The following is a 57,671-nucleotide window of genomic DNA, read 5'->3' on the forward strand; positions in this document are numbered from 1 at the left end:
GTCATGACCACCGCATTGATCTGCGGTTAAGGTCTGACAGCGCGCAGTGATGCGGCATGTGACAGCTTGTTTACGTACACTGTGTAGTTGTGTCCTTTGCCGATGCGACGATCGCACGCCTACCGCGATTCGTCCGTCCGTTTGCCGAGCGGCATCATGAGCTGATCAAGTTCGCGATTGTCGGCGCGACGACGTTCATCATCGACTCGGCGATCTTCTACACCCTCAAGCTCACGATCCTGGAGCCCAAACCGGTGACCGCCAAGATCATCGCGGGCATCGTCGCGGTGATCGCGTCCTACATCCTCAACCGCGAGTGGAGCTTCCAGAACCGCGGCGGCCGGGAACGCCACCACGAGGCGCTGTTGTTCTTCGCGTTCAGCGGCGTCGGGGTGCTGCTGTCGATGCTCCCGCTGTATTTCTCCAGTTACGTGCTGGGGCTGCGGGTGCCGGAAGTGTCGCTGACAGTCGAGAACATCGCGGACTTCGTCTCGGCCTACATCTTGGGCAACCTCTTGCAGATGGCGTTCCGATTCTGGGCCTTCCGGCGCTGGGTGTTCCCGGATGAGTTCACCGACAACCCGGAACTGGCGCTGGAATCCACCTTCACCGGTGGCGGCATAGCCGAGGCGTTCGAGGATCACGCCGAGCATCGGCGGCAAGCAGGCGCCGTGACGCCGTTGCGCGGGCAACGCCGTCGCAACCGTCAGCTCGGGAACTCCTCGGAACCCAAGGTGTCGAAAACTTCGTGATACAGCAGTGAGTGCACGCGTTCCACACGTGGAATGTCGTGAAACTCCAGCGGATCCTGCGACGCCGATTCGATGATCAGCGTTCCGGTGCGCAGCAGCCGATCGCTCAGACTGTGCCGGAACTCGACGCTGTTGATCCGTGCCAGCGGGATGTCGATACCGGAGCGGGTCAGCACGCCGTGGCGGTACATCACGCGTCGGTCGGTAATGACGAAATGCGTCGTCCACCAGTTGAGGAACGGCCACAGCGTCAGCCAGCCGACAACGATCAGCCAGATCGCGCCGATCACGATAAACAGCACGTTCTTGGCCGTCGATTGCCAGTCGGTGGTGTTGACCACCGCGGCGGCGAACGCTGCGACAGCGCTGGCCACCAACAACACCACCACGGCACCGGTCAGCCGTTTCCAGTGCGGGTGCCGGTGCAGGACTACTTGCTCGTCGTCGGCCAGCACGTTCTGTGGGTAACCCACGGCAGCACCCTACGGCTCGTCGGGACGGAGATGGGCGATGTCACCAGCGGACACCGTGACCTGCTCGGTTCCGGTACCAGGGTCGGTTCGGATGACCAGACGGCCCAACTCGTCGATCGCCTCGGCGACGCCGACCATGGTGTGATCGCCCGGCATGATCGCGCGTACCCGCGTACCGATGGTCACGCTGCGACTCAGATAGTCGGCGGCCAGCGTGGAATCGCCGCGACGCCACGCGGCGATTCGGACGGCCAGGTGCCGAAGCAGCACTTCGGCCAAGGGAGTGCGATCCACCGTGGCGGCTCCGAGTTGTGTCAGCGAGGTGGCCCGTGGATCGGGGGCCTCGTCGGCGGTCATGGTCACGTTCAGGCCGAGGCCCACGACGATGACCGGCGCCGGGGACGCCACCTCCGCCAGGATGCCGGCCAGTTTTCCGCCGCCGGGCCCGACCAGCACGTCGTTGGGCCACTTGAGGCCGACACGCACACCGGTGACTTCGGCGACCGCATCGACGACGGCGACGCCGGTAGCCAGCGGCAGCCAGCCCCACGATTCGACCGGCACGCCCGTGGCGTCGACGCCGACGGACACCGACAGCTGTGAGCGCGGCGGCGCCGACCACTGCCTGCCCTGCCTGCCACGGCCTTCGCTCTGATATTCGCCGAACAGCACAGCGCCGGCGATATCCTCGCCGGCGGCCGCCCTGGCCAGCAGATCGGCGTTGGTTGATCCGGTTTCCTCGACGACATCGATGCGCCGCCACGGCAGGCCGGCCAGCCCGTCGCGCAGCGCCGTCACGTCCAGTGGTGGCCTGGTGTTCATCGCGGTCAGCTTACGGGTTGCGGCGAAGCCTATCTGCAGTCAACTCGTCGCGACGCTCATGAATGACGTCGGCGACCCCCGACCCACTGAATACGTTGGTATTTCGACCCCCAACTCGAAGCGGTCGGTCATATCGAATGTCACGTCGGCCAGATCAATAGGCACCCGACATCATGTTGCCTGGCGAGGCGAGGACGTACCTCGTTCTCCGTGTCGTGCACTACTTCTGGTCGTGCACTACTTCTGACTGTCCCACGCTTTCCAAGCGCTGGTGACGATCGACTCAAGGTCGTGGTGCGCGTGCCATCCGACTTCGTTGCTGATCTTCGCCGGATTGGCAACTACCTGGGGCGGATCGCCCGGACGCCGGTCAGTGACAGCCCAATTGAAATCTCTGCCGATCGCCTGGCGCACAGCGTGCATCACCTCCAGCACGCTTACACCGGCCCCGGTTCCAACGTTGTAAGTGGCGGCAATATCTTCGTGTGCCATTTGGCGAAGGACGCAGGCATGCGCCTCAGCAAGATCTTGCACATGGATGTAGTCGCGGATACATGTACCGTCTGGGGTCGGATGGTCACCGCCGTAGATTTGCGGTGCCGCACCGTTGTCAATCGCCCGAAAGATCTTCGGTATGAGGTTGTTTGCGCCACGGTCGGCCAGTGTCGGATCTCCTGCTCCGGCCACGTTGAAATAACGCAGCGATGCCCAGCTGATCGGGTTTGCGATGGCGGCATCTTGGATCATCTGCTCGCCCATAAGTTTTGTTCGGCCGTAGGGTGATTCAGGTTGCGTCGGTGACGCTTCAGTAACCGGGTCGTCGGTTAGCGGTGTCCCGTACACGGCGGCACTCGAAGAGAACACCAGCCGATGCACTCCAGCATCGACCATCGCGACGAGCAAGTTGTGCATCCCGACCACATTCTGGTGGTGATAGAACAGTGGCTTGGCCATCGACTCTTCCACGGCCTTTTTCCCAGCGAGGTGGATGACGCTGTCAACTCGGAACTCTCGCATCACCCGGACAAGTAGGTCGGTATCGAGGACCGAACCGACTTGCAGCGGCACACCGGTGGATAACCGAACGGGAAGGCCGGTCGACAGGTCGTCGACCACAACGACGTCGTGACCATCCTGTTGCAATGAACGGACGACGTGAGCACCGATGTACCCGGCGCCGCCGGTAACCAACACGGTCATCGATCGGGCTCCCTCTGGATGGGCGATGAGTCGGGCCGTCCCCCGAGTATGGGTTCGGCTGCCGACTCCACGACAGACAGGCACTCATTCTCTCATTCGCTGGTCCTCTGCGGACAATCAGTAGACCGGTCCACTTGGCCGCGGTGAAGTTCACGACCGAAGCACGTACAGGGTTTGCGCCGTCCACTGAACGAAATCATCTGGCACCCAGTCGAATTGGCCGCAGCGGACAGAAAGCCAAATCCGAACTCCACAACTGGTGCCGTATTCACGACCTCGTGGTCCGCAGGACTCAGTGACAAGACCCGCTTTCAACCGGGACGGAGCCCACTAGCGCGGTTTGCCCTGATAGGGCGACTCATTGAACAAGTCACCCACTATCGATGTGCCGGTCGCACGGCAAGGTGGGCAGATCGCGCATCCGCCAATGATGCAAACGTTCGCTTCATACGTCGCAACCCGGCCACAGAACGCTCGAGGCCAGTTGCTACACGGCCGCTGGCCACGCGAACGGAGAGGATGTCACGACTATCGTTGGCCCAGAAGCGCTTGTAATCCTGACTGCCTCGCAGCATGTCAAGTTCCCGGCAACCCGACTCGATGGCGTGTTCTATGACATGGCTCATCAACGTCGTGCCGAGCCTGGCAATCCGTGGATCTGAAGTGTCGCGCCCGCTTTGGTAGGTGCTGACCCTGCCAGCGACCTGGAAAACCACTTCCACTGCCACAGCCCGGTCACCGTCGACCAGGGTGTGCAGTAACACCTCGCCCTTTTCGATCCCCCGCGCCGCTGCCCGCGCGAACACGTCGAAGTGAGGTAAAAAGCTGGACTTCGCACCAAACGATATGGAGTGCAGGCGGCGCATCTCGGCGAGGCCAAACTCGGCGTCGCTGGCTGCCACCACGTGATGACGCAAACCTTGATCGACGGTTTGACGACGGTAACGGGAAATATTCTTGCGGAGCATTCGGCTGCGGGTGGCAAGGTAACTCGGGAAATCCGCTGGCAGACATTGCCAGGGTGCCCGATCAAGTACGGCTGTTGTGTCACCCGGCGGGAGGGCGTCCAACAGCGCCGCGCCAGTGGCAATGCCTTCGAGGCGAATGCGACGCTGACCAGGACGGGCGAACCAGTCGGAAAGAGCCGACACAACAGTCGTCTCATACCCGGGGCGGGCGAGCAGGTCACAATGATCGGGGGCCAATACATGCCCAAGGAGGCGAACCAGTTCGATCCCTCGAACCCGCTCGGATTCCAGGGCCACGCCGCCCACCAGTTCCCCACCGTCCAGCACATGGACGATCCGAGATCGCGGCCCACTCCACGCCTGAAGCCACCAGGACCGCGCGAAAGGGGTTGGTATCTCAGCGGATTCGACGAGGCGATCCCAGCGATCGGCATCGAGCGGGGTGTCCGCAACGACGATGTCCACCACGAGCCTGCGCCTCCACGGGAATCTAGCAAACCAAACATTCGGACAATCCATTACATCAGCTACCGTACGGAGGCCCCGACTACTGTCAAGGAGCTTGCTCAACGCCCGGCCGGGGTCAAGCTCCTCCTGGCGTCGGCATGCTGGCAGGCAGAACGGATCGCAGGCTCCGTCGACGGCGAATGGGGTGACCATGGGCAAGGAATCGGGTCCGAGTGCGGATGCCGACGACCCGGCCGTCGCCGCGCCCGGACAGCTCGGTGGGGTGGTTCGGCGCGGCGCGCTGACTTCGGCCATTACCCTCGCGTTTGTCCAGGCCGCTTCGCTGGTCTCCACGCTGATCTTGGCCCGCTTGCTCACTCCCGAACAGGTTGGGGTTTTCGCGGCTGCCACCTTGCTGACTACCGTGCTCGCCTCGATATCCGAAGGGAGCCTCCGTCTCGCGCTGATCCAACGCGAGCGCGATGTCGATGATGCTGCCGACACTGTCTTTTGGTCGACAGCGATCGGCGGATTGCTGATGAGCGTCGTCGCCGCAGTGGCGGCACCGGTGCTCGGCCATTTCTTCCACAACGACCTGGTCACCGCCGTCGCGCTTGCCACCTCCGGACTGTTGTTCCTTCAGTCGCTGATCAACGTGCCGGACGGCCTCATGCAACGCGGGTTCAATTTCCTACGGCGGTTGGTGATCGATCCCTCGCGTGCACTGGCATACGGCGCCGTAGCCATCCCGCTCGCGGCATACGGTTTCGGTGTCTGGTCGATGGTCCTCGGCCAATACGCCGCTGTACTCGTCTGGTTGGTTGGCTCGTGGTCGCTGGCCCGATGGCGTCCCGGCCGGGGACGACCGTCCTGGCGGCTGTGGCGTGAGCTTGCTCGATTCGCGTTTCCACTGCTGGTTCAAGACATCGTGCTATACATCCGCGAGATGGCACAGACCGCGATCACTGGGCGCAGATTTGGTGAGGCCACCCTCGGAAGCTATCGATATGGGAGCCGGATCGGGCTGCTGCCGGGTTTGGCCGTGGTCGAGATCGGGGCGTACGTGCTTTTCCCTGCTTTTTCTCGAATGGCTGGGGATCACGCGCGGCTGCGGCACGCATTTCTGCGCGCATTGCGGTGGATCTGGTTTGCTGCCGCCCCGGTTGCCGTCCTTGTCGTGACACTCGGTGAACAGACCGTCATCGTCCTACTCGGCGAGCCCTGGCGCGAGGCCGGAATGTTTCTGGCGGCATTGGCGGGCTACGGTCTCGGTATAGCCCTGCAGGCCGTCGCGTCTGAGGCGATCAAAGCCGCAGGCCGCCCGGCACTGTTCCACTGGACATCGGCACTCGAGCTAGTACTCGGTGTCGGCCTGGTCATCGCCCTCGTGCCCTTTGGCCTCGTCGGCGTAGGTATCGCCATATCAGTGACGGAACTGGCAATCGGGGGTGTTCTGTTGGTCCTGGCGAAACCAATCGTCGGGTACCGGTTCACCACGCTCCTCCGGATCCTCGCACCTGCTAGCCTGGCGGCCGGTGTTGCGTTGATCACGGCGGTTTTTCTGCGAGGTACGGTCGCTTCACCGGTTGGAATGCCTACGCTGGCTGCTCTCGGAGTCCTTGCGGCCCAGGCAACCTTACTTGTGCTGTGCTATCTGCTGATCTTGGCGCTCGTGGACTTCCGCATGGCCTTGCGGCTGATCACCGCGATCAGGGCGAGATTCTGAAATCCCACAAGCGCGCCGCGGCGTGACTGCCGACGGCTAGTTGTCATCGGAGCACTTGTAGGCGATTCCAGGGAATCCCACGCATGTCGTCGTAGTCCCACCGCAATCCTGCTTGCTGATAAGTACTCCCGATCGAGCCACCGCTAGCGGTGGGATCCAACTCGAAACTGACACTCAACGGCGCTGCTCCCGCATCGATGATGTAGGCGCCATAAACCTGCAACGCCCGCGCCACCGTCCGCTCCGCAGACGTCAGGTTCAACGCATTCAGATCCACCGCCGGATCCAGCCGCAACCGTGCCCCCTCCGGAACGCAGTCTGATCGCGTGGACTGACCGTCAGTCTTAATCGCCGGCGCACGGAAAACCCGTGCACACACGTTGTCACTCTGAAGTGCCAACGCATGCGGGATCGCACCCTGCTGAATCTCGGCGACCCGGATCACCCCAGCCAACCGCGACGCACCCGACCCGGTGCTCGACCCACCCCAACCCGACCCATCCAGATCGTTGACCGCACCCCAACTCGCCGTCCATTGACTACCGGACCGCTTGGCCTGCCAGAACTCGAACACCTTGCGGGTCGACTCATCGATGATCACCATCGCCGCGTCGGACCCTGTGTTCGGGCCTGCCCCAGCCGGAATTGGCACCTGATAACCGTCAAACGGGCACCGCCCCCACGACGTGATCGTGCACCGCACCGTATACCGCGGACTGTCCGCCGATGCCCGATAAATCGGAACGCCATAAGCGACCAGATTCGCATTCACGCCGCCTGTCCTGGCGCCCCGGGAGACCATCGCCGCACTGTTCGGGTCCAGCGGGGCCGCAGCGGGGATGCTCGTGCGCCACGGGCTATCCGCGGCAAACGGTGCGGTGACGGTCGTGGCGGCGGGAGTCGCATCGCTAGTCAACACGGTGACCTTGTCCAAAAGCAGGTTTCGGTCGCAACTCCCGTTACGGTAATCGTTGGTATACGCAACGGTCAGCGTGTACGTCCCTGCCGGTATCGACGCCGTCGCGGTGTAGTCGGTCCACGACGTCGCAGAGACGGTCCCGGTCCCGATGGCCGTGCCATTCATCGAAATGGTCATGCTTGGCGCACCCTTGCACGATTGCCCCATGGCTCGGACCACGACACCCTTGGCTGCCGGTATCGAGACATTCGTCGAAGCAGACGAATTACCCCACAACCCAAGCGCTATTCCACCGGAAGCTGTGGAATCGGTGTACGTGTTACCCATATACGACGGCGACACGCTCATGGCTTCGGCTTCGAGACTCGTGCTGGCGGCCGACGCCATGGGTACGAGAGCCAGTGCGATCGCAACCGCGAGGAGTCCGGCGACGATCGTCGGGCGCGGATTCGGCATGTGGGTTCCCATCAATACGTCGACACAGGGTCGGCAGAAGTTAAGAAACACACCTTGCCATTTGAAACCACCGACACCGCCAATATCACCTATCGCTTTGATAACAATCGGAGTGTCGATTCCACGAATAGCAGGCCCCGCCCTGCCCCCGCAAATGCGGCTCCGCCAGTGGCGCTACCGTCGCCGGGTCGGACGCAATTGCATTGACGCATCCTGAGCTGAACTCAGCGCCCCAGCGCAGGTGAGTAACCGAATTCTCGCATGTTTTGCAAACCCCGCAGGCCAGAGGCCACGAAGGGACGCCTCGCCATTGGCCTAATAGGCTGCGGCACGGTCCCGCGCAAGACGGATCCAGCATGTTAAAATCTGGTGCGCTGGGGAGCTTGGCAAAGGCTTTGCCAAGCTTGCGGGCAGCCACGGCAATGGGGGAAATCGATAACTGTGCCTGATGATTGCACCGAGCCGTCGGGACATGTCGTTCTCATACCATTCGCACATTGCTGGCGACCTGCGGTGGCGGCCACTACCCGCTGTCGGGGACACCAGCGGAGGTCATTGCCGGCCGGGCAGCTAACGTGAATGACGTGTGTTCGACGGCGACCACGGGCCACCGCAAGTCGCTCCCTGTTGCCGTAAGAGAACTGATAGCTCGACTGTTGTGCATAGTCGGCGTCCCAGGACTGGCGCGACTGCGTCAACGACATCGCCTGACGATTCTCATGTTCCACGGCGTCGAGGCCGAGCCGCTCGTCCCGTCATGCTGGCACGTCCTTGACGCCGCAACCTTCCGACGCCAGCTGGAGTACGTACGCAGACACTTTCATGTGCTGCCGCTCGAAGAGGCACTTGAGCGGCTCCAGACACGAACGCTGCCAGATTGGGCCGCGGTGTTGACCTTTGACGACGGGACGCAGAATCTGGCGACGCATGCCGCACCGGTGCTGCGCGACCTCGGGTTACCCGCGGCGGCATTCCTGACGACGGGTCCGATGGGCACGGACGAGGCACTGTGGCCCGACCGGCTCTGGCTCGCCGTCGCGCGGACGACACGGCCTGACATCGATTTGACACCACTGGGCCTTCGCAATTACTCGCTCCGTACTGACGCTGACCGCGGGCAAACATATGCGGATGCAGTCATGCGGCTCAAAGCACTGCCCGACTCAGACCGGATCGCAGAGTTCAAGTGGATCGTCACAACGCTCGAACCGGAGCGCAATGCATCCGCCGGGCCATTCCAAATGCTCTCGTGGGACGAGGCCAGGGCGCTTACTCACGACGGTACGATGACGCTCCACCCCCACACGGTGAGCCACCCAATCCTCTCGCAGTGCACGGATGAGAAGATTGAGCGCGAAATCTCCGACTCATGCGCGACCCTCGAACGCGAGACGGGCTGCGCACCAACGATTTTCGCCTACCCTAACGGTAGGGCACGAGACTTCGATGAGCGGACGAAAGCGGTATTACGCCGGTGCGGCATCCGATGGGCGCTCTCGGCCATCGCAGGCTTCGCCGACGAAGGCTCCGACCCGCTCGAACTTCCACGCATCCCGGTAGGAACCGACCTATCTTTCGCGCGGTTCCAGCTCCTCGTCTCTGGCGCGTTCCGGCGAAGTCCGGCTCTATCAACGAGCCCGCCGGTAAACACGCACTTCACATCGAGCCCGACCGCGAGCAGATCGCAGTCTTCCTAGCGAATATCAAAGAGTTGTCTTCTATTCGCCCGCAGCCACACTCACACGCCCGCCCCGGTCACGATCCGACATAGCACTCAGGCTTGCCCTTCAGATCGGTTGGATGCGAGATTCCCTTTTCGGTCCTCACGTACGCAGTGGCAAACCCTCACGCAGCCTCGAGGCGACCTCGTCCCAGGAGGCTTCTGCTGTCAATGCGCGTGCTCCGGATTCCCCCAGTCGTTGCGCCAAGTCGGGTTGGGTTAGCAGACGCACGAGCGCATCGGCGAGGGCGTCGGCATCATCGGGTGCGACCAGCAACCCGGAAATCCCTTCGACCACCACAGTGGGGATATCGCCCACGCGAGTGGCGACCACTGGCCGAGCAAAGGTGTGCGCCAAATGCGCCACCCCGGACTGACTGCTGCGCTTATACGGCAGGACCACACACCTGGCCCGCGCGAAGTATGCGGAGACCTCTTCCACCGGGACGTATTCAGTGTGCAGGCTGACGCCGGCAAGTTCGGCGACGCGGGCGCGTAACGCCGGGGCATCGACGTCGGCACTCAATGCACCGACGATGGCCAGTTCTGCGGCGGGAACGCGTGCCCGCACCGTCGGCCAGGCATCGCACAGCGTATCGATCCCCTTGTAGGCCGTAATCGTGCCGAAGCACAGAGCCACCGGCCCGGTGGTGTCCACGCCGGCAATGGGAGTCGACGCGAAGATGCTTTCGTCACCGTGCGGTATGACATGGACCGGAGCGGTAATCGGCCAGGTCTCGATCAGCGTCTGCCTCGCCGATTCCCCCAACACGAAGGCCACGTCTAGGTCGGCGTAGGCCGGCGCCAGCGCACGGCTGGTCGCGCCGGAAGTCTTGTACATCCCGTTCTGGCCGGGTTGTTCGACCAGCGGGCGGGGCTCGTGCGCGACGATGCCCAGCACGGTTCTCGGAAGAACCTTCCGTACCAGCCGCACGCCCCAGCCGTCGACCGGAAATCGCCACGCCGACCACAGGACTACGTCGGGCCGAGTACGCACCAGGTAGCCAAGCAGGATCGCCCACGCTGCTGTGTGCTGACCCGCCCTAACTCCTCGACGAGCCCGGCGCCACCATTCCGGAACGTTGGCGCCGGCGGTGGGATGCCAGGTCGGTAGCAAGCTGCGTACTCGACAACCCGGCACCCGGGAATTCAGCTCCGGCGCGGGACCCGTGATCAGCTCGACCTCATCGCCGGCCTGCGCCAGTGCTTCACCCAGCTGGAGCGAGAACTGGAACAGCCCACCCGCGGGAGGAAACTCCACCAGCACGACTCTTCGCGACCGCGTCTGCGTCGTCACCGCACTCTTAGCCCCGACCGGCCCGATAACCTGCTCGTACACCGAACGCAAACGGTTCACCCATACCTCGGCGCTGAAACTACGCTCGTATTGCTCTCGGCCAGCCTGCCGCATGGCCGTCGACTCGGCCTCATCGGAGCGAAGCATTGTTGCCATCTTGGCGACGGCAGCGCTCAGGGCTGCTGGTTGACCGGGTTCAACCAGCAGCCCACAGCCCGGCCCGACGATATCCGGTATGCCTCCGACGTTCGTCGCAACGATCGGCCGGGCGGCAGCCAATGCCGAGATCAGTGACGTCGGCAGGGCGTCCTCCAAGGACGGCTGGATAACGAAGTCGCACGCTGAGAGCAAGTCGGAGACATCGGAACGGAAGCCCAGGATCCGAATCCGTTCCCGGAGCACGGAATCGCTGTCGATCGCGGAGCGGATGTCCGCCAACAGCGGCCCATCGCCGGCCAGGGCCACGACCAACGGCAGGTCGTCGGGCAACTGCCGAATCGCCTCAAGCAGGGCTGCGTGACCCTTCTCCGGGCGCATGAGGCTGACGCACAACGCCAACAAAGCACCCTCAGGCACCCTGATCTCCGCGCGGATCGATGCCCGATCGCGAGTGACCTGTGGTTCGACTACTCCGTTGGGCAGCACCGTGACCGGCGCATCACCGGCATAACGGCTGTACCAGCGGCGTTGCGCACTGGAGAGCGCGATCACCCGCCGCGACAGATGCCGGCGTGCGAAGACTCCGGCGGCGACGCGCAGCTGATGCGGCCTGGAGGTCGGAATATCGATAACGTGCAGAGTCGAGACCGCAGGCAGGTGCGCAAGGCGGGCCGCTGCCCCACCGACGATGTCGGCGTGCTTGAGATGAGTGTGCACAATGTCGACGCGCTCGTCGCGAAGTAACCTGGCCAGGGTGACCGCCGACGTCGGGTCATACCGCCCGGTGTGCATCTCGTAGACCGTCGCGCCGAGTTCCCGCAGTTGCGGAACCACGCGGTTGTCCACCTCCTCGCCCGATCGCGCATCAGACAGACCCACGACAACCAAACGAAGGCCCGCCGCCGGCGCCGCTCGAGCGAGTTCGACGAGCACCGCTTCCGCTCCGCCAGCGCCGAGGGAGTGGATGACATGGGCCACCGTAAGTTGACGGGGCGGCGTAGCGGACGTGACAATCTCCGGCTGGTCGTTGTGCTCCGGGCGGTAGCCCGGATCTTCGCTTTTCGCGCTAGGACCGGCCACTTCGCACCTCGTCATACAACAGTTCGAGCTGGTCAACCCAACCTCCGAAGGAGAACTTTTCGCGGATGCGGGCCTGGCCGGCCGCACCGTAGGCGGCCGCCAGAGCAGAGTTCCCCATGACGCTCAACAAGGCATCGGTCAGGGCGGGCACGTCCCGCACAGGCACCAACCGACCTGTTACACCGTCCACCACGATCTCCCGGGTACCGCCGGCGTCTGCCGCTACGACGGGGAGACCGCACGCACCAGCCTCGATCAGCGCCGTAGGCAAAGCCTCGTCAACCGAGGCCGACACAACCCCGTCTACGCTGCGGAGGATCTCTGGGATGTCCTCGCGAACACCCAGCAGTTGTATCGAAGCATCGAGACCAGCGGCCGTTATCGCACGTTCGACATCGGGCCGAGCCGGGCCGTCTCCGACGACCAAGAGCTTCGCGTCGGGGTAAGCGGCAACGACACCTGCCCAAGCCCGCACCAGGTCGGCGTGATTTTTATCCGGGCGCAGCGCGGCGATAACCGCCCACACCGGGCCGGTCGCCGAGCGTGGGTCCCGCTGGAGCGCGAACCGATCGAGGTCAACCCCGTTGGGAATCACCCGCCAAGTCTTCCGGGCCGGGCCATGCAGCCGTGCGTACTCCCGGTAACAATGTTCCGAAACAAGCACCAGCCGACCGAAGCGGGCCGGGATGCGCACCGACCATCGCTCCTTGAGCCACTCACCACGTCGCACGTGCCGTTGCGGGCTGATATGTAAAGTCGCGACAACGGGCTTGCCGGCCAAACGCGCCGCGAGCGGGACGAGGGTCGCCGAATAGCCCAGGTGAGCATGCACAACATCGACCGGTGCCCGGCGCAGCGTACGGACCAATCGGACGAAGCCCATTGGGTCGAGGAGTCGACGGACCGACAAATACGTCGGGTTCAAACCGGCTTCGCTGAGCCGGCGGACGATCGTCTCATTCCCCCGGCTTGCAGGCGCAAGGCTCGCGGCGGACACCTCCAAAGATTCCGGAGCGTGTTTGCCCAGTTCGACGACGAGATTCTCGGCGCCGCCGAAGCTGAAGGTATCTAGGATCATCAGCACACGAATCGAATCGGCTGGCCGCCCGCACTGACCGCCCGCAGCGGATGCCGACATTCGTGGTTCCTTCCAAATTGGCTCGGCCATACGCCACGCTCGGTTGGCTCCGCCACATCTTTATCTTTATGGACAAGCCTGGACCGTAGACATTGGCACTGGCCGACGAGCTTAACCTGATGGCAATGCGATTGAAGTAGCCGACATTAGCTGCCAGGCCAAAGGCTCGCCCAAGCTACACCGGGGAGAGCCTCAGCTGACAGTTCCAGTAGTTTGACGTCCGCGATACGGATCAAGCCGTCATTCCAGCACCTGTAGGCGATTCCAGGGAATCCCACGCATGCGGTCATAGTCCCACCGCAATCCTGCGTGCTCATAAGTACTCCCGATCGAGCCACCGCTAGCGGTCGGATCCAACTCGAAACTGACACTCAACGGCGCTCCTCCCGCATCGACGACGTAGGCGCCATAAACCTGCAACGCCCGCGCCACCGTCCGCTCCGCAGACGTCAAGTTCAACGCATTCAGATCCACCGCCGGATCCAGCCGCAACCGCGCCCCCTCCGGAATACAATCCGATCGCGTGGACTGACCGTCAGTCTTAATCGCCGGCGCACGGAAAACCCGTGCACACACGTTGTCACTCTGAAGCGCCAACGCATGCGGAATGACCCCTTCCTGAATCTCGGCGACCCGGATCACCCCAGCCAACCGCGACGCACCCGACCCGGTGCTCGACCCACCCCAACCCGACCCATCCAGATCGTTGACCGCACCCCAACTCGCCGTCCATTGACTACCGGACCGCTCGGCCCGCCAGAACTCGAACACCTTGCGGGTCGACTCATCGATGATCACCATCGCCCCGTCGGACCCCGTGTTCGGAGCCGCACCATCCGGAATCGGCACCTGATAACCGTCAAACGGGCACCGCCCCCACGACGTGATCGTGCACCGCACCGTATACCGCGGAGTCTCCACCGTTGCCCGATAAATCGGAACGCCATAAGCGACCAGACCGGCGGCCATGCCATCCCGAGAGACCCACTCAATCATCGCCGCACTGTTCGGGTCCAGCGGGGCCCCTTCGGGAATTCTCGTGCGCCACGGGCTATCCACGGCAAACGCCTCGAACAGTGCATGAGCGGACGGACTGGCGCAGCCCAGCATTCCCACCACAAACAGACCGGCCATGGCCAACCGGCCGAACCTCCGCGGCCGGCGGGCATTGCGACACGAATCTGCGGCACACGTGGATCCAACGACGCCGGTCAATGTCGTATCCCTTCCCACGCCGCCGAGCAAATATGCGGGCATTCAACTCCGAGACCAAAGGCTACCTACCGTATCGCGGCAGCGTCCAACGGTGACCCGTCGAATATCGGTCGCATAGACGTCTGCAGCAACCACCTAACCCGCAATTGCCCAGTTCACCGCACCGCTGGTCAACGAGGCCAGTGACCTAGTCAACACACGGAGTGATTGCTGGTCGGAGTGGGTTACAGTTTGCCAATGAATCCGGGTGCGGACATTCAGCTGCAGCGAATCGGCGTGCGCGCCGTCGTTCCACGCTGGCAAGCCGGACCCGCCGATGCGAACGCCGCTGATTAACTGTGAGATTGCGAACACTGATTCAACGGTGCCGGCCTGCACGAGATGCGCCGGACCGCAACAGTTTCACTGAGGACGATTGCAACCACGCAGACGGGTGTACACAGCAGCCACACCCTGCGTTCGATCATACGAACCCGCCGCCAACGGGGCGCCAGGTCGCATGGAATTACCTGGTCTACGGCCTGAGCAAAAGCTCGTCGTTGATCATGACAGTTATCGTCGCGCGCCTACTCACACCCGCTGACTTCGGATTGTTTGCCATGGCGCTCCTGGTGGTCAACCTGTTCGATTATGTCAGGGATCTCGGCGTCGGTGCCGCACTGGTGCAGAGTCCGAAAAACTGGAATCGCATTGCACCAACGGGTCTGACGCTCACGTTGGTCTTCGGTGTCGTTGCCAGCGTCGCGATCGTGAGCATGGCTGGGTTGATTGCAGACGCCCTGCACCATCCCGATCTGACACCGATGATTCGTGCCCTCGCCATCGCGTTGATGATCTCGGCGCTCAGCACGATTCCAGCCGCCTACCTACGGCGGGCCTTGGACTTTCGCCGCCGAATTCTGCCGGAGGCGCTCGGTGCCGCCACACGGGCGGTCCTAACTGTCGTGTTAGCCATCAACGGGCTCGGTGTATGGAGCCTGATATATGGCCAGCTCGCTGCTGCCATCGTCATGACCACGTTGTACTGGTGGGTTGCACGAACAGCCGTCCGGATCGAGTTCGACAGGAGCGAAGCGGTCGCACTGATTCGCTTCGGACTCCCCGTGAGCGCAGTCACACTGCTCGCTTTCGCGATATATAACGTCGATTATCTGGCCATCGGCTTGCGCCTGGGTGACGAAGAGCTGGGCCTGTACACAGTTGCGTACAGACTGCCAGAACTGCTGGTGCTCAATCTCTGCGTTGTGATCAGCGAGGTGCTGTTCAGCTCCCTGTCGCGACTACAACACGACCGAGCGGCGGTTGCACAGCATTACCTTCAGGTCCTGACCGTGGTTGTTGCCCTTACCGCGCCGATCAGCGTCGCATTGGCCGCCGCCGCACCAGCCGTCATAGGGACCTTGTTCGGGCCGACATACAGCAGTGCTGCACCGGTGCTTGCGGTGCTTGCGCTATATACCCTGATCTACTCGGCGTCATTTCATTCCGGAGATGTGTACAAAGCCTTGAGACGACCGACGACGCTCACCGCTATCGAAGTGGTAAAGCTCGCCACCATGGTCGTTCCTATCTGGTGGGCAGCAGGACACGGAATTGTGATGGTTGCATTTGTACTGCTGACGATCGAGATCGTGCACTTCGTGGCCCGAATGTGGGTGCTGGGCCCAGTCGCCGGGTTGCCTTTGCGCGAAACGTTGAGGGCGGTCTCGCGTCCGACCCCGGCCGCTGCGGTTATGGGAGCGGTTATGGTTGTCGTCGGAAAATCGACGAGTTCGCTAACCGCCCCTGCAGCACTCGTTGTCATGGTTTTGGCTGGATTGCCGACCTACATTCTTGCGCTACGGGTCACCGCGCCTGAGCTCGTCCGCGCGGGGCTGGCTGCCGCGCGGTCGGTGAGCCGCCGGTCCCAGGCAGTGAGCGCGCGAAGCTCGAAAGGAAAATTGGTGTGAACAGAACCCGAGCCTGGCTGGTTGTAGTACTGCTGGCTGCTTTTGGCCTGTCGACTGGGGTCGCTATCGCCTATGTATTCACAGGCCGCTCAGAGCAGTTCACAGCTCAGGCGACGCTGGCCATGCTTCCCGCGGCGGATATTCCAGTTGAGGAGATACCCAGCTTCTGGGAGGTGCTCAATCGCGGTCAAGCGACCAGATCGGCCGCGATCGTACTGGAAGACAACCGTTGGCTCGCTTCCGCGGCGGAATCCTCGCAGGTGCCAATCTCCAGCCTCACTCTTAAGGCCGGAGTCATACCCGACACGACGCTGATCACGGTCACCATGCGGGCAAGCTCACCGAGCGTAGCTGAGCGGGCGCTGGACTCCGTACTGACCGACGCTATCGGGTTTGCCGCGTCGGTATCGGGCCCGTTCAGGCTGGAAATCGTCGGCTCGCCGCACGGCAGCGCTCGATCGGCGGGAACTGGCTCCGCCAAGATGTTCGGCGCGTTAGGGCTAGCGGGGCTGTTGGTTGGAGCGGGCGCCGGGTCGCTTGTCAGCCGGTCAACACGCAGAGGACCGGCACACCGTGCACCTGGTGATCCCGGGAACCGAGCTTCGGGCAAGAAGCACCGGTATAGGGAGAGCGCATCGGCCGTCTCGCCCGTCGACTGGAACGTGGCCGACACGCAAACCGCCGCGGCGACCCTTGACACCCGACACAACCACAGCGCCGAAAAGATGATCGCCGGCGATGACGCCCCCGCGACAATCGAGATCCCGTTGCGGTGACTGCAGTTGGACGTTCACTGACGGGACGCGGCGCGGCTATTGGCCTCATCGGCGCGGGATTGGCAGTCGTGAGCTTAGCCGTGCTTGGGCCGAAGCCGATGATCATCGCAGTCGGTTTACCCGCCGCTATCGCCGCTGCCCTGTATGCGGCGCGGCGTCCGCAAGTCATGCTCGTCGCGATGGTCGTCATTGAAGTGACGAATCTTGCTGGGGTGGTAGCCACGCACAGTTCCGTTCCCGTCTTCCACGCGTCCCTCGGCCTGGGATTGTTGACCGTGGTTCTTGCTCTTCGCGACCCACAGATGCGGGGGCGCCTAAACCGGGGAACGGTCATCTGCGCCGGGCTTATCGCCTGTTATCTGGCCACGCAACTGCTGGCCACCTTCAAGAGTCTTGACGCCGATCGCTCAATGGCCATGATGACCCACTACGTCATGGACTGCGTGTTTCTCTTCGTTCTGTTGGTTCTGGCGCAACTGAGCGGTAAGCCGTGGGCGGTCGCTGCAGCTGTCGTGGTGCCGCTGGCGGTGTTGTCAGTTCTCACCCTGATCAACCAAGTGGTTTTTGGAGGCACCCAGCCGTTCGGTGGCTTCGCGAACGTCACGGAGCAATCAGGCGAACTCGTCACAACGTTGAGGTACGGTGGGCCGCTTTACGACCCCAACTTCTGGGGTCGGCATCTGATCTTAGGTCTACCGCTGGCTGGCGCCCTCATCGTCCGCGCAGTTCAGTCGGGGCGTCGGATGGCGGTACTGGGATGGTCGGTGTCGATGCTTGCGCTGCTGGCCGGCGTGTACCTCACCCAGTCACGCGGCACGTTCCTCGCCACAGCGATGGTGTTCCTGGTCTGGGCGGTAGCAAGCGGTCCAGTTGCGCGGCGCCGGGCGCTCATGGCCGTACCGCTGGTCGCCTTGGTATTTCTGGTGCCGGGGATAGGCGACCGATTGTCCGCATTGGTCGCCGACGTATCAGATTCGGGACAGCAGTACGGCCTAGATACGTCGGTGCACGACCGGACAGCAGCACAAGAGATGGCCTGGGATATGTTTCGGGACAGGCCGGTGTTCGGGCTTGGGCCCGATCTCTTCGCACCGTCGGTACCGAAGTATGCGGGCTTCGTCAATACGGCTGTCCTTGATTTTGAACGAGGCCCCACGGCCGCACACAACCTATACCTCCAGCTCGCTGCTGAAAGCGGAATCGTCGGTCTACTGGGATGGCTGATTTTCGTCGGAGGCTTTATTGGCTACATCGCGTTCCGCGTAACCCGGCTTTCGGCCGTACGGAATCTGGCCGATCGATCGCTCGCAGCCGCAACGCTGGCAGCCCTCATCGGCTGGTCAGTTGCGAGTGTGTTCCTGCATTTGTCCTATTTCCGGACGTTCGCGGTCCTACTCGCCCTGGCGGGATCGTTGGCGTCGACGACGACTGACGATTGCGGTGCCAGCCCCGACTGGCGGCGAAGGTTATCGGCGCTAACGCTTGGCGTTTTCCTCGGTGCCGCCACCACAGCCACTGTCGTCTATGCATCGTCCACCGAGGTACACACAGCAAGTCAAAGTGTCACGTTATTACCTTCGGGCAAAATAGGGTGGCGTTACGCTTACGCGCTCGACGTCAGAAGCCGGGAAGTGCTGCTTCCAACCTATGCGGTTATTGCCGGATTTGACATGCCCGGAATAAAAACCTTTGCGGACACCGTTCGCGGCCTCATTACGGTGAGTGCGACGGACGCCGACTCAGATCGCGCACGGGCCAGTTTGGATAGAGCGTTGGCAAATGGGAGCGAGCGTTGGGCAGGTCTCGATACACAATCCGCGTACCGAATCGTACCCGTCGACAGTGTAAAAGAAACAACAAGCACAAATAGATCAACCCGTTGGACAGCCATCGGGGTGATCGCCGGAGTGATCGTGGCCGCTGTGACTGCTCAATCACTGCGACGTCGATCGACGGATAGCTTAGACTCCCACGCCGGTTCCGCAGTTAGTGATCACGCAATAAATTGAAAGCTGCCATCGACTAGCGGAATGTCGATCGATAATCGTTCAGCTGGTTGGGCAACGGCGGACATGTGTCGGCTCCGGTCGAATATTGGATAGTTTCTTTCGGAGCTACCGCCATCGCCCCGAGTTGGAGTTCGGCATCAGATCAGACAATCGGCGCTGATCGCTCTCGATATACGACGCTAGTGCGTCGCATCGACTTGCCGCGACACCGACGTGCCATCCATTTATTCACGTATTCACGCCGATTCAGCCGAGACCGAAAATACGATCATACGCAGCAAATACTACATTTTTCGAATACGTCTGTTCGAAATGCTCCGATGCCGCCATAGATACCATAGAGTTGTACTTCGGTGACGTAAGTCGACCGAGCTGCTCGACCCATTCGTCGGTGTCATCGGCCAAACAGACACCATTCTCAATTCCCGCGAGCACGCCCCTGGCCCCGATCGTGGTTGAGACCACTGGCAAACCTCGGCCAAGAGATTCGAGTATCTTGATCTTTACCCCCGATCCAAAGCGCATCGGGTTCAGAATCGCTGCGCTTTGGGCCATCAAGGTATCGAGGTCTGGTACGTATCCCTCTAACGATATCGAGCCGCTACCGAAACTGGCTATAGCCGCGAGCAATTCTGGTTGCGGCTCGCGACCTACCACCCGAAGCCGCGCATTTGGAATTCGGCTGAGAACCTTCGGCCACGTGTCACATATAAAGGATCGTAGTCCTTCATCGTTGTGAGGCGCCGACAGGAGCCCCAGAAAGAGGAACTCCGGCGAACCTTGGAAGTTACGACTAACGGTTGTCGGTTCCTTGATGAGCGGCGGAATGGTCGAAATACGCCCCTCGCCCACCGCAGCCCTCTTCTGCAATAGTTCCGTCTCATAGTGATTGACCAATAGACACTGATCCACCGACCGTGCCGTGCGATCCTCGCTGCGCGCGATGAGGCGTTTCTCCGCCGTGAGGAGGACTCTTTGGGGAATGCGATTCTGGGAAAGGAAACGCAGTTTGGCCGGTACGTGTTTGGCGAAGTTTGCCAGGGGCTTGATCGTCACGCTTCTATCGGTCTTGCTGGCCTCCAGCATCGTTGCGTATCGTTCCGAAAATAGATCGTCGATGTAGCAGATACGCGTCGGCCCCGGCGCATTGTCAGCGTACTGGGCCGCACGAACCGTGTCGTAAAGCTCGATCTGCGGATCGATCTCCCGAAGGCTTCGCTGCACGGCTTGCTCGGTGCCTCGGGACCATAGCAGGGATTCCTGAATACTCGAGCGACCGACCAGAGTGCGAGTAGCCACATTTCGGCAGGCTTGTGCCGCGGACGGACCCTTGAAAGACCGCAGATTCACACCGAAATCGCCGTGCGCCCGATTTGCCACGAGCAGGTAGTGCACCCTCTGGGGGCACAAACGCGTCGTGAAATAGTCGATGAGTCCCCCAAGAACCACTTTCTTTCCGTCGTCAGCAGGGTACGGATTCACCGCACTGACGATGGCGACCTCTGTCATCAGTAGGCACCCGAGCCTCTGACCACCGCGCTGAGCGTGCTCATCGCGATGACCAGGTCGTTAATCATCGACCAGTTCTCCACATAGGAGAGATCCAGCCGGACCGAGTCCTCCCACGACAGGTCGGAGCGGCCACTGACCTGCCATAACCCGGTAATGCCAGGACGTACGAGCAGTCTCCGACGGACCTGGTGGTCATAAGACTCGACCTCACTAGGGAGCGGCGGTCTCGGCCCGACCACGCTCATCTCGCCCCGCAGCACATTGATGAACTGCGGCAACTCGTCGATGCTGTATTTGCGAAGGAACCTGCCGACCGGAGTGACTCGGGGATCCGCCCGGATCTTGAAAAGCACGCCGCCACCCTCGTTTAGATGGGCCACGTCAGCCACCCGTTTGTCGGCGTCGACAATCATGCTGCGGAACTTGATCATCCGAAACGGTCGACCATCCAGACCGACACGTTCCGCAACGTAGAACACCGGCCCCTTACTTGAGAGCTTCACGGCCAGCGCAGCAGCAATCATTATCGGCGCGGCTGCCAGCAGAACAATCAGCGAGAAGCACACGTCGAATGCACGCTTCTGGAACTGCTTGGCGCCGTTGTATTGTGGTTTGTCCACGTGGATAAGGGCCAACCCGCCGACGGGCCGAACGGTCAACCGTGGGCCAGCGACATCGACCATCCCGGGTGACACTACGAGGTCGACGTTCAGCTTCTCCAATTGCCAAGACAGATCGCGAATTTCATCGGGACTCAGGTGCCCTGAAGTCAGCATGACCGTATCGGCGAGCGACTCGACGACTGCGCGGGTGATGTCCCCGTCGTAGGGGTACACCTGGACGGAGTCCGAACCGATGTGCAACGAGTCGTGCAGTGCCATCCCCGGGCCGCACACCCCCACGACTGTGTATCCGTCGGCAGGGCATCGCGCGAGTGACCGGGTAAGCGCCCGCACCGAGTCCGGTTGACCGACGGCGAGCACCGTGTTCATGAACTCACCACCGACGCGGCGGCGCGCGACATACTTCCGTGTCAGCCAGCGGTTCATGGTCAGCGCCACGAGGCCAATCGGGAACGCCAAGGCGAGATACCCACGCGCGATGTCGATCTTGAACACAGCAGAGATGACGGCAATGGCACCCAACAGGCACAAAGTCGCAGCCCACACCCGGCGGTACTCATCCAAACCTTGTCCCAAAACACGTGGCGAACGAGTCTTGTAGATTGCCAAGACCGCGGCCCAGACCGCGACAAGCGACGCGGAGACCAGGGAGTAGTCGATCTGAGTGTGTCCGCTAAGGCCAATATCGTTGACGTCACCGAAACGTAACCACTGCGCGAGCGCAACGGCCAACGTTACGACCACAGCATCCGAGAACCACAATGACCGTCGGTACTGATCCCGCCAGGATCTGCATTGGAGTGGACGATCCTTTGTCGCCAATCCCGCCGGCTGTTGAGGCACAAGGTCAGCAACTGACATTCCGCCAGAACCTTTCACCATGTCCAGCCCCGGCGATACGAGAGGCACGTGTGTAGTAAGCCGTTACGAACGGCATCCAGATCCCGACAATCCGGCTGAAGATCACCGAATAGCCGAGCGAGTTGCGGCCAGTCTGCGTGTTCTGCAGGAAGTGGGCGTTCCGGTTGCGCCTCTCAGGCTGCTGCCCCGGCAAAGTTGTCCCGCCAGCGAGCGCGCTGATTGCTGTCATGACACGAGCTCTGTCTGCTTCGGCGGGCCAGCAAGTGTTCGTTCGCAGACGTGCGTTACAGAATTCACCATCACCGTGTGCTCTCTTGAAGGCTTGGCCAGATCAGTACCGAGAGCGCGAACCTGCTAGCCGAAGAGTGCCTGGCGTGGGTGCCATCCGTAGCATGAAAGAGCCTTCCTTCACTGGGAGGTTGAGAAGAGCAGGGGGTGGGGTCGGTTTGGTCGCAGTCCCCATCTCCTGCTTTTAATGGACGAATCGCTCGTCGTTATCGCGTGTGTGCTCAGGTCGGCCACCGTGGCAACGTCGTTCTGCAAACAGATCTCGTCGTAGCCGACTTGCACGTAGAGCGGTTAAGCAATATTCACCAGGTGAGCCGTGACCATCCTGTCGGATCGACAACATACGCCTTCATAGCTGGACCACAGCAAACACAAGACAGTACGTTCAGGCGCGGCGCGTCAGCATTGACCAGCAATTCACCCACTCCCTCGCTTGTTGCTCTGCATGCGCGCCGTTGCGTGATCCGGCCTCTCACCTAGGGAGACGCCATCAAACGCTGCTGGACCATCCCCAGGCAGCTTGGACTTTCAATCACCCCCGCATGGGCAGTCGCCAACAGGCGTTGCGCACTAAACTTGTCACAATCGTACAGGTTTCGCAACTCTTAGATCGATATTGACGAGGCGGTATGAATCCGTGTTAACCAGGTAATTCCATCGGCAATGACACATACTGACGTGATTACAGCTACCTTGCATCGACACTGTGGAAAGTTCTGGCCAAGATGGATCCGAGGCAGTAGAGTTCTCGCCTCTCGCATGCGCGCTCCTACCACTCCAGCCGCGGCTCCTGATGATCGTGTCGCGTCGTCGGTAGTGGGGTTGGCAGCTCAGCGGTGTCGCCGTCGGTCATCGGTTTCGGTGTCCGCCAGCAATCAACCAGCTCCGGAAACCAGGCACTGCCCCGGCGTTCCGAAATGACATTGCCAGGCATCGGTCGAACAATGGACGCCGCCTGCACATAGACGCGGTGCGGCACAGTCGACCGGCTCTCATGTGTGCGGTACGCCTCGGCCCGTTATTCGCTGCCCACCCGGCTGATCGGCACTACCGTGGCGTTGGCCATCGACCACGGTGCCCTATTCATCGTTGAACCGGCCACGGGGACGATTGTGACCGAACACGAACTGCGCCGTGCGGTGGCGCTCGTGGATCTTCCTATGGCACAGATCCATTCACCGGAAACCTATCGGATCACCGACACCACCACCGGAGGTGTTCGTAGAACCAAAATTGTTGCCGCCATTGCCCGCTGACCTCGATGCCGCACTGCGCAGGCTGCGGTTGGCCACTGTGCGCCGCACCGCACCTGAAGTCCTGACCGTAGCCCAAGGACCCGACGCTGGACTCCCCCACAACGCTGCTCGTTCGCTTGTCGGCTCTCCGCGGTACGGACGCTCGCTCACGTCAAGAACACGGTGCAATCAGCTGTCCCCGCACCTCAGCAGACGCTCATGGCACGATAACCTCATGCGCGTCGAACGGACCGACCTCGCCGATGTCATTGTGCTGATTCCGGAGCTCTTCCGCGACGAACGGGGGTTCTTCACCCGAACGTTCGACGCTGCCGTCTTCGACGAATTCGTGGGCGTCCCAGGAACTTCCACGACGTTTATCCAGGACTCCCAGTCCAGGTCGACCCGCGGCGTGGTCCGGGGCATGCATGGCCGGGCCGGACGCGGTGAGGCGAAGCTGGTCAGGTGCGCCCACGGCGCGGTTCACGACGTTTTGGTCGACATCAGGCCGGATTCGCCGACGTTCGGTGCGCAGCAGGCCTTTACGCTCGACGACAACGAATTCCACCATCTGTACGTCCCGCCGGGATTTCTGCACGGCTTTCAAGCGATCTCCGCGACGGCAGACGTCTGCTATCGGATCGATCGTCCGCACAATCCGAGCGAAGATATCGGAGTGGCCTACGACGACCCCGATCTGGCAATCGCCTGGCCGCTGCCCGTGACGATGGTGTCGGCCCGCGACGCCTCCGCAGCCAGTTGGCGGGAACTGCTCACGCACTTGCCGTGATCCTGCGCATCGACTCGTCCAGGCGGCTCTCCTCGCACAGCCGCTGCAGACGGGGGCTGACCACCGGAGATGTGGTGAACCTGCAACCTCACTGCGGCGCTGGGCTACCCGCGAGCGTGTCGACGTCGCGTTCCCAAACTGCCCAGGGCCGATCGCCCTGCTGATACCCGATGTCGAGTTCGGCACGCTCCTTGAAAGTATCTGCCGGCTTCCAAAATCCACCATGCTTGTAACCGAACAGCCTGCCCTGGCCAGCCAACGTTCCACACGCGTCGGCGACAAGGTCACCGCCTTCGGGGATGAGATCGAATACCTCTTGAGTGAGGACGAAGTAGCCGCCGTTCACCCATACAGAGAGATCGGAGGCGGGGATGATGTCCTTAACCTCACCTGCTTCGCTGACCTCGACGCAGTGAAAGGACTGCTGGGGCGAGACGAGCATCATCGACGCCACGGCGCCCGATTGATGGAACTTGTCGATAACGTCGTCGAGCGGGGCATCGGTCAGGACATCGGCGTAATTGGCCAGGAAGTACTCGTCACCCTGAATGTGCTTGCGTACCCGCCTGAGTCGTTCGCCGATGGCAGATTCCAAGCCGGTGTCGACGAACGTGATGGACCAGTCGCTGATATCGCTGTGCAACAGTTCGACCTGCCCATTGCGCATGACGAAATCGTTGGACGCGGTCTCCTGATAGGACAGGAAGTAGTCCTTGATGTGGGATGCGCCGTAACCCAGGCACAGGATGAAGTCCGTGTGTCCGTAGTGGGCGTAGTACCGCATCACATGCCAGATCAGCGGGCGGGGTCCCACCATCTGCATTGGCTTCGGGATATCGTCGGTCGAATTGGTGCGCATCCGCATGCCGTATCCGCCGCAGAACAGAACCACCTTCATATTGACTGTCCTCCAATGTCTTCGGAGTTCGATGTGTGCAATTCCGGGAGTGGAAAGACGAGTTGTCCACCCCACTCCCCGATATAGGCGAGTTGCTCAGTCAACTCCGCTTCGAGGTTCCACGGCAACGCAAGCACGACGTCTGGCCGATCTTTGGCGATCATCTCCGGAGCGTGGATCGGAATCCGGGTCCCCGGGGTGTAGCGGCCGTGCTTGTAAGGGTTGCGGTCCACGGTGTATTCGAGCAGGTCGGACCGAATACCGCAGTAGTTCAGCAGGGTATTGCCCTTGCCCGGTGCACCGTAACCGACGACTTTCTTCCCGGAGGCCTTGCAGTCCAACAGGAATCGCAACAGATCGTGGCGAATCTTCGCCGTTCGGGCGTGCAGCTGAAGGTAGCCGTCGACATGATGGAGCCCGGCTTCTTCTTCGGCTCGTAACGCCTCGGCCACCCGCTCGGAGGGTTTTCCAGCAGCCTCGGACGGCCGTGCCCATAGCCGCAATGACCCTCCGTGCGTCGCGAGCAACTCGACGTCGACGACGATCAGCCCTCCGGAAGCCAGCGCACGGATGGCCGAAAGCACCGTGTAGTACTGGAAATGCTCGTGATAGATAGAGTCGAATTGGCCAAGTGTCACCAGGTTCAACGCGTGATGCACCTCGATACTCAGCCAGCCGTCGTCGGCCATCAAGCCACGCAGTGACCGGGTAAACCCCACGAGGTCCGGGATGTGGGCGTAGACATTATTGGCAATCACAAGGTTCGCCGGACCGTGGTCGGCACTCACGCGCTGCGCCAACTCCTCATCGAGGAATGCGGTTATGGTGGGCACTCCACGCTGGCGGGCGGCCGCACCGACATTGACCGAGGGTTCGATCCCCAGGCAGGGGATGCCTTCCGCCACGGTGTGCTGAAGAAGGTAGCCGTCGTTACTAGCGACTTCGATGACCAACGAGTTGTTGTCGAGTCCCAGATTTTCGATGACCCCGTGGACGAAGTCCCTGGAATGCTGCACCCAGCTATCGGAGTACGACGAGAAGTACGCGTATTCGGTGAAGGTGTCCTCGGGAGTGATCAACGCCGGGATCTGCAGCAACATGCAGTCTTCGCACAGCCTCAGATGCAGCGGGTAGGTCACCTCGGGGAGATCAAGCTCGGCGACTGCGAGGAACTTCTCACAAGGCGGAGTGGCACCCAGATCGAGGACGCTGACCAGGCGGGTCGAACCACACAACCGGCACACAACCGAATCGGATTCAGGCGTTGCAATCCGCATTTCCATTGACCCCACCGGCGAATTGCTCATGGCGCTAAGGCTACTTTCGTTTGCTGAGATGCACTCTAGTTAACACACTATCAGCTAAATCGAGATCGGCAACCACGCTCGCTGAGTTCAACCTCTCCATCAGGCACCTTCAACCTATCTACCAGGCATCTTTAGTGTCATTAGCAACAAAAATGCAAGTACGACCGCAGGCACCCATCGATACGACCGCAAAGCCACGGCCTCAAACCTACACATCGAGCGCCTCTCTTCAGCACCGCAGATAAAGTGTGCTGGATATGACCAGCCTTGGGCTGGATTCCATGGAGACCGTCGGTACCCACCGGCGGTCGAGTACCTGCGCGCCGAACTTCTCTAAGGAAAAACTAAGGGCCACCCGAGACGCAGCACCGTCGCACCGATAGCATCGTGACCCATGACGAGCGTTACCGAGCCGCCGGAAGCCCAAGCCGAGCACACGGTGGATATCCACACCACCGCAGGCAAGCTGGCCGACCTGCGCAAGCGCACCGTAGAGACACTGCACCCCGTCGGCGAGGACGCCGTGGAGAAGGTGCACGCCAAAGGCAAGCTGACCGCCCGCGAGCGCATCTTCGCGCTGCTCGACGAGGGCTCGTTCGTCGAACTCGACGCGCTGGCCCGCCATCGCAGCACCAACTTCGGCCTGGCCGACAATCGCCCGCTCGGCGATGGCGTGGTCACTGGCTACGGCACCATCGACGGCCGCGATGTATGCATCTTCAGCCAGGACGCCACCGTATTCGGCGGCAGCCTCGGCGAGGTGTACGGCGAGAAGATCGTCAAGGTGCAGGAGCTGGCCATCAAGACCGGCCGCCCACTGATCGGCATCAACGACGGCGCAGGCGCCCGGATCCACGAAGGCGTCGTCTCGCTGGGCCTGTACAGCCAGATCTTCCGCAACAACATCCTGGCCTCGGGCGTCATCCCGCAGATCTCCCTGATCATGGGCGCCGCCGCCGGTGGCCACGTCTACTCCCCCGCGCTGACCGACTTCATCGTCATGGTCGACCAGACCAGCCAGATGTTCATCACCGGGCCCGACGTCATCAAGACCGTCACCGGCGAGGACGTCACCATGGAGGAGCTGGGCGGCGCCCACACCCACGAGGCCAAGTCGGGTACCGCGCACTATGTCGCCTCCGGCGAGCAGGACGCTTTCGACTACGTTCGCGAACTGCTGAGCTATCTGCCCCCCAACAACTTCGCCGAGCCGCCGCACTACCCGGCCGAGCCGCCGGTCGGGCCGATCGAGGACAACCTCACCGAGGAGGACCTCGAGCTAGACACCTTGATCCCGGATTCGCCGAACCAGCCGTACGACATGCACGAGGTCATCTCGCGCATCCTCGACGACGACGAATTCCTCGAGGTGCAGGCGGGTTACGCGCAGAACATCATCATCGGATTCGGCCGCATCGAGGGCCGCCCGGTCGGCATCGTCGCCAACCAGCCCACCCAGTTCGCCGGCTGCCTGGACATCAACGCCTCGGAGAAGGCCGCCCGGTTCGTGCGCACCTGCGACTGCTTCAACATTCCGATCGTCATGCTCGTCGACGTTCCCGGCTTCCTGCCTGGCACCGACCAGGAGTACAACGGCATCATCCGCCGCGGCGCCAAGCTGCTCTACGCCTATGGCGAGGCCACCGTCGCCAAGGTCACCGTCATCACCCGCAAGGCATACGGCGGCGCGTACTGCGTGATGGGGTCCAAGAACATGGGTTGCGACGTCAACGTGGCGTGGCCGACAGCGCAGATCGCGGTCATGGGCGCCTCGGGTGCGGTCGGCTTCGTCTACCGCTCCGATCTCAGGAAGGCAGCGCAGGAAGGGCAGGACGTCGACGCGCTGCGCCTCGAACTGCAGCAGACCTACGAGGACACTCTGGTGAACCCCTACATCGCTGCCGAGCGCGGATACGTTGACGCGGTCATCCCGCCCTCGCACACGCGTGGCTACATCGGTACCGCGCTACGGCTGCTGGACCGCAAGATCGTGCAGACGCCGCCGAAGAAGCACGGGAACATTCCACTGTGAGCGGGGCGAACGATTCAACTGCTGTGAGCGGGGCGAACGATTCAACTGCTGTGAGCGGGGCGAACGATTCAACTGCTGTGAGCGGGGCGAACGAGACCGTGACAGCTGACGAGGTCCAGGCCGACGAAGCGAAGGCCGACCACGAGGCTCACATCAAAGTCCTCACCGGCAATCCGACCGACGAGGACATGGCCGTGCTGATGGCCGTGCTGGGCGCCACCGCCGGCGGCGTCGAACGGGTCCGCCGCGATCGCAACCTGTGGGGACATCCGGCGGACAAGCTGCGCTACTCGATCTTCAGCTGGCAGCGGGTGACGTTGTTGGAGCGGACCCACATTCGGCGGTAATAAGGCGCTGCGCAAAAAAGGAGAAGAAGCGGTACCTGGCGCGCATCGTCCTGGTTCTGCGTCGTCGGGCCGCCTCGGTGACCTGACCACCGCCGGCATCGAGCCACATCTGAGGCTGGAACCCGATGCGCGAAATGTCGCCGTCTGATCTGCAATGCGAACGGTCTCCATCGGCCGGTCCGGACGGGACGCCGACGTCATCGGCCCCTCAAAGGCGCCAGCCGCATCAAACACACCGCGGTCGAGTCACTACTCTCCGCGCAAGCGGATCATCACTCCCCAAGAACTTCGAGGTTTGATTGCGGCGCCTCATAGGGGTTCACGATGCGTCCGGTCAATAGGCGCCAGACCCCAGCCATACGGCCCGTACGGTTTTGACCGCGATGGCCAGGTCGGTGAGCATCGACCAGTTTTCGACGTATGAGAGGTCCAGTCGCACTGACTCTTCCCAGGTTAGGTCGGAGCGCCCACTCACCTGCCACGAACCCGTAATCCCCGGCCGCACCAACAACCGGCGCCGAACCTGAGAGTTGTAGGAGGCCACCTCGTTTGGCAGTGGCGGTCGCGGACCGACCACACTCATCGCACCGCTCAGCACGTTGAAGAATTGGGGCAGTTCGTCGATGCTGCACCGACGAAGGATGCGCCCTACTGGCGTGATCCGTGGATCTCGCCGGATCTTGAACAGCACACCACCGCCCTCGTCGAGGTGGGCCACGTCAGACAGTCGGCGATCCGCGTCGACGACCATACTGCGGAACTTGATCATCTGAAATGGCTTGCCGTCCAATCCGATTCGCTCCGAAAGATAGAGCACTGGTCCGCGGCTCGACAGTTTGATGGCCAGTGCCGCAGCGACCAGGATCGGGGAGACCAAGATGAGGGCCAGAATCGAGAAGCAGATATCGAAGACGCGCTTCTGGAAGCACTTGGCGTCGTCGTAGCGAGGCTTGTCGACGTGGATCAGAGGCTGTCCGCCTACCAGGCGCACGGTCAGCCGCGGACCGGCTACGTCGACCATGCCGGGTGAAACCACCAGATCGACATCCAGCTTCTCCAATTGCCACGACAGGTCGCGGATGGCGTCCGGGCGCAGGTACCCCGAAGTGAGCACCACGGTGTCGGCTCCTGATTCCGCTACTACGGCGGCAAGGTCCCCGTCGTTGGGGAAGACCGGCACATGCCCCAGTCCAGGAATGTTTATATGGTCACGACTGAACAGTCCGGGGGCGCACACGCCGATCACCCGGTATCCCTCAGCGGGACGCTTCGCCAGCGCCTCGGCCAACTCCTCAACCGAATCCGGCCGGCCAACCGCGAGGACGGTGTTCATGAACGCGCCGTCGACCCGGCGGTGTGCGACATATCGACGCCACAGCCAGCGATTGAGAGTCAGCATCATCAGCCCCGCCGGGAGCGCAATCGCGAGGTAGCCACGTGCAATGTCAAGCCGGAAGAGCGTGGAAGCCACAGCGACGGCTCCGAACACAGACAACGTCGCAGCCCAGACCCGTCGATACTCTTCGAGCCCACTCCCGATCACACGATGAGAGCGAGTCTGGTAGATGGCCATCGCAGCCAACCACGCCGCGGCTAAGGCCAGGGACACGATCGAATAGCCCACCGAGTTGTAGCCCGCGAGGCTTTCACCGTGCAGACTTCCGAACCTCAGGGATTGAGCACCAGCGATCACCAAGGTGACGACGAAGGCGTCGGAGATCCAGAGCAATTGAAGGTAACCGCGCTGCCACGCCCGAAGCCTGCGCGGCACCGGCATTGCGACAACCTCTGTCACATGCCGAGCGTCGGATATGGCCCTACTCACTTCAAGCTCCCCGATCCGTTCGTCAGCGCAGTTACAGCTAATAAGTAGCACCTTCCCCATCGTTGGTCAGTGATGGGGCCTCCACGGTGATGAAGCTTACGCTAGTACACGATCGACACGTTGCCAAACATAATTTGATGTGGCTAGTTTTGTAGCATTACACCAGCTAGATCCCAATATTTGATCCCAGGATCCGACACGCTGTGATGTTGCTTAAGTGGCGACCGGCTAGGCAGCGCCAGTTGATGGCCCTTTTTGCATCGCCGCTTAAACTAGTCTTAGGTATGCAGTTTCAGCACTCTTACAGCATGTTGCTGAAACAGCCCAGCATCATTCCGCCGAGGTGGGCCCGCTCATCGCCTTCAAAAGTTTGCTTGCCGGACCACGCACTGCGGCTTTCCAGACGCGATCAGGGCCGCTCACCACACCGACGGCGAACAGACCGCGAAGGCTCGATAGCCTCGTCACCCATGACGAGCGCTTGCGCGAAGAAGAAGAAACGGCGCTGATGACGCGCGTCGTCCTGGGTTCCGCGTCGTCGGGCCGCCTCGGTGTACTGCGCCACGCGGGCATCGACCCCGCGGTGGTGGTTTCGGGCGTTGACGAGGACGCGCTCATCGCCGGGTTGGGCGATGCCCCACCCGATCACGTGGTCAGCGAGCTGGCGGTGGCCAAGGCCGACGACGTCGTGACTCGGCTGCCCGCCGAGATCGCCTCCAACTGTGTGGTGATCGGTTGCGATTCCATGCTTTTCCTGGACGGTCGGCTATGCGGGAAGCCCGGCACAGCCGACGTGGCACGCGAACAGTGGCACGCCATGTCCGGCCAGGCGGGCCGGCTGTACACCGGACACGCAGTGATCACCGTGCGCGATGGATCCATCGGCCACCGTATTGTCGAAACATCCGCCACCACAGTGCATTTCGCGACACCCACGGAAGAAGACCTCGACGCTTATCTGGGCACCGGTGAACCTCTCGGCGTTGCAGGCGGATTCACGCTCGATGGGCTCGGCGGCTGGTTCGTAGACCGCATCGACGGCGACCCGTCGAACGTGATCGGCTTGAGTCTGCCGCTGCTGCGCCGCATGCTGGCCACGGCCGGGCTCTCCATCGCGGATCTCTGGCAAGAATCTGCGCGATGAGTTAACGCCCGAGCGCACATCGACACGCGGTCATGCGGTGCGCACGTCTCGGGGCAGAAGTAATTGGCGGACGGCTGCGACATGTTGCCGCGCGATGCTTGGACGCTCGGCACGGCGCACCAACTCCATGTCGACCCGCTCGGCTACATCCATGCCCAGCAGGTTGTCGTCGGCGTTCAGTTTCCGCACCCACGCGTCCGGCGCGGTCAGCGTCCGGTCCCATTCGTCGATGTCGCGCCAGTCGGCGATGCTCAACTCTGCGGCAGTCTGTCGAAGCACGTCGCCCAACGCACCCTCGAGCAGCCGGCGGACCGAGTCGGCTCCACGGCGCGGGTTGGTGATGAGCCACGAATGGCAGGCGCCACGCACCCGGTACAACGTCGCGTTCGCGTCATTCGCGACCTCGCAAGCGCTTTCGAACGGCACGATGGCATCGCTTTCGCCATGGAGCACCATTGTCGGAATATGCCGTTCTCGCATGACCCGCAGCAGCGGAGTGCATTCCCTCGACTGCAGGATCGCTCGTGCCGCACCGGTGAATCCCGTCGGGGGCAGGAATCGGCCCATCGCGACAGCGCTCAACATGCGTAGGTATCTGCTTGCGGACGCGAGCTGCATTCGAAACGGGTCCCGGTACATGTCACTCACCGCTGCGAAGATGGCGCGCAATATCTGACGGGGCGAATGCGCCACGGTGGCCACGGCGGCGTCGAACGACGTGCCCGCGGCGGCGTCGAACAGGATGGCCGCTATCACCCGCTCGGGTGCGGTGGCGGCAAGGTGGATTGTCATTCGCCCACCCATCGAATGTCCCGCGAAGACAGCCCGATTGATCCCGAGCGCATCCAGGCTTCGAATCACGAGATCGGCTCGGTCGCTGAGTTCCCCTGCGTCACAAGGTAGATCGTGCGTGTCGCCGTGGCCGGCAGTGTCGACGGCCACGACCAGGAACCCCAGGCCGGCGACTCGGCTGAGCAGGCGTACGTATGCGCGACGACTCAGTCCCAAACCGTGCAGAAAGACCAACGGAACACCTCGGCCACCGATGGAGACACCGACCTGATGCCCGTCGTCGAGCCGGATGACATGGTGGGACAGCCGAACCCTGGCTCCTGCTCGACCGGATGTCGCCGCTTTCATCGGGCATCGCTCCTCTTTTGGCGATCTGGATACCCCCGCCGGCGTCAGCCAAACTCCGCCCGGACGATGCGGCAGGCCGACCAAGGACTTCCTGAATCGGATGGGCGCTCTGTCCATGGACGGGACAGCCGACCGACTGCCATTGCACGACAACAGAATTCACCATCTCGGCGGCCACTTCGACTCAGGCGGCACAGGGCCGGGCCGGCCGTCACCACTCTACGGTGACCAAATTGCAACCTTTTTCCGTGACGGCACGCCGCGCCGATGACTCCGATATGCGCTCCGACGGGTCGACACTGGGCCGCATGCCAGTCGAAGAAACGATGTGGGACGTACGCATAACACGCGACATCGAGACCTATGATCTGGAGCGGCTGCGCGCCGCATTCGCCGACGTCATCGCCAAGCAGCTCGCACCGGGCAAGCGCCTGCTGCGGGTCGTTACATGGTGCCAGGACGGCGGGTCACTGTTTCGTACGCGGTCCTCTCAGATGAAAAGCCGTACCGGCCAGGCCATGCGCCGCTACGCCGTCGCCTACGAGGTCGTGTACACCGCCTGACAGCGGACTCCTACCGCCGAACAGCGCTTTCCCGCTCAGCGGTACGCTCGTGGTCGTGCCGCTGCCTGCAGATCCCAGCCCCACACTGACCGAATACGCCCATCCCGAACGCCTGGTCACTGCCGACTGGCTGGCCAGCAACCTCGGCAGGCCCGGACTGTCCATCGTCGAGTCCAATGAGGACGTGCTGCTCTACGACACCGGCCACATCCCCGGCGCGGTGAAGATCGACTGGCACACCGACCTCAACGATCCTCATGTCCGCGACTACATCACCGGCGAGCAGTTCGCCGAGTTGATGGATCGTAAGGGCATCGCCCGGGACGACACCGTGGTGATTTACGGCGACAAGAGCAACTGGTGGGCCGCCTACGCGCTATGGGTGTTCACGTTGTTCGGCCACCCCGATGTGCGGTTGCTCGACGGTGGCCGCGACCTGTGGGTGTCCAACGGCCGCGACACGACCCTTGACGTGCCGTCCCGGCAGACCTCGGGTTACCCCGTCGTCGAGCGCGACGACGCCCCGATCCGGGCATACAAACAGGACGTCCTCGACATCCTCGGCAAGCAGCCGCTGATCGATGTGCGATCGCCACAGGAGTACACCGGCGAGCGCACGCACATGCCCGACTATCCCGAAGAGGGTGCGCTGCGAGGCGGCCATATCCCGACCGCGCGCTCCATCCCGTGGGCCAAGGCAGCCAAGGACAGTGGCGAGTTCCGCAGCCGTGCCGAACTCGAGGAGCTGTACGGCTTCCTCAAACCTGACGACACGACGGTCGTCTACTGCCGTATCGGTGAACGCTCCAGCCACACCTGGTTCGTGCTGACGCATCTGCTCGGGCTGCCCGGTGTCCGCAACTACGACGGCTCGTGGACCGAATGGGGCAACGCGGTGCGCGTGCCGGTCGCGGTCGGCCCTGATGCAGGTGAAGTCCCGGGAGCCTCATGAGCTCCATGCCGGCGGCTCTGGCGGAGGTGGTTTCGGACTTCCAGGAAGTGTCCGGCCAGGACAAGCTCCAGCTCCTGCTGGAGTTCGCCAACGAATTGCCGGCGCTGCCGCCCGAGCTCGTAGAGGCGGCCATGGAGCCTGTGCCGGAGTGCCAGTCGCCGTTGTTCCTCGACGTCGACGCCTCCGACCCTGATCACGTCCGGTTGTATTTCAGCGCGCCCGCCGAAGCTCCCACGACGCGGGGCTTCGCCGCGATCCTGGCTACCGGGCTTGACGGCCAGTCCGCCGCCGCCATCCTCGCGGTCCCCGACGATTTCTACACCGACCTTGGGCTGGCCGCGTTGATCAGTCCGCTGAGGTTACGTGGGATGTCAGCCATGCTGGCCCGGATCAAACGGCGCTTGCGCTGAGCCGGCACTGCACCCCAGGTCACCGCAACCTGTGAAAACTTACTTTCAAGTAACCGGCACCGCCTCACCGAGCGTTAGGGAGCGCCGCATAAACTTCCCGCGATACATTCTTAAAGACGATTCTTAGAGAACCTGCCGAGGAGGCACCGTGGCCAACCACGCCAGCTCAAAGATCTCCAAGGTGCTTGTCGCCAATCGCGGGGAGATCGCGGTTCGGGTGATCCGCGCCGCCAAGGACGCCGGCCTGATCAGCGTGGCCGTGTACGCCGAGCCCGACGCCGACGCGCCACACGTACGGCTCGCCGACGAAGCGTTCGCTCTGGGCGGGCAGACCTCAGCCGAGTCCTACCTGGTCTTTGAGAAGATCCTGGACGCCGCCGCGAGGTCTGGCGCCAACGCCATCCACCCGGGCTACGGCTTCCTGAGTGAGAACGCCGACTTCGCCCAGGCCGTCATCGACGCCGGGCTGATCTGGATCGGGCCCAGCCCGCAGTCCATCCGCGACCTCGGTGACAAGGTCACCGCCCGCCACATCGCCGCCCGCGCGCAAGCCCCGCTGGTGCCCGGCACCCCCGACCCGGTCAAGAACGCCGACGAGGTCGTCGCCTTCGCCAAAGAGTACGGCGTGCCGGTCGCGATCAAGGCCGCGTTCGGCGGCGGTGGCCGTGGCATGAAGGTGGCCCGCACCCTCGAGGAGATTCCCGAACTGTTCGAGTCGGCGACCCGTGAGGCCGTCGCCGCGTTCGGCCGCGGTGAGTGCTTCGTCGAGCGCTACCTGGACAAGCCCCGTCACGTCGAAGCTCAGGTCATCGCTGACACACACGGCAACGTTGTCGTCGCCGGCACTCGCGACTGCTCGCTACAGCGCCGCTTCCAGAAGCTGGTCGAGGAAGCTCCGGCCCCGTTCCTCACCGACGCACAGCGCAAGGAGATCCACGAGTCCGCCAAGCGCATCTGCAAGGAGGCCGGCTACTACGGTGCGGGCACCGTCGAGTACCTGGTCGGCCAGGACGGCCTGATCAGCTTCCTCGAGGTCAACACCCGTCTACAGGTCGAACACCCGGTGACCGAGGAGACCGCGGGCATCGACCTGGTGCGCCAGCAGTTCAAGATCGCCAACGGCGAGGCGCTGGACATCACCGAGGATCCGACCCCTCGCGGCCATTCGTTCGAGTTCCGGATCAACGGCGAGGACGCCGGCCGCGGCTTCCTGCCCGCCCCCGGCCCGGTCACCAAGTTCGAGGCTCCGACCGGCCCGGGCGTCCGGATGGACTCCGGCGTGGAGAGCGGATCGGTCATCGGTGGTCAGTTCGACTCGATGCTGGCCAAGCTGATCGTCACCGGCGCCACCCGCGACGAGGCGCTGGACCGGTCCCGCCGGGCGCTCGCCGAATTCAACGTCGAGGGCCTCGCGACCGTGATCCCATTCCACCGCGCCGTGGTCAGCGATCCGGCGTTCATCGGTGACGGCGACAAGTTCGACGTCCACACCCGCTGGATCGAGACCGAGTGGGACAACACCGTCGAGCCGTTCACCGGTGGCGACCCGATCGAGGAAGAGGACACCGTCCCACGGCAGACCGTCGTGGTCGAGGTCGGCGGCCGCCGCCTCGAGGTGTCACTGCCCGGCGACCTGGCGCTCGGTGGAGGTGGCGGCGGCACCCCCGCCGGCGTGGTTCGCAAGAAGCCGAAGCCGCGTAAACGTGGCGCCAGCGGCGCGTCTGCCGCTTCGGGCGACGCGGTGACCGCACCGATGCAGGGCACCGTGGTCAAGGTCGCCGTCGAGGAGGGCCAGGAGGTCTCCGCAGGCGATCTGGTGGTGGTGCTGGAGGCCATGAAGATGGAGAACCCGGTTACCGCACACAAGGACGGCACCATCACCGGCTTGGCGGTGGAGGCTGGCGCGGCCATCACCCAGGGCACCGTGATCGCCGAGATCAAGTAGATCTTTCGCACCGAGTGGCCACCTATGGCGCGGATTCCGGTGAATCCTGTGTCATAAGTGGCCATTTGGCATCTTGGGGGACATGTGGAACCTGTTGAAATCAACAACGGCCAGTGGTACTTGCGCGGACTGCGTGCCGATGACCGCGTCGACGACCGGCCCGCGCTCGCCGATCTGGGCGAAACGGACCTGGACTACGTGCACGACGCCGAGGACGGCTGGGCCGATGACACCCGCTACACGTGGGCGGTGTGCGAGCCCACGACCGGCGAACTGCTCGCCGAGGTCGTACTCGACCCCGTCACCGGGTTCATGAGCAGCCGGGGCCGTCCCGGGTTCGAGGATGCCGCCGCGATGTCGGAGGACACCGTGAGGCGGTATGCGGAGGCGGCACTGGGCTTGGAAGTGCACACGTGACTTTCACGCCAGCAACGACTTTCGGCGTACCCAGGACGGCTCGGGGCTTTACCTCATGGGCCGCACGATCACTGCAACTGGTCCCGCAGCCGCGCTAGCGATTTCGCAAGCAGACGCGAGACGTGCATCTGCGAGACACCGACCCGTTCGGCGATCTGCGTCTGAGTCTGTGATTCGAAGAACCGCAGAAGCAGCACCGTGCGTTCCCGCTCGGGCAACGCCGCCAACAACGGGCGCAACGTCTCGCGATTCTCGATGCGTTCGAGGGCGGTGTCGACGTCGCCGAGGGAATCCACGATGGCGGGAGTCTCCTCGTCTCCGCCACCACCGCTGTCGATGGACAGTGTGTTGTAGGAGCTGCCCGCCACCAGACCTTCGACGACTTCGTTGCGGTCGACACCGAGTTCTTCGGCGAGTTCGGACGCGGTGGGCGCGCGGCCTAACCGTTGAGAGAGTTCAGATGTCGCCGTTCCCAAGCGCAGGTGTAGTTCCTTGAGCCGCCGCGGTACCTTGACCGACCAGCTGTTGTCGCGGAAGTGCCGCCGTACCTCACCCATGATCGTTGGCACGGCGAATGATACGAAGTCCGAGCCAGTCTCGACATCGAACCGGTTGACGGCGTTGACCAACCCCACCCTCGCGACTTGCACGAGGTCTTCGCGGGCTTCTCCGCGCCCGTCGAAGCGACGAGCGATGTGGTCCGCCAGCGGTAGGCACCTGGTGACTATCTTTTCGCGTTGGTCGGCGTAAGCCTGCGTGTGTTCGTCCAGTCCGCCGAGCACACGGAACATGTCAAGGACGTCCGCGTATTCCGATGTCACTGCGAAAGGCTCGCTCGCCTCGCTATCAGCGATATGCCGAATACCGCGCCGGTGTCGGCGTCCTGACCATCGGTGAAGGTCTGCACTTCGTGCGCCAATGACGTCAGGACGTGCCAGCTGAAGCTTCCGGGCTCGACCACGTTCTCGCCCCTGCAGGTCGTCGATGCGGTGATGACCACTTCGTCGTTGCGCGGATCAACGACGACGACGAGCGTCGAATCCGGCATCGAGGATCGAATCAACGCGGTGCACGCCTCGTCCACCGCCAGCCGTAGGTCGGCGACCATGTCGAAATCAAGATCCTCGAAAGTGGCTGCAGCACCGACCAACGTTCTGAGAACGGCAAGGTTCTCTACTCTGGCCGCGACTCGCAACTCGACAGACCGCACGCCTGCGTCAGGTGCGTTGTCTTGGGCCATGTGACCTCCAGGCATTGTCTCGCCCACCATACCCCCGGCCACCGGTTTCACCGTTGACATACGGGCTCCGGGAATCAGTCCAGACGACACGTCATCGCTTGCGCGTTTCCCGGCGATTCTCTTTTTCGATTGCTTCCACAAGTTCTTTTTTGTCCATCGTCGAGCGTCCTCGGATATCCAGCCGGCGCGCGACCTCCAGCAGGTGCTTCTTGCTGGCACTCGCGTTGACTCCTTCCGCTGACGCGCCTTTCGCATTGGGCCCGCCGCTACGGGCCCGCGCATCGGATGGCCCCTTGTGATCCTTGGCCTCCCAATGGTCGCCGACCTTCTCGTAACTGCGCTTGAGCGCCGAGTACGCCACCCGGTGCGCACGTTGACCCTCGCCATAGGATTCCACTGCCGAGTCGTGCGCTTTTGCGAATGTCCGCTGCGCCTTGGCATCCGATTTCTTCAACGTGCTCGGCAGCTCACTCTGCTTGGCCTTACCCTGCCTCGTGGTCTTCGGCAACGTCCCGGCTCCTCCCGGCTGCTGTGGCGGATACGACGGATCGACCGCACGTTCGGGTAATTCCTCATGTCTAGTGCCCACATACCGAACAATCCAAACATCGCCTCGGACCGCTTCCCGGCCAGCAAAAGGGTTGTCATATGTCCACCCCTCCGCGTTTCGCATCCAATTATGTTGTCGGACAATGATTTATTCCATTTCGAAATCAGGGCCACGGGCCACACCGCATCCCGTCACGGACGTGGATGCCAGCTGACTCCTCCACGAAAACCGTTCACTAACAAGGTCGTTCAGTCGAGTTCTGCGCGCAGCGCGGCCAGCAGCGGTTTGGCCGCCTCGTTCAAGAACTGCTCCTGGCTATCGCCGCCGATCTGAACCAACGCAATGTCGGTGAAGCCGGCATTGCGATATTCGTCGACCGATTCGACGATCCGGTCGAGGTCAGGCCCGCACGCTATGGCCGACGCAACGTCCTGCGGCCTGACGAACTGCGTCGCGGCAGCGAACCCCGCGGGTGTCGGCAGGTCCGCGTTGACCGACCAGCCTCCGGCGAACCACCGGAATTGCTCGTGAGCCCTTCTGACGGCTTCATTCCGGTCGGGATCCCAGCACACCGGAACCTGCCCGATCACCCGGCCTTCGGGCAACACGCCGGTGGCTTGCCGCCGGTCTCGCCAGTCGTCGACAATGGCGCGGTCGGGAGCCACGTCGATCAGATGGTCGGCGAGCAGCGCAAGTTTCTCGACAGCTTTCTCACCGGTCATGGATACGCCGATGGTCACCGGTTCGCCGGGGACATCCCAGATCCGCGCAGAGTCCACTTCGAAGTACTCGCCCCGGAAATCGATCAGGTCGCCGCCGAGGAGTTCCCTGATGATCTTGATCGCCTCACCCAACATGTCGAGCCGGCGCTCGACCGTGGGCCAGCGCTGCCCGACGACGTGCTCATTGAGGTTCTCACCGCTCCCCAGGCCCAGAGTGAACCGGCCATCGGCGAGGATCTGTACGGTGGCCGCCTGCTGGGCGACCACCGCCGGGTGATACCTCATCGTCGGACACGTCACGTAGGAATACAGGTGCACCGAATTCGTCGCGTGCGCAACGGCACCGAGCACTGGCCAAGCGTTCGGCGCATGCCCCTGCCCTGCCAGCCAAGGCGAGTAATGATCGCTGCACACTTCGAAGTCGAACCCCACCTGCTCCGCACCGACCGCATATTCGACGAGGTCGCGAGGGCCGCTCTGTTCGGTCATCAGCGTGTATCCGAATCGCGTCATGTCGACCGAGTACCCGTGCATGCCGCGATGAAACTGGGTACCCACCCGCCATGACCGAATCACACAGGAACTCGCCAGGTTGAACAACGGCACCGCGGCCTACGGCTTTCCGATTCCCCTTGCCGCATTGACGCTTCTGAACCACCGATTTCGCGGTACTCGCCCTGACGTTCCGTTCGTGATCCGGCGCCGCAGCCACCCGTCCGGCCGGCATCCGGCTGGTGACCTTGTTAGCTTGTGCCGCGACGTGGTCAGCTGCTGGGACGTTGCCTCATCACACTCGGATGGTCGGCGTACCAACGCTGTTCGATGTGCCTGATCCTGATGTGTTCGAACGCCAACCACAGGGATCCGACGAGGAATCCCGCTGCGGACAAAGCGCCCACAGTGAAACCGACCTCGGTATGGCCCGTCGCGAAGGCGGACAAACAGGCGACGAACAACACCAGCGCCAGACCGATCACGACCAGCGCGGGCATGATCACGTTGTCCTTCATCGACTCACCGGCATGCGGCCGAGTTGTTCTGGAGTGATCCACCGGATCTTTCGGACCTTTCATGGCTGCTCCTTCCCGCCATATTCTGCTGGCCCTGCTCCCCCCTATTGCGGGGCTGTATCTACGGTAGAACGATTTCGCCGGGCCGACGACAATTCCGTCAACCCGGCGTCCTCGACGCTTACCGCGCAGGTCAATACCAGACGCGTCGGCCGCCGACCGGTCGCCCGATCGAGCCGAGCAGCCAGAAGATGGCACCTGCCACCAACAGGATCACCCCGACGACCCACAGCAGATAGACGTTGAACACCAGACCGAGAATGAGCAGTATCGCTCCGAAGACGATCATCGGGACCTCGTTTCCATAGGTGTGCGGCTGGATGTCACTGGCTTGGTTGCGGTAGTCGGCACTGGTTCACCTTCGGGTTCACACCCGCATAGTTGAGCGGACCCGCCACGACTGTGAGCGCGATGTTGCCCGCTGCGACACAGCTGGTCGAACCCGTCCGGAAGTAGTCGCGCTGCCAAGCCGCGAATACCCCGATCAGCAACCAGATCAGGACAATTACTCCAAGTGAGCCACCAAACCTCATGCCGGCGGGATAACCCTTTCGAACCACTTCGAAACGTCACGCCACCGCCCGGTTGCACTGTCCGTCGCGCGGAGTAATCCTCGAATTGACTACCGCGCAACGTCAACGCGCCGATTCACGTGATCGAGGAGGACTTCCGGCGATGCTCGAGAGCAATCGCGCAAGATGGACACATCGACCCACCGTCGCTGCGTCTGAGCCGGCCGGTGCGGGTCGCAGGCGTGGGTGGCGCGGCATGCCGGGCTTGATCGTTGTCGGCGGTGCGGCGATCATCCTCACTGCGTGGTACGGCCTCGGTCACAGCACCCCCCAAGCCGCTTCAGCGGAGGTTGTTGCGGCCGCGGTCACGGTCATCACCGTCGGGCACGGAATGTTGCTCGGCCGCCCGATCACCCGACTGCACGGCACGCTGGCACTGGCGGCGGTGCTGCTGGCCGTCGTTGCGGATGACATCGGCGAGGTAGGCGGCTTCGCGGTGTTCATCCTCGCGGCCGGAGTTCTGCTGATGCTCCCATGCCGATCACGGGCCGAGCCCGACGCATTGCCCCAAGTGCACCGGTTGGTGGACCAGACCCACGACGACCCATTGGCGCCATTTGCGATGGCCGCCAACAAAAGCTATGTCTTCAGCACCGATAACAGTGCGGGCGTGGCCTACCGGGCGCTGGGTGGACTGGCGGTAGTCAGCGGCGATCCGATCGGCGACGAGAACCGCTACCCCGAAGTGGTCGGCCGGTTCGCGGCGCTCTGCCGGTCCCGTGGCTGGCGGATCGTGGTCCTGGCGGCATCGGAATCCCGCATAGCACTGTGGTTGAACGCCGGCGGGGTCGGCAGTCTCAAAGCGATCCCCATCGGGCGCGATGTCGTCATCGACGTCAGCGAATTCAGTCTTTCGGGTCGGAAAAAACGCAATCTGCGCCAGGCCGTGCAGCGCACTCACAACGCGGGAGTCACCACCGAAATCATCGCCGAACAGGACCTCGACGCCGACCTACGGGCCGAACTCGCCGATGTCGTGCGAGCGTCCGGCAGAGGTACGGCCGGAGAACGTGGATTCGCGATGATGTTGGGCGACACCCTATCCGGACGCTACCCCGACGTGTGGCTGATCATCGCCCGTGATCGCTTGGGGCGGGCACAGGCGTTTCATCGTTACGCCACAGCCGCGGCAACAGACCTGAGCCTGGAGCTGCCCTGGCGACGCAAGGGCGCTCCCAATGGAATCGACGAACGCCTTACCGTCGATATGATCGAATGGGCTCAACGCGCCGGAATTCAACGGGTTTCGCTCGCCTTCGCGCCGTTTCCCGAGCTCTTCGCCAAGGACCCGACGGCCGGGATCGCCGTTCACGCCGGTTACCTGCTTGCCCATGTCGGTGACCGGCTCATCAAATTGGAGTCGATCTACCGGTACCTGCGAAAATTCGATGCCCTGAAAGAACGCCGGTACGTACTCTTCCCGCCCACTCACCTGCTGTCGACCCTGTTCATTCTCTTGCGCCTGGAATTCGGCCACCGCCCAGACTGCGGTCCGTTGAAGACCGATCCGTGATTCGGGTTTCGTGCTCGCGCAACCGGGATATCCCGAAGACATGATGAAGCTCAACCTAGGAACCAGGATCAAGCGCGACGTCGCACCGCTCGTGTTCGCGGGAGCCGTCGCATCGGCGATCGCCGCCGCACCGTTCGCAACAGCACAGGTCCCCGGCCAGGTGGCGAGTGTGCAGCCGGGCACCATCGCAACCGTCCCGCTCGACCCGGGCGGTGGCGGCTGCATCAACGGCCAATGTGGGTCTGGCGGAACCGATAACGGGCCTGGCGGCGGACCCGGCGGTAGTGGCTGCGTGCCCGGACCGAACGGCCCGATCTGCGGGTCCGGCGGCGTCAACGGTGGCCCCGGCGGGGTTCCCGGTGGCGGCGGCTGCGTACCCGGCATGGGCTGTGGCTCCGGTCACGGCTGACACACGCGACACGGCGGTATGAGGCGGCCGGGCATCCTGTCGATCCGTCGGTACATGCCGGAGACGATGCCGGCCCGCTGGCGCAACCGGCGGGCCGGAACATCGCCACTTAGCCGGCCATGAACTGCTCGTAGGCCGACGCCAGGTCCGGCAACAACACCGCGACGTTGCACTGGCGCTGCGCGTCGCCGATCGGAGCCAGGATGTTGCGCAGGTCGTAGTACTCACCCGGGTTTGCCGTGAAGTAACCCCTCAGGTCGGCTGCGGCCTGGTCTCGAGGCTTCCCATAAGCGGCGGTCACCGCGTTGTCGGCCCCGGGGTGTGCGGCGAGGTACTGGTGAGCCGCACCCGTCACGGAACTGACCGTGCCCGCCAGAGTTTGGGCGCTGCATTGATCAGGGGCCGCGGAAGCGGCCGGGATTGCGATCGTGGCCGCGCAAACCCCGCCGAACAAAAACCCCGCACCAATACTGGCGAAACCTCGGCGTGCGGCTCTGCTGCTTAATTTCATGATCATTTCTTTCTTCGACTGTGAATTGTCGTCTTTTTCCCCAACCTCGAAAACCACGGTAGCGCAGCGCGAAAGTGCCGCCGCGGTAACCGGTTTGCACTATGTGCACCCGTAGCGACGGCTAGCCAGCTCGCAATGAGCGAACAATCGGACAGCGTTACACCGATTGACCGTGATATTGACCGCAATGAGTGCCGAATTCGGCGTAAATCCGAATCGAATCACAGAAATATCGCCCTATTCTTAATCAATCGTGACCTTGAGGGCCCCGGAAAAGCGGACCGGGGATCCGCACGATTCGCGGACCGGCGGAGCGGTCGTTCGTTATTTGGATGCCGGTTTTCGTTTGGCGACTCGTCGACGCGGCGATCGAGCCGAGCCGGCTCGCCGTGACCAGGAGCTTCGTGAGCGTCGGTACTCTGGAGAACCGAGGTCGGTTCAGAACGATGCCGTTGGTCGTTGTGTGCTGTCCAGGGGTGAGTGATGTCTGCCGTTCTGCTTGACACCGAAGATATCGGTGTCGCCGAGGCCACCTTGAGCGCCGTCTTCTCCAAACTCCGGATTCTGGTGCCGCATCCGGAGACCCCCGCACCAATGCGTCTGGAACGCTCGTCGGTTGGCGCCATCGGCGTCGACACTGCCGAGTACGGCTGCAGCTTCGGCTATCAGATGGATCCACCCACACAGATACTGGTGTGCCACGTGATCAGCGGCGGCGTCGAACAGCGATCGCCGAATTCAGAAGGCGTGCGGTACCGACCCGGCGAGGTCACCGCGTTCCTACCAAGTGCGGCACCACGATTCGACGGACGAGTCCTGCGCGGCCGCTATCACCATCTCGTCGTCGACCCGGGCGTCCTGACCAGTGTCGCGGGTATCGGGAATCCGGTGCATCTCACGGGAGCCGTCCCGGTCTCGGCTGCCGCCAGCCACCAATTGGCCACCCTCGTCGATTACGTGGGCGGCAGCGCCGCCAATGGGCAACCGCAAAGCAGTCCTTTGCTGGCCCGAATGCTGGAGCAACACGTTGCGGCCGTACTGCTGGCGACCCTGCCGCACGATGCAGTCCTCGAACCGACTTCACAGGACCGTCGCGACAGCAGCCCGGTTCTGTTGCGGCGGGCCATCGCCTTCATCGAGGACAACGCCCACACCGATATTTCGCTGGCCGACATCGCCGCCGCGGTCTACGTGACGCCCAGGGCACTGCAATACATGTTTCGCAGGCATCGCGACTGCCCGCCCATGTCGTACCTGCGGCGCGTCCGCCTGCACCACGCTCACCTCGAGCTGCTCGTGGGCGCCGACGCGACATCGGTCGGTGAAATCGCCCGCCGCTGGGGCTTCGCGCACGCCGGTCGATTTGCCGCGTATCACCGTGAACACTACGGGTGCTCGCCGCAGGAACTTCTCAGGGACTACGGAGCCCCGGCCGGCAAACCGCGCCTAGCCACCCGCGCTCACCCCAGCAGTGATGCCGCCAACCGCAAGTCGGTCACCAACCCGTCGTAGGCGTCGGCGCGCATATCGCGCGGCGCACGCAAGACCGCTGAGGGATGGATACTCACCACCACATCCGGGTACAGGTGGTCGGCGGGCAGCGCAGAGGTGGGCATCCGCAACACTTCACCGCGGTGGACGGACAGACGAAAGTCGTTTCCCATCAGTGACTTTGCCGCCGTTGCGCCGAGCAACACCAGGACATCGGGCTGCACCACACCCAGTTCGGCGAACAACCATGGCCGACACGCGACAACCTCGGTACGGCTGGGGGTCTTGTGAATGCGTCGCTTCTGGCCGGCCGCCCGGGTGAACTTGAAATGCTTGACGGCGTTGGTCAGATAGACCTGATCCCTGACAACCTCTGCGGCGCGCAAGGCATCGTCGAGCAGCCGCCCGGCCGGGCCGACAAACGGCTGCCCGTCGCGGTCCTCACGGTCACCAGGCTGCTCACCGACCAGCATCATCGCGGCCGTAGCTGGCCCGGCGCCGAAGACGGCCTGCGTGGCGTCACGGAACAAGTCGCACCCGCGACACCCCTGCACGGCATCCGCGAGTCCGGTGAGCGCCGTGGTCTCAGGGATGTAGGGTTCTGCACCCTCAACGTGGCGGGCAGTCATCGATTCACTCCCCCGCTTTTCGGTGCACAGGGCGGGTATCCACGTCGTCGTCCACGGCACTGTCGCGAGGGGGCGTCCGTTCGCTCATCAACACCCGCACAGCGCTGTTCAGAAACGCGATGGTCGGCACCGCGATCAGCGCCCCCACCACGCCGGCCAAAACCCCGCCGGCAGCGATACCGAGGACGATCGCCAGTGGATGGATGGACACCGCCCGCCCCATCACCAACGGCTGCAAGACGTGCGCCTCGATCTGCATGACGGCCACGATGACCCCGAGCGTGATGAGCGCATACAGCAGTCCTTTGGCCAGCAGTGCCACCACGATGGCCAGAAAGCCGGATACCAGCGCCCCGATCAACGGGACGAACGCGCCGAGGAACACCACCGACGCCAACGGCAACGCCAACGGAACCCCCATGATGGCGAGAGCGGTGCCGATGCCGGCCGCATCGACGAAAGCGACCAGCGAGGTCGCCCGGATGTAGCCAATCAACGAATGGAATCCGGCATTGCCCGCCTTGCGAATCCGCTCGCGCACACCCAACGGCACGATCAGGGTGCTGAATCGCCAGATGTTGCGGCCGTCGAGAAGGAAGAAGATCACGGTAAAAAGCCCTAGGAGCGCGCCGGTGACGATCTCCGACAGCGTCCCTGCGGTGGACAGTGCTCCGGTCGTCAATTGTTCCTGATGGTTGCGCAGGGACTGAATCGCTGTGTCACCGATGTGGTTGACCTGATCGCGGCTCAAGTGCGCGGGCCCCTTGATCAGCCAGTCACGTGTCGAGTCGATGCTGTGCGTGACCTGTTCGACCAGACCTGGGACGCCATCGATGAACTGGGTGATGACGAAGGCCAGTATTCCGCTCAGGACAGCCAGTCCCGCCACCATCACGAGCGCGACAGCTACTCCCCGTGGTGCGCCGATACGGTCGAGCAGGTCTACCGCGGGCAGTAGCAACGCCGTGACCAGAAGTGCAAGTGCCACCGGCACGACCACCACCCCGAGACGGCGCAGTATCTCCAGCAGGGTCGCGATAGCGATGACGATCACCAGCAGCCGCCAAGCCCACGCCGCGGCTTGGCGCACAACAGGCGTCACCGCCGCGCCATCCGAGCGCAACTCCCACGACGCCATGACGGTGGGATTGCCGCGAGCGCACCCCGCGAAACCGATCCGCGCAAAGCCGGGCAAAGCCGGGGCAATCCGGTTTGGCCGAGCACCGTGGCGGGCAGTCTCCGGTGATGGCACGCGAAGATGAAAACATGCTCAGCCAGCAGGAAAGCCTGGACTCCGACGAAGTCCGCAACGACGACGGAGACCAGACGGTAGATCCGCCCGAAGAATGGATCGAACCGAAAGAAAGCGAATCGCTAGGCGAACGGCTGTCCGAAGAGAACCCGGACGTCACACCCGAGGACGTACCGGCCGACACCGGAGACGATTCGACCGTCCGCGGATCCGAATCCGAGCCGGACCCGCTCACACTCACCGAACAGGCCCGCACGAAAGGCCAGATCGACGGAACTCCCGAGGACGGTGACTCGTTCTACGACGTCGTCGAATAATGGCGCAGAGCCTGGCCGCGTGCTGTGCCCGGCGTGCCGAAGTTCAATCTCGTGGACTTTCCCAACGGCAAGGTTCGCGCCCCGGAGGTTGGTGTGGGCGTGGTAGCAACGGAGTTCGTTTCCGCAGCGGGACAGAGATCGGCGACTCCGTCGTCAGCTCGAGATCACGGTCGCCGTGGCGTACCCGCAGGCGTCCGGAAGACCCGTCGCGCAAGGTGTACGTCGCGGCCTCGTGCGTAATGTCCACGGTGACCCGGTAGTCGTGCCAACGCAGCCGGAACTTCAAACGCGTGATGTCTTCGGGCAGTTGCGGATCCAGCGCGAGAATGCTTTCGCTTTCGCGTAGTCCGCCGAAACCCGCGAGCAGAGCGATCCAGGTGCCGGCGAGTGACGCCACGTGCAGTCCGTCCCGCGTGTTGTGTTCCAGGTCGCGCAGGTCCATGAGCGCCGCTTCGGCGACGTAGTCGTGGGCCAGTTCCAGATGTCCGACCTCGGCGCACAGTACCGCCTGGGTACACGCCGACAACGACGAATCACGGGCGGTCCGCGGCTCATAGTAATCGACGTTGCGGGCCTTCTGCTCGTCGGTGAAGCAGTGTCCCAGCCAGTGCATCGCCAACACCAGGTCCGCTTGTTTGATCACCTGCGACGGGTAGAGCCGCACATAGGGCTGACTGAGCAACAGCGGGTAGGTGGTGTCGTCGGTGAACCGCCATTCGCGCAGCCTCGTGAACCCTTCGCACTGTTGATGGACATCCAGTTCCCTGTCGTAGGGCACATGCACGGTGTTCGCGGCCTCTCGCCAGGCCACCATCTCATCGGCGGTAACCTCCAGCCCCGCAGCCAGATCGGGATGGCGCTCGCAGGCGGCCACAGCGATGCTTAAGTTTTCGGCGGCCATGAGATTGGTGAACAGATTGTCGCGCGCCACCGCGGTGTATTCGTCAGGACCGGTGACCCCGTCGATATGCCACACGCCGTGGCGATCGTAGTGTCCCAGCGAGCACCAGAGCCGCGCCGTCTCGACCAGAACCGGCAGTCCGCATTCCGCCTCAAGCGTCTCGTCTCCGGTCACGATGCGGTATCGCTCGAAAGCCATTGCTATGTCCGCGTTTATATGCCAGGCCGCAGTACCGGCCGGCCAGTATGCCGAGCATTCCTGTCCAGCGATGGTGCGCCACGGAAACGTGGCGCCGTTCAACTCCAGTTGTGCGGCCCGTTCCCGCGCGAGATCGAGGGTCGAGGCCCGCCACCGCAGCGCATCGGCAGCCGCCGACGGCCAGGTGTAGGTCAACACCGGCAACACGTAGCCCTCGGTGTCCCAGAACGCGTGGCCGTCATAGCCGGGGCCGGTCAAGCCTTTCGAGGGAATCGCTCGTCGCTCGGCCCGGGCACCGGCCTGCAACACGTGAAAAAGACCGAACCGCACGGCTTGCTGGCAACGCGCATCCCCCTCGACTTCCACGTCAGCGTTGTCCCAGAACTCGTCGAGGTACTCCCGCTGCGAATCGAGTAGTCCCTGCCATCCGGTGTAGCGGGCACCGGCCATCGCGCCGGCAACCTGATCACGCAGGGCCGGCCGCGACCGCAGGCTGGACCAGCCGTAGGCGAGCAGTTTGACGATGCGCAGGCGTTGGCCCGGCCGCAATCCGCAGATCACCGTCGTACGAGCCAGATCCGCGCTCGTCTCGGTCGAGACCTCGACCCTGCCGGGCACATCGACCAGATGATCCATCGCGGCTGCCATGGTCAGTTTGCTCGATCGGGTGCGGTGCATCAAGAGCGCCTGCTGACCGTGTCCCTCATGAGCCACCGACGTCAAGGGATGGCTCAGAATCGCCGCGGCACGCGGATCCGGTGAGGTGCTGGGCTGGTCCTCGTTCGCTACCAGTTCGGATTGCACTGTGATTCGGGCGAATTCACCGACCGGCTGGATGATGAACTCGATCGCTGCGACGCTGCGGTGGCACAGGGACACCAGTCGGGTCCACTGCAGTAACACCTGCTTGCCTGCCGGCGAACACCAGCGGGCTCGCCTCGTCAACGTGCCGGCACGGAAGTCCAGCGTCCGTTCGTGCTCGATCAATTCGCCGTAGCGGACGTCGAACGGTTCATCGTCGACCAGCAGCCGTAACACCTTTCCGTTGGTCACGTTGATCAGGGACTGGCCGTCTTCCGGATAGCCATAGCCGGCCTCCGCATAAGGCAACGGACGCAACTCGAAGAACGAATTCAGATACGTGCCGGGCAGTCCATGTGGCTCGCCCTCGTCAAGATTTCCACGAAACCCGATGTGTCCATTGGACAACGCGAATACCGATTCGGTCTGGGCGATGAGGTTCAACTGGAGCTCGGTCTCGCGCACCCGCCAGGGCTCGACCGGAAAAGCACCATCGTTGATCATCATGCGGCCAGCAGTTCGGCGAGGTCACCGACCACCTTGTCGGCGCCGTTGTTCCACAACGCTGCGGCCGATCCGGTCCGGTCGACGCCGACCACGCAACCGAAATGTCCGGCCCGACCGGCCTGTACGCCGGCGACCGCGTCCTCGAAGACCGCCGCGTGAGCCGGCGCGACGTCGAGCAGGTGCGCGGCATAAAGATACGGGTCCGGTGCCGGTTTTCCCTTGAGATGGTGTTCGCCGACCACGATGCCGTCGACCCGGCATGCGACGAACTTGTCGAGGCCCGTGATGTCGAGTACGTCGCGGGTGTTCATGCTCGACGACACGACGGCGACCGCGACACCGGCGCGGCTCACGGCCTCAAGATAGCGGCGGGAGCCCTCGAACACCGTGACGCCGTCGCGATGCAGCAATTGCTGGAAAAGTTCGTTTTTCCGGATGGCCAACCCGTGCACGGTGTCGGCGCGGGCGTCGTCCTCCGGATTCCCCTCGGGAAGGTCGATGTGTCGGCTGGACAGGAAATCGCGCACGCCGTCTTCACGGGTGCGGCCGTCGACGTAGCGGCGGTAATCGTCATCGCTGAACCCGGGTCCGTCGCCACGCCGGCGCAGGTATTCGTCGAACGTCGACTTCCACGCTCGCTCATGCACACTCGCGGTGTCGGTGAGGACACCGTCCAGGTCAAACAGGCAGGCCCGCACCTGAGTGGGCAGGCCCGGCGCCTTGGCCTTGGGTGCCAGGTCGGCCCCCAGGTCGGCGTTGTCCCCATCGCGTTCTTCTGTGTGGTCTTCAGCCATACCTGTCGATTACCCGTTCACCGGTCACGTCACCGCATGAACTCATGAGCGATCTGCAAACCGAGCCGCGGGCCGGGAAGATACATCGGGAACCGTACCGGGATACGCGAGAGGTGTTGGGCTGGGAACGTATTCGTAAAGAGACTGCCGACAACGAACTACACCGCCGCATTTCTGCTGCTGGCCGAACGGCTCGGGCTGACGGTGTGACGGCGCCTACGGCGCCGGCGGCTGTAACCCACCCGTCCGCATGAACAACGGCACCGCCAGCCAGAACAGCGCGAACATAGACAATGCGATAGCACCCGCGATCAACGCCACGATGGCGCCGGCGACCGCATCGAACACGATGACCGTTACGCCCACGAGTGCCGCCCCGAGCAGGATCAGTCCCGAATAGGCACACCGGTGCGCCGCCGGCACCAGCACTGTCAGCCGGTGGCGGCGGAACAAAAGCCGGTGCATCCCGACCGGTGCGATCAACAGCACAGTGGCAGCAACCGACGCACCGACTGTGGCGAGATAGACCAATCGCATCTCAGCGGTGAGAATATTGAATCGTTGCTGAAACGGCAACGTCAGCAAAAACCCCGTCAGCAGTTGGACACCGGTTTGGGTGACCCGCAGTTCCTGCAGCAGACTCGACCAATTACGGTCTAGTCGTTCGGTTTCGGTCTCCCGACGCTGCCGAGTATCCCAGCGCTGATCCCGTTCCGGATGTTCGATGTCCATGATCTCACCGGGGGTTGCCCGCGGTCGTGAGCCTCGTCGTCACGCCGCCTCCCTCATGTCTTCAGCTCTGTATCGTCGAGTACCCGCATGTCGCGGGGAATAACCACCGGAAACGCTGGGTAATCCACCTGTATGACGGCTGACTGCACGGTTGAGACGATCCTTCCCAGCGAGGTCGCCGAGGGCGACGTCATAAGAGATCCAGCGGCGAACCGCTGGTTCACCGTGAACGAAATTCAGGTGGCCTCCGGAGCGGGCAGTGGGGTGTTCAGCTTCTATGACAAGGGCCCGGACGACGCGATCACCTTTTCGGGCGACGAACCGGTGACGCGCAGGAAGTGATCATCTCGAGTTTGATGGCACGGTCGCGGCCGCAACCGCAGCTGCGGCGGTCAAAGCGAAACTAACACGGGCAAAACATGATTCGATCAATAGCCGTTTCGGTTCCACCACCTGGGGTATCCCAGTCAGGGACAGGAGTTGATCGCCATGAGAAAAGCCCGACGCGATGCCGGCGCCTGCAACCGTAGCCCTGTCAAGGGCACGCGACATCACCATCGCCACCGGAGCCCACAGTCGTTGGCATTGGCGGCCGGATGCCGCGTCATCGTCAAGAACGCCGTCCGGATGTGGGCACTGCAACCCGATCTGCGCTGGCCGTTCGACACGATCGATCGCCTCGCAGGGTTCGCGCCGCTACCGGCAGCTGTGTCCGTCGAGCGGATCGGTCTACCCTCGTGTCCCGCCGAGTTGATCTGCGCGGCAGGTATATCGGCGCGCCGCGCGGTGCTGTACCTGCACGGTGGGGCGTTCCTGACCTGTGGGCTCAACACCCACCGCCCCCCTTGTGACACGGTTGTCGCGCGCCGCGGACGCCGAAGTTCTCAACATCGGATATCGCATGCTGCCCAACTACGGTCCGTCAGCAGCGGTCGCCGATGCCCTCGACGGGCTCCGGTGGCTCCTGCGCCGCGGCTATCAGGACCGCGACATCGTACTGGCGGGCGATTCCGCCGGTGGTTATCTCGCGCTTGCCACCACGCTGGAACTGCTGCGGCGTGGTCACGCCCCAGCGGGCGTGACCACGATTTCGCCGTTGACCGATCTGAACCCGGAAAGCAAACTTACCCAACCTAATTCGAATCGATGCTCGATGTTCACCGCGCACGCCATGTCGGCATTCGCCCGCTACCTCGCGACTCAGCACCGCAGCGCATTCAACCGGCACATCATCTCTCCCGTCGATGCGGAGCTGACGGACATGCCGCCGGTCTCGATCCATGTGAGTACCGACGAGTTGCTGTTGTCCGACGCCGAGCTGATGTACCAGCGCATGAACGATGCCGGAGCGACGTGCGATCTACACCTGTGGGACGGACAAATCCACGATTTTCCGCTGGCAGCTGACATCCTGCCAGAGGGACGGCGGGCCATCCGCTACATCGGTGAGTTCATCAGGCAGGTCACCCCGGTCTCAGACGAGGATGCCGTCGCCCGCGACTACGCCAGAGCTGCCTCTCTCTGACGGGCCCACGCTTTGACCCAAGGCATCTGCGGTGTTTGCGTGTGGGGACCTCGGGTACCCACGGGCCAAGCGTCCCCGCAATGAGAGGAATACGGTGAACAACACCCCGAACCCGAAGCAGCAGCAACTCGACAATGCGCGCGTGGACAGTGCCACGGCGTACTTGACGACCCAACAGGGTGTGCGCGTCGACCATACCGACGACGCGCTCACCGCCGGTGAGCGCGGCCCAACTCTCCTGGAGGATTTCCACGCCAGGGAGAAGGTGACCCACTTCGATCACGAGCGGATTCCCGAACGCGTGGTACACGCCAGAGGTGCAGGCGCCTATGGCTATTTCGAGCCCTATGACGATGGGCTGGCAGACTTCACCGCGGCAAAGTTCTTGACCACCCCCGGCCTTCGGACGCCCGTCTTCGTCCGGTTCTCCACGGTCGCCGGCTCCCGCGGCTCAGCGGACACCGTCCGCGATGTGCGTGGCTTCGCCACGAAGTTCTATACCGGACAAGGCAACTACGACCTTGTCGGCAACAACTTCCCGGTCTTCTTCATCCAGGACGGCATCAAGTTCCCCGACTTCGTCCACGCCGTCAAACCCGAGCCGCACAACGAGATCCCGCAAGCAGCATCGGCACACAACACCCTGTGGGACTTCGTCTCGCTGCAACCGGAAACGCTGCACGCCATCATGTGGCTGATGTCCGATCGCGCGCTGCCCCGCAGCTACCGCATGATGCAGGGGTTCGGCGTGCACACGTTCCGGCTCGTAAATGCATCGGGCCAAGGCATTTTCGTCAAATTCCATTGGAAGCCGCTACTCGGGGTGCATTCGCTCATCTGGGACGAATGCCAGCAGATCGCCGGAAAGGACCCCGACTTCAACCGCCGCGACCTGTGGGAGGCGATCGAATCCGGCCACTATCCGGAGTGGGAGCTCGGGGTACAGCTCATCGCCGAGGCCGACGAGTTCGCATTTCCGTTCGACCTGCTCGACGCGACCAAGATCGTCCCTGAGGAACGTGTCCCGGTGCTCCCGGTGGGACGGATGGTGCTCGACCGCAACCCGGACAACTTCTTCGCCGAGACCGAGCAGGTGGCGTTCCACACCGCCAACGTCGTGCCGGGCATCGATTTCACGAACGATCCGTTGCTGCAGTTCCGCAACTTCTCCTACCTCGACACTCAGCTCATTCGGTTGGGCGGCCCCAACTTCGCCCAGCTGCCCGTCAACCGCCCCGTCGCCGACGTTCGCAACAACCAGCGCGACGGCTATGGTCAGCAGACGATCGCGCAGGGACCGTCGAGCTACTACAAGAACACCCTCGGCGGTGGGTGTCCCGCTATTGCCGACGACGACGTCTTCCGTCATTACACCGAACGCGTCGACGGGCACAAGATCCGCCAACGTGCGGAGAGCTTCAAAGACTATTTCGGCCAGCCACGGATGTTCTGGGACAGCATGTCTCCGGTAGAGGCCGAGCATATTGTCGCCGCGTTCGCCTTCGAGCTGGGAAAAGTCGGACCCGCCACCGGAATTCGCCCACGAGTCATCGAACAGCTCAACATGGTCGACCACGACCTCGCAGAACGGGTGGCCACAAAGCTCGGGCTTACGGCGCCCGCCGCAGTTCCCGTCGAGGACCGGCAGCCGCCGTCCCCTGCCCTATCTCAGCTCACGGCCGCACCCCACACGATCGACACGCGACGCATCGCCGTCCTGGTGGCCGGCGGAGTCGATGCGCGTGGGACCGAGCGGGCAACGGCGGCGCTGCACCGACTCGGCGCCACAGTGGACATGATCAGCACGGTGGGCGGCGGCGTCGTGCGGGGCGACACCGGCGACGAACTCGTCGTGGATCTGGGCATCAATACCACCTCTTCAGCTCTGTACGACGCGGTACTGGTGCCCGGCGGAGCCGAATCAGTCGGGCAGCTCACAGAAGACGGATCGATGGTCCATTTCGTGAGCGAGGCATATAAGCACCTGAAGCCCATCGCGGCATTCGGCGCAGGCATCGATGTGCTGCAGGCCGCCGGCATCAGAACCCGGCTGGAGAATGGCTCCGCTGACGTCGCAGATACCGGCGTGGTCACGTCGAGCAGCGGCGCTGACGACCTCGACGACACTTTCATCGGAGCTTTCGTCGGAGCTATCGAACGACATCGGATATGGGACCGGGCGACCGACACAATTCCCGCCTGACAATCCGTCGTAAGTCTTCGATCGACACCGCGGCAGCCGCCCGGCCATGAGAGATCCCTTAAGACGATTGTCCCTACCGCCCAAGCAACGTAGAGTCATATTCAGGTTGAGTTCACAGCCGCACACGCGCGTCGGCGCGCAGGGCTATGCAAGACTCCCTGTGCCCATTGCTTTGAAAAACCAGAGCTCGTTTGCGTGCCATACAAGAATCGACTATTTCGATTGATGGAGGCAACGTGTCTGTTGTCAACGTGCCGCTTACTGCCGGAAAGCAGTACAGCCTCCGCGGTGATCAAGCCGCAGGCTTCAGCACTCACTGGGTTGGGTCGGGTACTGCAGTGGTGACCGTGTACGGCGAACTCGACGCCGCCAACGCGCGCCAATTCGCCGAGTACACGGTGGGCCATATCAGCCATAGCAAAGAGCTCATCCTCGATCTCATGGCCGTCGGGTTTTTCTCGGTTTCCTGCTTCCCGGCGCTGCACAACCTGAACATGCGCTGCGGACGCGAAGGTGTCGGCTGGGTACTGATACCCAGCACCGCCGTTGCCCGAGTGCTCCGGGTTTGCGACCTCGGTGGGCAGCTGCCCACCGAGGCGACCGTCGCAACGGCATTGTCGGCGCTACGAGGCAGGCGGACCATCGGTTCGAACACCGCCGCGGAAGCTCCAGCAGATGCCTTCTTTGCCGTGTGACGAGCCGGCGCTCGGTCGGCTCGTGCTCGAATACGCCTCCACCGCAGCGGAATCTGCGGCCGCGGCCTTCGCCAGCCGTCACCTGTCGTTCTGCGGGTCCGCGGCGTCAGATGACCGGATGAACACCAGGAGGCGCTGGGACGGATCGTCGAGCATCAGCACTATCTGATCGATCTCGATGTCACCGTCGCGCGGATCCCGGAACGGGATCTTGAGCTGTTCGCGCGGCTGCGCCACGGTGAACCGGTGCCAGCGCGCCCGGAACGCCGCGTTGCGCTCCACGAGCTCCTGCATCGGGTCGACGTGCGCGCCGTCGGCGAGCGCATCGGTCGCGGTGGAGCGCAGCACCCCGACTACCACGTCCTGCATGGCACCGAGGTCGCGGAACCGGCTCTGGAAAAGAGCGTTGTCGAACAGTAGATCCGCGTAGGTACGCCGCTGCGCCGGTATCTCGGCGAAGTCGACGAACATCCGTATGGCGGCGTCGTTCCAGGCCAGGATCGAGGTCCGCGGACCGACCACCAGAGCAGGCAGGTCACCGAACCTGACCAGCAGGCGGCGGATCTGTTCGGGAACCCCTGATCCCGTCGAGGCCGCTGTCATACGCAACCTGGGTCCCGCCAGGAGCTGCCGCGCGTACCGAGCCTGGTCTTCATCGAGCAGCAGCGCCGTGATCAGCTGGTCGAGCACCTCCCTGCTCGGTGGTACCCGGCCCTGCTCGATGACTGGGGTGCCGGGACCGCTGGTGGACTACCCGTTCGACACCACCCGCAACGCCGTGCACGTGGTGTTCAACGGGATCCTCACTCGGTACCCGAACGTCAAGATCATCCTGTCTCACGCCGGCGGCTTCGTGCCCTATGCGGCACTGCGCTTCTGCCTGCTGCAGCCGGCGCTGCAGCCCAAGGGGCCGACCGCGGACGAACTGCTAGCGCAGTTCAAGCTCTTCTACTGGGACACCGCGCTTTCCTCCGGCAAGTACACGTTCGCCACCCTCAGCGAGTTCGCAGACCCCGAGCGCATCCTGTTCGGCAGCGACTACCCATATGCCTCGCCCGCTGTGTCGGCTGAGTTCACCCGGATCCTCGACGAGGAGACCGGCCTCACCGCCGAGCAGGCCACCGCGATCAACTCCGGCAACGCAAGAAGCTTTTCCCCCGCTTCCAGTGAGCGGGCGCCGCATCTCGTTGTCTTCGGCGACCAATCCTTCATTGGACAGCGCTCCGAGCGGTGACACCAGACATTGTCGGTGGTACGTAGACCGCAGGGCCTATTCGGTCGTAGACCCGCAGGGTGTCGGCGGCGATCCGGTCCCACGAGTAACGTGATCGCGCCCGGTCCCGGCCCGCAGCGCCGAGACTGCGACGCAGGAAGTCGTCGCGCAGCAGGCTAAAGATCGTGTCGGCCAACAGATCCGCTCGCTTCGGCGGGACAAGCCGGCCCGTAACATCGTGCACAACCGTATCGAGCATTCCACCGACAGCCGAGGCGACGACCGGGACACCACACGCCATCGCTTCCAGCGCCACGATACCGAAAGGCTCGTACCACGGCGTGCACGCGACGATATCGGCCGACCGCAACACGGCCGGCATGTCGGCGTGGGCCACCGATCCGCGAAGCTTGACCCGACTGGCGACACCG

At 63.0% G+C, this 57,671-nt stretch carries 53 protein-coding genes and 2 pseudogenes (2 of these 55 only partly in view); 25 read left to right on the forward strand and 30 right to left on the reverse strand.

Going from position 1 to position 57,671, the window contains the following annotated elements; translation table 11 throughout:
* Window positions 1-5 carry the 5' end (the start) of a 5-(carboxyamino)imidazole ribonucleotide synthase gene (locus tag B133_RS0112335; protein WP_081618284.1) on the reverse strand. It extends 1,255 nt beyond the left edge of the window, so only the first 5 of its 1,260 coding nucleotides appear in the window; the start codon lies at window positions 3-5; its stop codon lies beyond the left edge, outside the window.
* An 84-nt stretch (window positions 6-89) separates the two neighbouring features.
* Between B133_RS0112335 and B133_RS0112340 the strand changes: the two genes are divergently transcribed.
* Complete coding sequence (locus tag B133_RS0112340; RefSeq protein ID WP_018601491.1) at window positions 90-752, forward strand: GtrA family protein; 663 nt, start codon at window positions 90-92, stop codon at window positions 750-752.
* Here B133_RS0112340 and B133_RS0112345 read toward each other — a convergent pair.
* The 4 genes from B133_RS0112345 to B133_RS0112360 all read right to left on the reverse strand — a co-directional run bounded on the left by B133_RS0112345 (window position 707) and on the right by B133_RS0112360 (window position 4,683).
* The gene (locus B133_RS0112345; protein ID WP_018601493.1) at window positions 707-1,225 is read right to left on the reverse strand and encodes a PH domain-containing protein; all 519 of its coding nucleotides are present in this window, start codon (window positions 1,223-1,225) and stop codon (window positions 707-709) included. The genes B133_RS0112340 and B133_RS0112345 overlap by 46 nt on opposite strands.
* Window positions 1,226-1,234: 9 nt before the next feature.
* Window positions 1,235-2,047 carry a biotin--[acetyl-CoA-carboxylase] ligase gene (locus tag B133_RS0112350; RefSeq protein ID WP_018601494.1) on the reverse strand — a complete coding sequence of 271 codons (813 nt, stop codon included), beginning with the start codon at window positions 2,045-2,047 and terminating at the stop codon, window positions 1,235-1,237.
* 237 nt (window positions 2,048-2,284) lie between these two features.
* Window positions 2,285-3,247 carry a UDP-glucose 4-epimerase GalE gene (gene galE / locus B133_RS0112355; protein WP_018601496.1) on the reverse strand — a complete coding sequence of 321 codons (963 nt, stop codon included), beginning with the start codon at window positions 3,245-3,247 and terminating at the stop codon, window positions 2,285-2,287.
* A 377-nt stretch (window positions 3,248-3,624) separates the two neighbouring features.
* The gene (locus B133_RS0112360) at window positions 3,625-4,683 is read right to left on the reverse strand and encodes a GNAT family N-acetyltransferase (protein ID WP_018601498.1); all 1,059 of its coding nucleotides are present in this window, start codon (window positions 4,681-4,683) and stop codon (window positions 3,625-3,627) included.
* A gap of 190 nt (window positions 4,684-4,873) precedes the next feature.
* Here B133_RS0112360 and B133_RS0112365 point away from each other — a divergent pair, with 190 nt between their 5' ends.
* A complete protein-coding gene (locus tag B133_RS0112365; RefSeq protein ID WP_018601499.1) occupies window positions 4,874-6,388 on the forward strand; it encodes an oligosaccharide flippase family protein in 1,515 nt (504 codons plus the stop codon).
* Window positions 6,389-6,431: 43 nt separating this feature from the next.
* Here the strand turns inward: B133_RS0112365 and B133_RS0112370 are convergent, their stop codons facing one another.
* Complete coding sequence (locus B133_RS0112370; protein ID WP_018601500.1) at window positions 6,432-7,763, reverse strand: carbohydrate-binding domain-containing protein; 1,332 nt, start codon at window positions 7,761-7,763, stop codon at window positions 6,432-6,434.
* A gap of 719 nt (window positions 7,764-8,482) precedes the next feature.
* Between B133_RS0112370 and B133_RS22745 the strand changes: the two genes are divergently transcribed.
* Window positions 8,483-9,460, forward strand: a complete 978-nt coding sequence (locus B133_RS22745) for a polysaccharide deacetylase family protein (RefSeq protein ID WP_018601501.1) — start codon at window positions 8,483-8,485, stop codon at window positions 9,458-9,460.
* Window positions 9,461-9,586: 126 nt separating this feature from the next.
* On the opposite strand, the gene B133_RS23340 is transcribed toward B133_RS22745, so the two are convergent.
* The 3 genes from B133_RS23340 to B133_RS0112390 form a co-directional block, all read right to left on the reverse strand.
* Complete coding sequence (locus B133_RS23340) at window positions 9,587-12,019, reverse strand: glycosyltransferase (protein ID WP_232423289.1); 2,433 nt, start codon at window positions 12,017-12,019, stop codon at window positions 9,587-9,589.
* Complete coding sequence (locus tag B133_RS0112385; protein WP_232423290.1) at window positions 12,006-13,157, reverse strand: glycosyltransferase; 1,152 nt, start codon at window positions 13,155-13,157, stop codon at window positions 12,006-12,008. Before B133_RS0112385 ends, B133_RS23340 begins: the two co-directional genes overlap by 14 nt.
* A gap of 240 nt (window positions 13,158-13,397) precedes the next feature.
* Window positions 13,398-14,153 (reverse strand): hypothetical protein, encoded by a 756-nt coding sequence (locus B133_RS0112390; protein ID WP_232423291.1) that lies wholly within the window; start codon window positions 14,151-14,153, stop codon window positions 13,398-13,400.
* A 557-nt stretch (window positions 14,154-14,710) separates the two neighbouring features.
* Between B133_RS0112390 and B133_RS22755 the strand changes: the two genes are divergently transcribed.
* From B133_RS22755 to B133_RS0112410, 3 genes are read left to right on the forward strand one after another with little or no spacing between them, the layout of a single operon-like run.
* The gene (locus tag B133_RS22755) at window positions 14,711-16,321 is read left to right on the forward strand and encodes a lipopolysaccharide biosynthesis protein (protein ID WP_255349244.1); all 1,611 of its coding nucleotides are present in this window, start codon (window positions 14,711-14,713) and stop codon (window positions 16,319-16,321) included.
* Window positions 16,318-17,097 carry a hypothetical protein gene (locus B133_RS0112405; RefSeq protein WP_018601513.1) on the forward strand — a complete coding sequence of 260 codons (780 nt, stop codon included), beginning with the start codon at window positions 16,318-16,320 and terminating at the stop codon, window positions 17,095-17,097. Before B133_RS22755 ends, B133_RS0112405 begins: the two co-directional genes overlap by 4 nt.
* Window positions 17,094-19,106: an O-antigen ligase gene (locus B133_RS0112410; RefSeq protein WP_026256332.1), complete on the forward strand. Its 2,013-nt coding sequence runs from the start codon at window positions 17,094-17,096 to the stop codon at window positions 19,104-19,106. The genes B133_RS0112405 and B133_RS0112410 overlap by 4 nt, the downstream gene beginning before the upstream one ends.
* A gap of 246 nt (window positions 19,107-19,352) precedes the next feature.
* Here B133_RS0112410 and B133_RS0112415 read toward each other — a convergent pair whose 3' ends face one another.
* Window positions 19,353-20,615 carry a glycosyltransferase family 4 protein gene (locus B133_RS0112415; protein ID WP_018601519.1) on the reverse strand — a complete coding sequence of 421 codons (1,263 nt, stop codon included), beginning with the start codon at window positions 20,613-20,615 and terminating at the stop codon, window positions 19,353-19,355.
* Complete coding sequence (locus B133_RS0112420) at window positions 20,615-21,985, reverse strand: sugar transferase (RefSeq protein WP_018601521.1); 1,371 nt, start codon at window positions 21,983-21,985, stop codon at window positions 20,615-20,617. Before B133_RS0112420 ends, B133_RS0112415 begins: the two co-directional genes overlap by 1 nt.
* 1,385 nt (window positions 21,986-23,370) lie before the next feature.
* Here B133_RS0112420 and B133_RS24405 point away from each other — a divergent pair.
* Both B133_RS24405 and rfbC read left to right on the forward strand, forming a co-directional pair.
* A pseudogene (locus B133_RS24405) lies at window positions 23,371-23,520 on the forward strand (IS21 family transposase); the annotation flags it as partial.
* Window positions 23,521-23,860: 340 nt separating this feature from the next.
* Window positions 23,861-24,415: a dTDP-4-dehydrorhamnose 3,5-epimerase gene (rfbC, locus tag B133_RS0112440; protein WP_018601525.1), complete on the forward strand. Its 555-nt coding sequence runs from the start codon at window positions 23,861-23,863 to the stop codon at window positions 24,413-24,415.
* Window positions 24,416-24,503: 88 nt separating this feature from the next.
* On the opposite strand, the gene B133_RS0112445 is transcribed toward rfbC, so the two are convergent.
* Together B133_RS0112445 and B133_RS0112450 are read right to left on the reverse strand one after the other, a co-directional pair.
* Entirely contained in the window at window positions 24,504-25,313 is an 810-nt protein-coding gene (locus B133_RS0112445) for a sugar phosphate nucleotidyltransferase (protein ID WP_018601527.1), read from the reverse strand.
* On the reverse strand, window positions 25,310-26,596 hold the full coding sequence (locus B133_RS0112450; protein ID WP_018601529.1) for a methyltransferase domain-containing protein: 1,287 nt from the start codon (window positions 26,594-26,596) through the stop codon (window positions 25,310-25,312). Before B133_RS0112450 ends, B133_RS0112445 begins: the two co-directional genes overlap by 4 nt.
* 418 nt (window positions 26,597-27,014) lie before the next feature.
* Between B133_RS0112450 and B133_RS0112455 the strand changes: the two genes are divergently transcribed.
* Window positions 27,015-28,652 carry an acyl-CoA carboxylase subunit beta gene (locus B133_RS0112455; protein ID WP_018601531.1) on the forward strand — a complete coding sequence of 546 codons (1,638 nt, stop codon included), beginning with the start codon at window positions 27,015-27,017 and terminating at the stop codon, window positions 28,650-28,652.
* 77 nt (window positions 28,653-28,729) lie between these two features.
* The gene (locus B133_RS0112460; protein ID WP_018601533.1) at window positions 28,730-28,999 is read left to right on the forward strand and encodes an acyl-CoA carboxylase subunit epsilon; all 270 of its coding nucleotides are present in this window, start codon (window positions 28,730-28,732) and stop codon (window positions 28,997-28,999) included.
* A 334-nt stretch (window positions 29,000-29,333) separates the two neighbouring features.
* Here B133_RS0112460 and B133_RS0112465 read toward each other — a convergent pair whose 3' ends face one another.
* Entirely contained in the window at window positions 29,334-30,776 is a 1,443-nt protein-coding gene (locus B133_RS0112465) for an exopolysaccharide biosynthesis polyprenyl glycosylphosphotransferase (protein ID WP_018601535.1), read from the reverse strand.
* Window positions 30,777-31,329: 553 nt separating this feature from the next.
* On the opposite strand from B133_RS0112465, the gene B133_RS0112470 reads away from it, so the two are divergent.
* A complete protein-coding gene (locus B133_RS0112470; RefSeq protein ID WP_198291061.1) occupies window positions 31,330-31,968 on the forward strand; it encodes a nucleoside triphosphate pyrophosphatase in 639 nt (212 codons plus the stop codon).
* A 30-nt stretch (window positions 31,969-31,998) separates the two neighbouring features.
* Here B133_RS0112470 and B133_RS0112475 read toward each other — a convergent pair whose 3' ends face one another.
* Window positions 31,999-33,108, reverse strand: coding sequence for an alpha/beta fold hydrolase (locus B133_RS0112475; RefSeq protein WP_018601538.1), 1,110 nt, complete (start codon window positions 33,106-33,108; stop codon window positions 31,999-32,001).
* Window positions 33,109-33,356: 248 nt separating this feature from the next.
* On the opposite strand from B133_RS0112475, the gene B133_RS0112480 reads away from it, so the two are divergent.
* From B133_RS0112480 to B133_RS0112500, 5 genes are all read left to right on the forward strand, one after another.
* Window positions 33,357-33,671 (forward strand): hypothetical protein, encoded by a 315-nt coding sequence (locus B133_RS0112480; protein ID WP_232423293.1) that lies wholly within the window; start codon window positions 33,357-33,359, stop codon window positions 33,669-33,671.
* A 55-nt stretch (window positions 33,672-33,726) separates the two neighbouring features.
* Window positions 33,727-34,623, forward strand: coding sequence for a sulfurtransferase (locus B133_RS0112485; RefSeq protein WP_026256340.1), 897 nt, complete (start codon window positions 33,727-33,729; stop codon window positions 34,621-34,623).
* Window positions 34,620-35,033: a cysteine desulfuration protein SufE gene (locus B133_RS0112490; RefSeq protein ID WP_018601544.1), complete on the forward strand. Its 414-nt coding sequence runs from the start codon at window positions 34,620-34,622 to the stop codon at window positions 35,031-35,033. The genes B133_RS0112485 and B133_RS0112490 overlap by 4 nt, the downstream gene beginning before the upstream one ends.
* Before the next feature lie 148 nt (window positions 35,034-35,181).
* On the forward strand, window positions 35,182-36,978 hold the full coding sequence (locus B133_RS0112495) for an acetyl/propionyl/methylcrotonyl-CoA carboxylase subunit alpha (RefSeq protein ID WP_018601546.1): 1,797 nt from the start codon (window positions 35,182-35,184) through the stop codon (window positions 36,976-36,978).
* Window positions 36,979-37,062: 84 nt separating this feature from the next.
* Window positions 37,063-37,395, forward strand: coding sequence for a hypothetical protein (locus B133_RS0112500; protein ID WP_018601548.1), 333 nt, complete (start codon window positions 37,063-37,065; stop codon window positions 37,393-37,395).
* A 68-nt stretch (window positions 37,396-37,463) separates the two neighbouring features.
* Here B133_RS0112500 and B133_RS0112505 read toward each other — a convergent pair whose 3' ends face one another.
* The 7 genes from B133_RS0112505 to B133_RS24895 all read right to left on the reverse strand — a co-directional run bounded on the left by B133_RS0112505 (window position 37,464) and on the right by B133_RS24895 (window position 41,510).
* The gene (locus B133_RS0112505; RefSeq protein WP_232423365.1) at window positions 37,464-38,186 is read right to left on the reverse strand and encodes an RNA polymerase sigma factor SigF; all 723 of its coding nucleotides are present in this window, start codon (window positions 38,184-38,186) and stop codon (window positions 37,464-37,466) included.
* Window positions 38,187-38,212: 26 nt separating this feature from the next.
* On the reverse strand, window positions 38,213-38,635 hold the full coding sequence (locus B133_RS0112510; protein WP_026256341.1) for a hypothetical protein: 423 nt from the start codon (window positions 38,633-38,635) through the stop codon (window positions 38,213-38,215).
* A 91-nt stretch (window positions 38,636-38,726) separates the two neighbouring features.
* Window positions 38,727-39,143 (reverse strand): ChaB family protein, encoded by a 417-nt coding sequence (locus B133_RS0112515; RefSeq protein ID WP_018601554.1) that lies wholly within the window; start codon window positions 39,141-39,143, stop codon window positions 38,727-38,729.
* Window positions 39,144-39,433: 290 nt separating this feature from the next.
* The gene (locus tag B133_RS0112520) at window positions 39,434-40,420 is read right to left on the reverse strand and encodes an LLM class F420-dependent oxidoreductase (protein WP_026256342.1); all 987 of its coding nucleotides are present in this window, start codon (window positions 40,418-40,420) and stop codon (window positions 39,434-39,436) included.
* A 251-nt stretch (window positions 40,421-40,671) separates the two neighbouring features.
* Window positions 40,672-40,980, reverse strand: coding sequence for a protein UsfY (usfY, locus tag B133_RS0112525; protein WP_026256343.1), 309 nt, complete (start codon window positions 40,978-40,980; stop codon window positions 40,672-40,674).
* 130 nt (window positions 40,981-41,110) lie between these two features.
* Entirely contained in the window at window positions 41,111-41,266 is a 156-nt protein-coding gene (locus tag B133_RS24090; RefSeq protein WP_018601560.1) for a DUF6131 family protein, read from the reverse strand.
* 34 nt (window positions 41,267-41,300) lie between these two features.
* Window positions 41,301-41,510, reverse strand: a complete 210-nt coding sequence (locus B133_RS24895; protein WP_018601562.1) for a hypothetical protein — start codon at window positions 41,508-41,510, stop codon at window positions 41,301-41,303.
* A gap of 235 nt (window positions 41,511-41,745) precedes the next feature.
* Here B133_RS24895 and B133_RS0112540 point away from each other — a divergent pair, with 235 nt between their 5' ends.
* Both B133_RS0112540 and B133_RS0112545 read left to right on the forward strand, forming a co-directional pair.
* Window positions 41,746-43,062 carry a bifunctional lysylphosphatidylglycerol flippase/synthetase MprF gene (locus B133_RS0112540; protein WP_018601564.1) on the forward strand — a complete coding sequence of 439 codons (1,317 nt, stop codon included), beginning with the start codon at window positions 41,746-41,748 and terminating at the stop codon, window positions 43,060-43,062.
* A 40-nt stretch (window positions 43,063-43,102) separates the two neighbouring features.
* Window positions 43,103-43,471, forward strand: coding sequence for a PE-PGRS family protein (locus tag B133_RS0112545; RefSeq protein WP_232423294.1), 369 nt, complete (start codon window positions 43,103-43,105; stop codon window positions 43,469-43,471).
* A 109-nt stretch (window positions 43,472-43,580) separates the two neighbouring features.
* Here B133_RS0112545 and B133_RS0112550 read toward each other — a convergent pair whose 3' ends face one another.
* On the reverse strand, window positions 43,581-43,982 hold the full coding sequence (locus B133_RS0112550) for a heme-binding protein (protein WP_026256345.1): 402 nt from the start codon (window positions 43,980-43,982) through the stop codon (window positions 43,581-43,583).
* Between the two features lie 483 nt (window positions 43,983-44,465).
* Between B133_RS0112550 and B133_RS0112555 the strand changes: the two genes are divergently transcribed.
* A complete protein-coding gene (locus B133_RS0112555) occupies window positions 44,466-45,494 on the forward strand; it encodes a helix-turn-helix transcriptional regulator (RefSeq protein WP_018601571.1) in 1,029 nt (342 codons plus the stop codon).
* Here B133_RS0112555 and B133_RS0112560 read toward each other — a convergent pair.
* Window positions 45,443-46,102, reverse strand: a complete 660-nt coding sequence (locus B133_RS0112560; protein WP_018601573.1) for a UdgX family uracil-DNA binding protein — start codon at window positions 46,100-46,102, stop codon at window positions 45,443-45,445. The genes B133_RS0112555 and B133_RS0112560 overlap by 52 nt on opposite strands.
* 4 nt (window positions 46,103-46,106) lie before the next feature.
* On the reverse strand, window positions 46,107-47,240 hold the full coding sequence (locus B133_RS0112565; protein WP_018601575.1) for an AI-2E family transporter: 1,134 nt from the start codon (window positions 47,238-47,240) through the stop codon (window positions 46,107-46,109).
* Between the two features lie 107 nt (window positions 47,241-47,347).
* On the opposite strand from B133_RS0112565, the gene B133_RS0112570 reads away from it, so the two are divergent.
* Complete coding sequence (locus B133_RS0112570) at window positions 47,348-47,671, forward strand: hypothetical protein (protein ID WP_018601577.1); 324 nt, start codon at window positions 47,348-47,350, stop codon at window positions 47,669-47,671.
* A gap of 43 nt (window positions 47,672-47,714) precedes the next feature.
* Here B133_RS0112570 and B133_RS0112575 read toward each other — a convergent pair whose 3' ends face one another.
* From B133_RS0112575 to B133_RS0112585, 3 genes are all read right to left on the reverse strand, one after another.
* On the reverse strand, window positions 47,715-50,075 hold the full coding sequence (locus B133_RS0112575) for a glycoside hydrolase family 65 protein (protein ID WP_026256346.1): 2,361 nt from the start codon (window positions 50,073-50,075) through the stop codon (window positions 47,715-47,717).
* Window positions 50,075-50,872: a beta-phosphoglucomutase family hydrolase gene (locus tag B133_RS0112580; RefSeq protein WP_018601581.1), complete on the reverse strand. Its 798-nt coding sequence runs from the start codon at window positions 50,870-50,872 to the stop codon at window positions 50,075-50,077. The genes B133_RS0112575 and B133_RS0112580 overlap by 1 nt, the downstream gene beginning before the upstream one ends.
* A 216-nt stretch (window positions 50,873-51,088) precedes the next feature.
* Window positions 51,089-51,604 carry a DUF6328 family protein gene (locus tag B133_RS0112585; protein ID WP_018601583.1) on the reverse strand — a complete coding sequence of 172 codons (516 nt, stop codon included), beginning with the start codon at window positions 51,602-51,604 and terminating at the stop codon, window positions 51,089-51,091.
* 132 nt (window positions 51,605-51,736) lie between these two features.
* Here B133_RS0112585 and B133_RS0112590 point away from each other — a divergent pair, with 132 nt between their 5' ends.
* The 4 genes and pseudogenes from B133_RS0112590 (at window position 51,737) to B133_RS0112605 (ending at window position 56,027) form a co-directional block, all read left to right on the forward strand.
* Entirely contained in the window at window positions 51,737-51,946 is a 210-nt protein-coding gene (locus tag B133_RS0112590; protein WP_018601585.1) for a hypothetical protein, read from the forward strand.
* A gap of 147 nt (window positions 51,947-52,093) precedes the next feature.
* Window positions 52,094-53,129 (forward strand): annotated as a pseudogene (locus B133_RS22760) (alpha/beta hydrolase).
* Window positions 53,130-53,223: 94 nt separating this feature from the next.
* Window positions 53,224-55,332, forward strand: a complete 2,109-nt coding sequence (locus B133_RS0112600) for a catalase (RefSeq protein WP_018601590.1) — start codon at window positions 53,224-53,226, stop codon at window positions 55,330-55,332.
* Between the two features lie 236 nt (window positions 55,333-55,568).
* Entirely contained in the window at window positions 55,569-56,027 is a 459-nt protein-coding gene (locus tag B133_RS0112605; RefSeq protein ID WP_018601592.1) for an STAS domain-containing protein, read from the forward strand.
* Between the two features lie 78 nt (window positions 56,028-56,105).
* Here B133_RS0112605 and B133_RS24900 read toward each other — a convergent pair whose 3' ends face one another.
* Complete coding sequence (locus tag B133_RS24900) at window positions 56,106-56,717, reverse strand: hypothetical protein (RefSeq protein ID WP_018601595.1); 612 nt, start codon at window positions 56,715-56,717, stop codon at window positions 56,106-56,108.
* Here B133_RS24900 and B133_RS23715 point away from each other — a divergent pair.
* Window positions 56,698-57,261: an amidohydrolase family protein gene (locus tag B133_RS23715; protein WP_232423295.1), complete on the forward strand. Its 564-nt coding sequence runs from the start codon at window positions 56,698-56,700 to the stop codon at window positions 57,259-57,261. The genes B133_RS24900 and B133_RS23715 overlap by 20 nt on opposite strands.
* Here the strand turns inward: B133_RS23715 and B133_RS0112620 are convergent.
* Window positions 57,236-57,671, reverse strand: the end of a protein-coding gene (locus B133_RS0112620) for a glycosyltransferase (protein ID WP_026256348.1). 800 nt of this gene lie beyond the right edge of the window; the window shows 436 of its 1,236 coding nt (coding positions 801-1,236); the start codon falls outside the window, past its right edge; it ends in the stop codon at window positions 57,236-57,238. The genes B133_RS23715 and B133_RS0112620 overlap by 26 nt on opposite strands.

The sequence above is a fragment of the Mycobacterium sp. 155 genome (genome assembly GCF_000373905.1).
GTDB lineage: Bacteria > Actinomycetota > Actinomycetes > Mycobacteriales > Mycobacteriaceae > Mycobacterium.

What these genes read in the sequence shown, in the direction of transcription:
- B133_RS0112350 (WP_018601494.1), bottom strand. Translation starts at nt 2,047, where the DNA reads ATGAACACCAGGCCACCACTGGACGTGACGGCGCTGCGCGACGGGCTG.
- galE (WP_018601496.1), bottom strand. Translation starts at nt 3,247, where the DNA reads ATGACCGTGTTGGTTACCGGCGGCGCCGGGTACATCGGTGCTCACGTC.
- B133_RS0112365 (WP_018601499.1), top strand. Translation starts at nt 4,874, where the DNA reads ATGGGCAAGGAATCGGGTCCGAGTGCGGATGCCGACGACCCGGCCGTC.
- B133_RS0112370 (WP_018601500.1), bottom strand. Translation starts at nt 7,763, where the DNA reads ATGCCGAATCCGCGCCCGACGATCGTCGCCGGACTCCTCGCGGTTGCG.
- B133_RS22745 (WP_018601501.1), top strand. Translation starts at nt 8,483, where the DNA reads ATGTTCCACGGCGTCGAGGCCGAGCCGCTCGTCCCGTCATGCTGGCAC.
- B133_RS0112385 (WP_232423290.1), bottom strand. Translation starts at nt 13,157, where the DNA reads ATGTCGGCATCCGCTGCGGGCGGTCAGTGCGGGCGGCCAGCCGATTCG.
- B133_RS0112390 (WP_232423291.1), bottom strand. Translation starts at nt 14,153, where the DNA reads ATGATTGAGTGGGTCTCTCGGGATGGCATGGCCGCCGGTCTGGTCGCT.
- B133_RS0112415 (WP_018601519.1), bottom strand. Translation starts at nt 20,615, where the DNA reads ATGACAGAGGTCGCCATCGTCAGTGCGGTGAATCCGTACCCTGCTGAC.
- rfbC (WP_018601525.1), top strand. Translation starts at nt 23,861, where the DNA reads ATGCGCGTCGAACGGACCGACCTCGCCGATGTCATTGTGCTGATTCCG.
- B133_RS0112445 (WP_018601527.1), bottom strand. Translation starts at nt 25,313, where the DNA reads ATGAAGGTGGTTCTGTTCTGCGGCGGATACGGCATGCGGATGCGCACC.
- B133_RS0112450 (WP_018601529.1), bottom strand. Translation starts at nt 26,596, where the DNA reads ATGGAAATGCGGATTGCAACGCCTGAATCCGATTCGGTTGTGTGCCGG.
- B133_RS0112455 (WP_018601531.1), top strand. Translation starts at nt 27,015, where the DNA reads ATGACGAGCGTTACCGAGCCGCCGGAAGCCCAAGCCGAGCACACGGTG.
- B133_RS0112465 (WP_018601535.1), bottom strand. Translation starts at nt 30,776, where the DNA reads ATGCCGGTGCCGCGCAGGCTTCGGGCGTGGCAGCGCGGTTACCTTCAA.
- B133_RS0112475 (WP_018601538.1), bottom strand. Translation starts at nt 33,108, where the DNA reads ATGAAAGCGGCGACATCCGGTCGAGCAGGAGCCAGGGTTCGGCTGTCC.
- B133_RS0112490 (WP_018601544.1), top strand. Translation starts at nt 34,620, where the DNA reads ATGAGCTCCATGCCGGCGGCTCTGGCGGAGGTGGTTTCGGACTTCCAG.
- B133_RS0112505 (WP_232423365.1), bottom strand. Translation starts at nt 38,186, where the DNA reads ATGTTCCGTGTGCTCGGCGGACTGGACGAACACACGCAGGCTTACGCC.
- B133_RS0112510 (WP_026256341.1), bottom strand. Translation starts at nt 38,635, where the DNA reads ATGGCCCAAGACAACGCACCTGACGCAGGCGTGCGGTCTGTCGAGTTG.
- B133_RS0112520 (WP_026256342.1), bottom strand. Translation starts at nt 40,420, where the DNA reads ATGACGCGATTCGGATACACGCTGATGACCGAACAGAGCGGCCCTCGC.
- usfY (WP_026256343.1), bottom strand. Translation starts at nt 40,980, where the DNA reads ATGAAAGGTCCGAAAGATCCGGTGGATCACTCCAGAACAACTCGGCCG.
- B133_RS24090 (WP_018601560.1), bottom strand. Translation starts at nt 41,266, where the DNA reads ATGATCGTCTTCGGAGCGATACTGCTCATTCTCGGTCTGGTGTTCAAC.
- B133_RS24895 (WP_018601562.1), bottom strand. Translation starts at nt 41,510, where the DNA reads ATGAGGTTTGGTGGCTCACTTGGAGTAATTGTCCTGATCTGGTTGCTG.
- B133_RS0112540 (WP_018601564.1), top strand. Translation starts at nt 41,746, where the DNA reads ATGCCGGGCTTGATCGTTGTCGGCGGTGCGGCGATCATCCTCACTGCG.
- B133_RS0112545 (WP_232423294.1), top strand. Translation starts at nt 43,103, where the DNA reads ATGATGAAGCTCAACCTAGGAACCAGGATCAAGCGCGACGTCGCACCG.
- B133_RS0112550 (WP_026256345.1), bottom strand. Translation starts at nt 43,982, where the DNA reads ATGAAATTAAGCAGCAGAGCCGCACGCCGAGGTTTCGCCAGTATTGGT.
- B133_RS0112555 (WP_018601571.1), top strand. Translation starts at nt 44,466, where the DNA reads ATGTCTGCCGTTCTGCTTGACACCGAAGATATCGGTGTCGCCGAGGCC.
- B133_RS0112560 (WP_018601573.1), bottom strand. Translation starts at nt 46,102, where the DNA reads ATGACTGCCCGCCACGTTGAGGGTGCAGAACCCTACATCCCTGAGACC.
- B133_RS0112565 (WP_018601575.1), bottom strand. Translation starts at nt 47,240, where the DNA reads ATGGCGTCGTGGGAGTTGCGCTCGGATGGCGCGGCGGTGACGCCTGTT.
- B133_RS0112570 (WP_018601577.1), top strand. Translation starts at nt 47,348, where the DNA reads ATGGCACGCGAAGATGAAAACATGCTCAGCCAGCAGGAAAGCCTGGAC.
- B133_RS0112575 (WP_026256346.1), bottom strand. Translation starts at nt 50,075, where the DNA reads ATGATCAACGATGGTGCTTTTCCGGTCGAGCCCTGGCGGGTGCGCGAG.
- B133_RS0112580 (WP_018601581.1), bottom strand. Translation starts at nt 50,872, where the DNA reads ATGGCTGAAGACCACACAGAAGAACGCGATGGGGACAACGCCGACCTG.
- B133_RS0112585 (WP_018601583.1), bottom strand. Translation starts at nt 51,604, where the DNA reads ATGGACATCGAACATCCGGAACGGGATCAGCGCTGGGATACTCGGCAG.
- B133_RS0112590 (WP_018601585.1), top strand. Translation starts at nt 51,737, where the DNA reads ATGACGGCTGACTGCACGGTTGAGACGATCCTTCCCAGCGAGGTCGCC.